This window comes from Paraburkholderia sp. DD10 (assembly GCF_049177125.1).
In the GTDB taxonomy this organism is placed as follows: Bacteria; Pseudomonadota; Gammaproteobacteria; order Burkholderiales; family Burkholderiaceae; genus Paraburkholderia; species Paraburkholderia terricola.
Map to the genome: position 1 here is coordinate 3,201,050 of NZ_CP185392.1, position 57,378 is coordinate 3,258,427.

The following is a 57,378-nucleotide window of genomic DNA, read 5'->3' on the forward strand; positions in this document are numbered from 1 at the left end:
CACCCTGCGTCCCGCCTGCGCCCAACGCGCCGCCCTTGCAGTCTCGCAGAAAAAAAACGATCGGTCTGCGGCGAAAAGCGCGAACTTCCTTGACATTTTTGACCCAAATCAGGCACTTAAGCGCCCCACATAAGGGGAAACGGGTATAATTGCGGGCTCCCTAAATCGAATCTTCGATGGTTGGGTTGTTCACTGCTTTCACGTCTTCATCGGGAGTGGGAATGTCCAATCTGAGCAATGCATTGCAGTTGCGGTCTGTTCACAGCCAGCTGCCAGTCACGGCTTACTTTGACGAAGCGCTTCTAACGCGCGAAATCGACACCCTTTTCAAGAAAGGTCCACGCTACATCGGGCACGAACTCATGGTGCCGGAAGCGGGGAATTATTTTGCCTTGCCCAGCGAGAGCGAGGGGCGTGTACTCGTCCGTAACCAGCAGTCGCAAGTCGAGCTGCTGTCGAACGTGTGCCGTCACCGGCAGGCCATCATGCTCAACGGCCGCGGCCAGACGGAGAATATCGTCTGCCCCCTGCATCGCTGGACGTACGATCTGAACGGCCAGCTTCTCGGCGCACCTCATTTCGCGGACAACCCCTGCCTGAATCTCGGCGCCACGCCGCTGCAAAACTGGCAAGGCCTGCTGTTCGAAGCGCAGGGGCGCGACGTCGCGCGCGATCTTGCGCGGCTCGGCACGCGGCAACATTTCGACTTTTCGGGCTTCATGTTCGATCACGTCGAAGTACACGAGTGCAACTACAACTGGAAGACCTTCATCGAGGTCTATCTGGAGGACTACCACGTCGCGCCGTTCCATCCGGGCCTCGGCAGCTTCGTCAATTGCGACGACCTGACGTGGGAGTTCGGCGACTGGTACAGCGTCCAAACGGTGGGCGTGCACAAGTCGCTCGAACAGCCGGGCAGCCCGACCTACCGCAAATGGCACGACGAAGTGCTGCGCTTCCGCGGCGGACAGCCGCCCGAATTCGGCGCGATCTGGATGGTGTACTACCCCGGCATCATGATCGAGTGGTATCCGCACGTGCTGGTGGTGTCATGGCTGATTCCGCGCGGTCCGCAGAAGACCACCAATGTGGTGGAGTTCTATTACCCTGAGGAAATCGCGCTGTTCGAACGCGAGTTCGTCGAAGCCGAGCGCGCCGCCTATATGGAAACAGCCCGCGAAGATGACGAAATCGCCGAGCGCATGGACGCCGGCCGCCGCGCGCTGATGGAACGCGGCGAATCGCAGGTCGGCCCGTATCAGAGCCCGATGGAAGACGGCATGCAGCACTTCCACGAGTTCTTACGGCGTGAGCTCGGCGCGATCTGACCGGTGCTCGCCCCACGCTCGATCCGATTCTTGCGCGGGCACCAGCAATGCATGGAAAGACGGACTTCGGTCCGTCTTTTTTTGTTTAGACTAACAACATAGCCCTGCCATCCGCCAACGGCGTCAAGCCGCCGGAAGCAGCCGCCATCGCCTGTATCGAGGAGACGACGTCATGCCCCACACTCACTACACCACTCTGATCTCCGCGGCCAATCTCGCGGAGCGGCTGGCCGCCGCGCCGGGCAGCGTATTCGTCGTCGATTGCCGTTTCGATCTGGCCGACACCGAAGCGGGCGAAAAGGCTTATCTCGCAGGACATCTACCGGGTGCTCATTATCTGCACCTGGATCGCGATCTGTCGGGGCCGAAGAACGGCACGAACGGGCGTCATCCGTTGCCGGATCGCGCGCGGCTGGTCGAAACACTGGAATCGCGCGGTCTGAAGCAAGGCCAGCAAGTGGTCGCCTACGACGCGCAAGGCGGCATGTACGCCGCCCGTGCCTGGTGGCTGCTACGCTGGCTCGGACATGACGCGGTCGCGCTGCTCGACGGCGGGCTGCAAGCCTGGCAAGCCGCCGGCCAACCGCTGACGCAAGACGCGCCGGCACAGAACACCGGCGATTTCAAAGCCGGCGCGCCGCTGTCGGTCACGGTCGACGTGCAAACGGTCGAGCGCAACCTCGGCTCGAAGGAACGCGTGGTGGTCGACGCGCGCGCGCCCGATCGCTATCGCGGCGAGAACGAAACGCTGGATCCGGTCGGCGGCCATATCCCCGGCGCGCTCAACCGCTTCTTCAAGGACAACCTCACCGCCGACGGCCGCTTCAAGCCGGCCCACACGCTGCGTGAGGAATTCCATGCGCTGCTCGCCGACACGCCGCCGGAACATGTGGTCCTGCAATGCGGCTCGGGTGTGACCGCATGCGTGAACGCGCTGGCGATGGAAGTCGCCGGTCTGCACGGCGCGGCGTTGTATGCCGGATCGTGGAGCGAATGGAGTTCGGATCCGAAGCGGCCGGTTGCCACCGGGCCGAATCCTTGAACGTGAACTGAGCCGGTTGTTGGCAAAAGGCCGTTGCTGCTTTTACGCAGCAACGGCCTTTTCAATTCATGCAGGGCAAAAATGACCCGACGTTCATCGCGGGCGCCCGCTTCGGCCAAACGCCTCAAGCTTGAGCCTCAACCCACCCCATGCTGTTTGAACCAGGCGAGCGCCCGGCGCCAGCCGTCTTCGGCATCGGCCTTCTTGTAGCTCGGCCGGTAATCCGCGAAAAACGCGTGACCCGCGTCGTCATAGACGACGAATTGTGAACCGCGCCCCGCCTGCGGACCTTGCGCGATCGCCTGCTTCATCTGCTCAAGCGTGTCTTGCGGGATGCTTTGATCCTGCCGCCCATAGAGGCCAAGCACCGGCGCGTGCAGGTCCGCCACGCGATCGAGTGGATTAGCCGGCGTCATCGCGCTCTTGTCGCCCGTCACGCGGCCGTACCAGGCGACGCCCGCCTTCAGCTTCGGGTTGTGCTCGGCGTACAGCCACGCAATCCGCCCGCCCCAGCAGAACCCGTTCACGCCAACCCGATTCAGATCGCCGCCATGCTCGCCGGCCCACGCGACAGCCGCATCGAGATCGCCCAGCACCTGCTCGTCGGGCACCTTGCTGACGAGTTGCTCGTTGAGCTGCTGCATGCTTTTGTAAACCATGGGATCGCCCTGCCGCTCATACAGATTCGGCGCGATCGCCAGATAACCCTGCTTGGCGAAGCGCCGGCACACGTCGGCGATATGTTCATGGACGCCGAAAATCTCGTGCACGACGATGATCACCGGCAAATGCGTCTTGCCTTTCGGCTGAGCGCGATACGCCGGCACGATCGTATCGCCCGAACGCACGGACACTTCGCCGGCTTCGAGGCCGTCGCTATCGGTATGGATGGTTTGCGCCGACACCGGCAACACAGCCGCGGCAAAACCGGTGCCGAGCGCGGCCTTGATGAAGGTGCGTCGATTGAAGGGAACGTGCGGGACCAGGCTGTCGATATCGGGTTTCAGCATGCGGCGCTCCTCGCGGTTGACTCGTGTGAGTCGGTTGAACGTTGGAGGCAACAGGATACGCCTCGCGCGCGTCCTGTTGCATCTGCAACGTTCCCGAGCGCCGTCAGTGCAGCTTGACCCGCGGCAGCGTGGTGCGCCGCAGCCAGTGCGCGAAGGTATCGAGCACCATCCGCGCATAGCCGTGCAGGGCGGCGATGTGCAGCCGGTACAGCGACATGTACATGAAGCGCGCGAACAGCCCCTCGATCAGCATATTGCCGCCGATCACGCCGCCCATCAGATTGCCGACCGCGCTGAAGTGCCCGAGCGACACCAGCGAGCCGAAGTCGCGGTACGTGAACTCCGGCAGCGGCTTATTGTCGAGCCGCGCCGCCAGCGCCTTCAGCAGAAAGCTCGCCTGCTGGTGCGCCGCCTGCGCGCGCGGCGGCACGTTGCGCTCATTGCCCGGCCACGGGCAGGCGGCGCAATCGCCGAGCGCGAAGATGTTGTCGTCGATTTCGGTTTGCAGCGTGCGGCGCACGTTCAGCTGGCCCAGCCGATTGACCGGCAGGCCGTCGAGTTCGCTCAGAATCGGCGGCGCCTTGATGCCCGCCGCCCACACCGTCAGATCGGCGCGCACGGTTTTGCCGCTGGCCGTGCGGATGATGCCGGGCGCGACCTCGGCCACCGTCTCGCCGGTCATCAGCTTCACGCCGAGCTTGGTGAGCAGTTCGGCCGTGGCTGTCGAGACACGTTCCTGCAAGGCCGGCAAGATGCGCGGTCCCGCCTCGATCAGCACGATGCCGACGTCGTGCCGCGGATCGAGCTTATGCAAGCCATACGCGGACAACACCTGCGCCGTGTTACGCAGTTCAGCCGATAGTTCGACGCCCGTCGCGCCACCGCCGACGATCGCCACCTGGATGCGCGGCTCCGTGGATGGCGAGGTGCCCGGTCCCGATTCGACGGGTTCATGCACCTGATGCTCGGCGCGCATGCATGCCGCGATCAGCCGCTTGCGGAAACGCTCGGCCTGGCCGACCGTATCGAGCGCGAGGGAGAATTCGGGCGCGCCTTTCACGCCGAAGAATGCCGTGGTGCTGCCAATCGCAATGATCAGCGTGTCGTATTCGAGCTGGCGTTCCGGCAGCAGCTCAGCGCCATCGTCGTCGAGCACGGTGCCGAGCGTGATGCGTTTGTTCGCGCGGTCGAGTCCCGTCAGGTCGCCCTGCTGAAACTCGAAACCATGCCAGCGCGCCTGCGCCGCGTATTCGAGCTCCTGCGTGAACGGGTCCATGCTGCCGGCCGCGACTTCATGCAGCAGCGGCTTCCAGATGTGGGTGGGATAGCGGTCGACGAGCGTGACCTGCGCCCGCACGCCGCCCTTGTTCTTGTGGGGCGCATAGCGATCACCCAGGCGTGTCGCCAACTCCAGCCCCCCCGCGCCTCCGCCAACGACGATGAAACGATGCATTGAACTCTCCGTGTTTGCCGATGGGTTATGCGTCGCGACGGCGCGCGTGAAACGCGCTGTCTTTCAGCGATTGTCCGCGAGCCGCACGGTTTGTCACAAGCCATCAATACGGATGTGTGACATGCGCACGACGATATCGCCCGGTATCTCCGATACCCACCGCTATCGCGCGCGCCGTCACAGGCTTGTCAATGCGCTTCTTCCCAGTTCAGGCCGGCGCCCACCTCGGCGACCAGCGGCACCTTCAGGTCGGCGACACCGCACATCAACTCGGGCAAGCGCTTGCGCACGTCGGACAACTCTTCGTCCGGTACTTCGAGAATCAATTCGTCATGCACCTGCATGATCATGCGCGTGCCGATCTTCGAGTCCTCGATCCACTTCTGCACCGCGATCATCGACAGCTTGATGAGGTCGGCAGCCGTGCCTTGCATCGGCGCGTTGATCGCGGCGCGCTCGGCGGCCTGGCGGCGCGGACCGTTGCCGCCGTTGATCTCCGGCAACCACAGGCGGCGGCCGAACACGGTCTCGACGTAGCCCCTGGCCTTCGCGCTCACGCGCGTTTCGTCCATATAACGCGCGACGCCCGGATACCGTGCGAAATAGCGGTCGATATACAGCTTGGCCGCATCGCGCGTAATGCCGAGATTCGAGGCGAGACCGAACGAGCTCATGCCGTAGATCAGGCCGAAGTTGATGACCTTGGCCACGCGCCGCTGATCGTTCGAGACTTCGAGCGGCGTCACGCTGAAAATTTCCGCGGCGGTGGCGCGGTGAATGTCTTCACCCTGCGAGAACGCGCGCAGCAACGATTCGTCGCCGGAAATGTGCGCCATGATGCGCAACTCGATCTGCGAGTAGTCCGCGGACACGAGCTTGTGGCCCGGCGGCGCGATGAACGCCTCGCGAATCCGACGGCCTTCGCCGGTTCGCACGGGGATGTTCTGCAGATTCGGGTCGTTCGACGCCAGCCGGCCCGTGACCGCGACGGCCTGCGCGTAATTCGTGTGCACGCGGCCCGTGGTGGCGTTGACCATGCGCGGCAGCTTGTCGGTGTAGGTCGATTTCAGCTTCGACAAACCGCGGTGTTCAAGCAGGATCTTCGGCAGCGGATAGTCTTCGGCGAGTTTTTGCAGCACCTCTTCGTCGGTGGACGGCGCGCCGCTCGGGGTCTTCTTGACCACCGGCAATTCGAGCTTTTCAAAAAAGATCTGACCGATCTGCTTCGGCGAGCCGAGGTTGAATTCACCGCCGGCCAGCACGTAGGCTTCGCTTTCGAGCTGGATCAGCCGCGTGGCGATTTCACTGCTTTGCTGACGCAGCTTTTCAGCGTCGATCAACACGCCGGTGCGCTCCATCTTGCGCAACACGCGCGAGGTCGGCACCTCGATGTCGCGATAGACGTGCTCGAGCGTTTTCTCGGCGGCCACTTGCGGATACAAGGTCTGGTGCAGACGCAAGGTGATGTCGGCGTCTTCGGCCGCGTATTCGGCGGCCTTGTCTAACGCGACTTCGTCGAAACCGATCTGCTGCGCGCCCTTGCCCGCCACCTCTTCGTATTTGATCGTCTTGACGCCGAGATGGCGCAGCGCGAGGCTGTCCATGTCGTGCGTGCGGTGCGATTCCAGCACGTACGATTGCAGCAGCGTGTCGTGTTCGATGCCGCGCATTTCGATGCCGTAGTTGGCCAGCACCTGCTCGTCGTATTTCACATGCTGGCCGACCTTCTTGTGTTCAGCGCTTTCGAGCCACGGCTTGAGCTTGCCGAGCACTTCGTCGCGCGGCAATTGCACGGGCGCGTCCGGGCCGCGATGCGCGAGCGGCACATAAGCGGCACGCCCGGCTTCCACCGAGAACGACAGACCGACGATCTGAGCGGTCATCGGATCGAGCGAGGTGGTTTCCGTATCGAACGAGGTCAGCTCGGCCGCGTTGAGCCTTTCGAGCCACGCGTCGAATTGCTCCCACGTCTGCACGGCTTCATAGTGGCGTTCGTGGTCGACGGTTAGCGCCGGCGACACGTCCGTTTCCGGACCTTCCACCGCGTCCGCGATTTCCACTTCGCGCAGCCAGGTCTTGAAGCCGTGGCGCGTGAATACCTCGCGCAACTCCGCGCGCGATTCCGGCTGGCTTTGCAGGCTTTCCTCGATCGATACGATATGGTCGGTCAGATCGCAATTGCGCTCGACGGTGACGAGTTTCTTCGCCATTGGCAGAAAATCGAGCGCACGCCGCAGATTGTCTCCTACCGCACCTTTGATTTCGTCCGCATGTGCGACGATGCCATCCAGCGTCTCGTATTGCGCGAGCCATTTGAGCGCGGTTTTCGGCCCGCATTTCTCGACACCCGGCACGTTGTCGACGGTATCGCCGATCAACGACAGGTAGTCGACGATGCGCTCGGGCGGCACGCCGAACTTGGCGAGCACGCCGGCGCGATCGAGCGTTTCGTTGGTCATCGTATTGATGAGGGTGACATGATCCGACACGAGCTGCGCCAGATCCTTGTCACCCGTCGACACGATCACCTTCATGCCGCGCTTTTCCGCCTCGGTGCTGAGCGTGCCGATCACGTCGTCGGCCTCCACGCCGTCGATCATCAGCAAGGGCCAGCCGAGCGCGCGCACGGCGACGTGAATCGGCTCGATCTGGCGCGAGAGATCGTCCGGCATCGCCGCGCGATTCGCCTTATAGTCGGCGTACCAGTCGTCGCGAAACGTTTTGCCCTTGGCGTCGAACACGCACGCGCTATACTCTGCTGTGACTTCCTTGCGCATGCGCCGCAGCATGTTGATCATTCCATAGAGCGCACCCGTCGGACCACCTTCGGGCCCGCGCAGATCAGGCATCGCATGGTAGGCCCGGTACAGATAACTCGAACCGTCGACCAATAGCAGGGTCTTACCTTCAAGGCTTCGTTCTTCAGGCATTATGACTAAGAGAAAAGTGATTCCGAGTCTGCGATCACTCGCAGATCAAGAGCGCGCAACGGCAAAAAAGGCCCGCGCATCGTGGCAGATGTTCACGATTATGGCAGAGTTTATCGAGGCGACCGAGTACCTCTCGGAGATTCGCCCGGCTGTCAGCATCTATGGTTCGGCGCGCCTGAAACCGAACTCGCCGTACTACAAACTGGCCACGCAAATCGCGCGCAAGCTGTCCGATGCGGGCTTCGCGGTGATCTCCGGCGGCGGCCCCGGCATCATGGAAGCGGCCAATAAAGGCGCGCATGCAGGCAAGGCACCGTCGGTCGGCCTGAACATCGAACTGCCGCACGAGCAATCGGGCAATCAGTGGCAAGACATCTCGCTGCGCTTCCGCCATTTCTTCACGCGCAAGGTGACCTTCGTGAAGAATTCGGATGCGGTGATCGTGATGCCGGGCGGCTTCGGCACACTCGACGAACTCGCCGAAGTGCTCACGCTGATCCAAACCAAGAAGTCGCGTCACGTGCCGATCATCCTGGTGGGCGCCGAGTTCTGGGAAGGTCTGCTCGCGTGGTTCAAGAATTCGCTCACGCCGATGGGCCTCATCAATCCGACCGATATGGACTTGATGCAGGTGATCGACGATCCGGACCAGGTGCTCGAGGCGGTGCTGAAGTTCTACGAAGACCGCGAAGAAGCCGAACCGCATCCGGCCAAGTCGGATGAAGACCGGATGTTCTATCTGTGATGGCCTGCTTTTCGCGCCTCAACCGCGCGAATTGAATAGCCAATCAGCACGCGCGCTAGCGGGCGGCTTCCAGGCCGCCCGTTTCCGTTTCATCGGTCTGGTCGCCTTGCGCTTGCAGCCACTCGCAGAATTGCGCCACCAACGGCGCATGCGCGACCTCGCGCCTTGCCACCCACCAATAGCCGCGTGCGTCGATACGCGGGGCGGCCAGCGGCACGACGAGCCGCCCCGACGCAAGTTCGTCCGCCAGCAACGGCAACGGGCCGAGCGCCACGCCGAGCCCGTCCACCGCCGCCTGCAAGGCAAGATAGAAGTGATCGAACGACTGCTTCTTGCGGCACTTCGCCGTCACGCCGGCTGCCGATAGCCAGTGGCGCCAGGCGTCGGGGCGCGTGTCGGAATGCAGCAGCACGTGTTTGGCGAGGTCGTCGGCTGTGTTGATCGGCAGGCGCTGCAGCAGCGCGGGACTGCACACCGGCAACTCGCTTTCGCCGAGAAAATGCCCGCTCACGCAGTTCGCCCAATGAGCCGGCCCGCGCCGCACGGCGACGTCGAAGCTGTCCAGCGTTTCCACCGGCGCGTTCGAGGTCGACAACCTCAACTCCACATTCGGCACCTTGCGCTGAAACTGATGCAGACGCGGCAGCAGCCATTTCATCGCGAAGGTCGGCAACGCATTCACGCGCAGCACATGAACGACGCCGGTGTCGCGCAATTGATCCGTGGCGAGCGCGATGCTGTCGAACGCCGCCTGCACGGTGCCGAGATAACGGCGGCCGTCTTCGGTTAGACGCACGCGTTTGCCGCGACGCTGGAACACTTGCACGCCGAGCCACGTTTCGAAAGCCGCGACCTGACGGCTGATTGCACCGTGCGTCACATGCAGTTCGTTCGCGGCAGCGGTGAAGCTTTCGTGCCGCGCGGCGGCCTCAAAGGCACGCAGCGCTGGAAAAGGAGGAAGATTACGGGACATGCTTGTGATTCTAGATCACAAAGGCGCGCTCAAAAATCGTTTTGCTGGCCGCCGCTTCGGCGCTAACCTCGTGAGCTTCACCTGGAAGCTAGCGACATGGACCACAAACTGACCTCGCCCGAATCCGCACTCGCGCCCACGCCCACGGTGCGGGAAATTTTCAGCGGCTTTCTCGGCCTTGGGCTGATCTCGTTCGGCGGCGCGCTGCCATTGGCACGGCGCGCGCTGGTCGAGCAGCGCCGCTGGCTGAGCGCCGAGGAATTCACCGACTTGCTGGGCCTCTGCCAATTCCTGCCGGGCGGCAACGTGATCAATCTTTCGGTGGCAATGGGCATGCGCTTTCGCGGCGTGCCCGGCGCGCTGGCCGGCCTGCTCGGATTGATCGCGGGACCGTCGCTGGTGGTCATCGGCCTTGGCGTGCTGTACGAGAACACGCAAAACGACCCGCACGTTCGCCATCTGTTCGCCGGGCTCGCCGCCGCCGCGGCGGGCCTGCTGATCTCGATGGCCGTGAAAATCCTGCTGCCGCTGCGCAACAAGCCGATGGGCGCCCTCATCGCGGCGCTGGGTTTCATCGCGATCGCGATCATGCGCCTGCCGCTTCTGCCCACCATGCTCGTGCTGACGCCGCTCAGCATCTACCTCGCGGCGAGGAATGCACAATGACCGACACGCTCGTTTCCCTCGCCATCATCTTCAGCCAGCTTTCGTTGCTCGCGTTCGGCGGCGGCAACACGATTCTTCCGGAGATGCAGCGTCAGGTGGTCGAGGTGCATCACTGGATGCCGGCCAGCGAATTCAGCGCGTTGTTCGCACTCGCTCAAGCCGCGCCGGGGCCGAATCTGATGGTCGTCACGCTGGTCGGCTGGCACGTGGCCGGATGGGCTGGGATGCTCGTGACGTCGGTGGCGAAGTTCGGGCCGTCGTCGATCGTGACGATACTCGCGCTGCATGCGTGGGACCGCTTCAAGGACCGTCCGTGGCGGCGTCACGCGCAAATGGGGCTGGTGCCGGTGACGGCCGGCATCGTCGCGGCAAGCGCGGCCCTGATCGCCGAGGCGTCGAACCCGACGGCGATTGCGTGGGCGATTACCGCGTTCACCGCCGTCATGGCGTTGAAAACGCGCATTCATCCACTGTGGCTGCTGGCGGTCGGGAGCTTGATCGGGCTGACCGGATTTGGGCAGCCTTGAGCATTTCGCGCGGCGTGCAAATAATGCCAGCGGGGCGCGCTTGCGCTCGCCCACGCCGCGTGAACTGAAAACCCGCTGCTTACTGAAACGCCACTTCCGCGAAACTCCGCAGCTTGCGGCTATGCAGACGATGCAGCCCGTTCATCCGCAACAACTCCATCGCCTTCACGCCGATCTGCAGATGCTGATCCACTTGCGCGCGATAAAACTGATCCGCCATGCCGGGCAGTTTCAACTCGCCGTGCAGAGGCTTGTCCGACACGCACAGTAAGGTGCCGTAAGGCACGCGGAACCGGAAGCCGTTCGCGGCGATCGTCGCGCTTTCCATATCGAGCGCGATCGCGCGGCTTTGCGAGAGCCGCTGCACCGGCTCGCGATGATCGCGCAGCTCCCAGTTACGGTTGTCCACGCTCGCCACGGTGCCCGTGCGCATCACGCGCTTCAACTCGACGCCGTCCAGTTGCGTGACTTGCGCGACCGCGCGCTCCAGCGCCACCTGCACTTCGGCGAGCGCCGGAATCGGCACCCACAGCGGCAAGTCGTCGTCGAGCACGTGATCCTCGCGCACGTAGCCGTGGGCGAGGACGTAGTCGCCGAGACGTTGCGTATTACGCAGACCCGCGCAGTGGCCGAGCATGATCCACGCATGCGGACGCAGCACGGCGATGTGATCGGTGATCGTTTTCGCGTTCGACGGCCCCACGCCGATGTTGATCATCGTGATGCCGCTGCCGTCCGCGCGCTTGAGGTGATACGCGGGCATCTGCGGCAGACGCGGCGGCGCGGTGCCTTCCTGCGCCTGCTCGCCGAGATTCTCGTTGTACGTAACCACGTCGCCGGGTTCGACGAACGACGTGTATTCGCTGCGATAGGCGCGCAGTTCCTCGTCGTCGGTATGGGCCATCATGGTGCGGCCGAGCTTGACGAACTCGTCGATATAGAACTGGTAGTTCGTGTACAGCACGTAGTTCTGGCAATGCGTGGGCGACGTGGCCGTATAGTGCTTCAGCCGATGCAGCGAGAAATCGACCCGCGCCGCCGTGAACAGCGCCAGCGGATGCGGCTCGCCCGGCGGCGGCTCATAGGTGCCGTTGACGATGCGGTCGTCGAGCAATGCGAGGTCGGGCGTGTCGAACACGTCGCGCATCAGGAACAGGCGCTCGCGGTCCAGATCGCCTTCGAGATGAATGCCCTCCGCAAACGCGAAGTGAATCGGAATCGGCTGGTCGGACACGCCCACTTCGATCTGCACGTGATGGTTTTTCGCCAACAATCGCAATTGCTCGCGATAGTAGTTGCCGAACAGGTCCGGGCGCGTCACGGTGGTCTCGAACACGCCTGGGCCCGCGACGAAACCATACGAGCGGCGCGAGTCGATATGCGTGTTGACCTCGGTGCATACGCGAACGAACGGGTAGCACGCGCGCACCCGGCTCTCGAACAGCTCGTTGCGGCGATAGCGTGCGAAGGCGTCGCGCAGGAACGAGGTGTTCGCTTCGTAGATCGCCGACAGGCGCGTGACGGCCTCGGTGGCGTCGTCGAAGGATTCAGTTGGAAAGCTGTGCGCGGGAGTCTGCACCGCGCGTTGGTTGGTATCGTTTTTCATCTTCGTTGGCCTCGATTGATGAGACGACATTACCACGGAACCCGCGATCGCCAAATGACCGCGCGGCGCTTGTTTCCACCGCTGCAACAGCGGTCGCGACAGGGGCGGCGCGCCGCGCCGAAGCGGCGCAAAATAAGGCTGTCGCGCCCGGAAGCTGGCCTGGATTTGCTAGAATCGCGGGCACCTATTGGAGAATCACCATGAAGCCGCTCCTTCCCGTCGCCGTGGCACTGGCCCTTGCCTTTGGCAACGCCGCGATGGCTGCCCAGCCCGTCGATGACACTCCGCCCGCCGGCGCGCCCCAGTCCGCCAATGAACGGGCCGGTCTGCCCGATCTGGAGAAGATCAATCGTCCGGCCGCGCAGGTCAGCTCGAAGGTCGAAATCAATGTTCCGCGCACCCCGAGCTTCCACGAACGTAGCGCCAACGGCACCGAAATCACCGAATACCGCGACAAAGGCAAGCCCGTTGAGATCAACGTGCGCTCGAATCTCGGCACGCGCTACCAGATGAGCGCGCCGCTCGATACTTCGCCCACCGTGCGTGATAACGGTCGTGCGAGCACGCGTTTGCCGTCGGTGAATCTCAGGTATTGATGTATCGTCGGCACGGTGGCCGGACCGTGCCGTTGTTGCTTGGGGCGTCGTGTTGGCGTCCTGGGCTGCATGCCTTGCTTCATGCGGCGTCGGGGTTCCTCCGGGAGTGCGCCGCCGGAACGTCTTTCAAACCGGTACTCCGTTCACAACGCCTTCGGCACCGCATCTGTCACGGCATTGCCACCACACTTGCCACATTCAGCACTGGCCGAACCATGCCAGCCCGACCAACCTGATCCGACGTTTCCCGCATGGCTGTCTTCACCGCTGTCACCGAACCCCAACTCGCAGAATGGATGCGCCATTACGATCTCGGCGAAGTCGTCGAGTTTCGCGGCATCCCGTCCGGTATCGAGAACAGCAATTTTTTTCTGACGACGACGCGCGGCGAATACGTCCTCACGATTTTCGAAAAGCTGACGGCCGAACAACTGCCGTTCTATCTCGACCTGATGCGGCATCTGGCGTCGCACCGCGTGCCGGTGCCGGACCCCATGCCGCGCGAAGACGGTGCGCTGTTCGGCACCTTGCATGGCAAGCCCGCCGCCATCGTGACCAAGCTCGAGGGCGCGCCGGAGTTGGCGCCGCGTGTCGAACACTGCATCGAGGTCGGGCAGATGCTCGCGCGCATGCATCTGGCGGGACGCGATTACGCACGTTATCAGCCGAATCTGCGCAGCCTGCCGTGGTGGCGGGAAACCGTGCCGATCGTCCTGCCGTTTCTGGAAGGCGCGCAACGCGACCTGCTGTCAACCGAACTCGCGCATCAGGAAGCCTTCTTCGCCTCCGCGGATTACGCCGCGCTGCCCGAAGGCCCATGCCACGCCGATCTGTTCCGTGACAACGCGCTGTTCGCGCATGCCGCGCCGGATACGGGCCACGAAGTACGGCTCGGCGGCTTCTTCGACTTCTATTTCGCCGGCTGCGACAAGTGGCTGTTCGACGTCGCCGTGACGGTCAACGACTGGTGCGTCGACCTCGCCACCGGCAAGCTGGACGACGCGCGCACCGAAGCAATGCTGCGCGCCTATCAAACGGTGCGCCCCTTCACCGTCGAAGAAAACCGCCATTGGGGCGATATGCTGCGTGCGGGCGCGTACCGTTTCTGGGTCTCGCGCCTGTATGATTTTCATTTGCCGCGCGCGGCCGAACTCCTCAAACCGCACGACCCCGGCCATTTCGAGCGCATTCTGCGCGAACGCCTTTGCGGCGTTCCACTTCCAGGCATTCATACCTCATGCAACTGATCGAAGTTCCCGCGAAAACCGGCTATGTGTGGTTCCGGCAGGGTATCTGGCTGTTCCGCAAGAACCCGCTCGCGTTTCTGACGCTGTTCTTCACGTACCTGCTGGTGATGACGCTGGTGTCGCAGATTCCGGTGATCGGCAGCGTGCTGCCGCTGGTGTTCATTCCGGGCGTCGCGGTCGGCTTCATGGCGGCGTGCCGCAATACGATCGCGGGCAAACCCGTGTTCCCGACGATCCTCGTCGACGGCTTTCACTCTTACGGCCCGGTGGTCGCCAAACGGCTGCTCGTGCTCGGCGTGCTGTATGTCGTCGCGATGGCACTGGTGCTGGCCGGTTCCGCGCTCGCCGACGGCGGCATGCTGCTGAAGGTGATGCTCGGCGGCGCGACGATGGATCAGGAAGCAATCGCCAACAGCAATATGCCGCTTGCGGTTCTCACCGCCTTCGCGTTCTACATTCCGGCGGCGATGCTGTTCTGGTTCTCACCGATTCTCGCCGCGTGGCATGACGTGCCGCCCATCAAGGCGATGTTCTTCAGCTTCGTCAGTTGCTGGCGCAATCGCGGCGCGTTCATCGTATTCGGCGCGCTGTGGTTCGCGGTGGCGATGACGGTATCGCTTGGTTTGTCCGCGTTGATGCAGGCGCTGGGCGCCGGTGACTATGCGTTCGCGATCCTGATGCCCGCCACGATGATCGTCACGACCATGCTGTATTGCTCGTTCTACGCAACGTACCGCGGTTGCTTCGGCGTGCAGACGCCCGAAGCGCCGGATTTGCCGACCACGCCGGCGGCTTGAACGATATCCTCCGCGGGCGCGCGTCGCGGCGCCCGCCCACGCGCTCCGTCCGCTCGGCACGCCTCTGTGCCGCTTCCATCTGCCCTCCAGCATTCGTCAATGCATGCCGATTTGCGGCACAATGGTTCGCACGCAATCCATTTGCACGCTCTTTTACACGAGATGCATCATGACTCAGCGCCCCGCTCTGCCCTTCACGCTCGACGAACAACTCTGCTTCGCCCTCTATTCGACCTCGCTCGCGATGACGAAAGCGTACAAGCCGTTGCTCGACAAGCTCGGCCTCACGTATCCGCAATATCTGGCGATGCTGGTGCTCTGGGAGACCGATGACGTCACGGTCAAGGACATGGCCACGCGCCTGAACCTCGATTCGGCGACGGTCACGCCGCTGCTCAAACGTCTCGAGGCGCAAGGGTTGGTGGAACGGGTACGCGGTGTCGACGACGAACGGCTCGTGTACATACGGCTCACCAAAGCCGGCACCGCACTCAAGCGTCAGGCACGTGAAGTGCCGGCGGAAATCTTTTGCGCGACCCAGCAGACGCCGGAATTCCTGCTGCGTCTGCGCGATGATCTGACACGCCTGCGCACCACTCTCAGCGATTACATGGACCAATAGTTGGTCTGCTGCTAAAGGCATGCTATCGCCGTGATGCGAAATTTCATTTGCACACTAATCATTTGTGTACTATCTTAGCCACATGCCGCTTCAACACGCGTCCGTCAGAAGGCGGGCAAAGCATCAGCGGCAAACATGCGGACCCTGACCACCCAAATAAAGGAGCAGCACAATGAACATCCTCTACAAAGCAAGCGCAACCAGCACCGGTGGCCGTGACGGTCGTGCGGTGTCGTCGGACAATGCGTTGGACGTGAAGCTCGCGGCGCCGCGCGAACTCGGCGGTAACGGCGCGGCGGGCACTAATCCAGAGCAACTGTTTGCGGCGGGCTACTCGGCCTGTTTCCTGAGCGCGATGAAGTTCGTCGCCGGCCAGCGCAAGCAGACCTTGCCGGCCGATACGCAAGTCAGCGCCGAAGTGGGCATCGGTCCGAACGACAACGGCGGCTTCGCACTCGACATCGATTTGCGAATCTCGCTGCCGGGCCTCGCCGCGGACGCTGCCAAGGAACTGGTTGATGCGGCCCATCAGGTCTGCCCGTATTCGAACGCTACGCGCAACAACGTCGCGGTTCGTTTGCAGGTTGCGTAAATTGCCGACCGCGTGAATCGCGGATAGATGTGATTTGTGGACATGGCGCGGCAAAACCGCATCGTGACTAGCGGCGCCCGCGCCCGGCAGTACCGGCGCGGACGCCGTTTTCTTGTCGCGAACGCGGCATGTAATGTGCGGCACCGACTGTTGCCGCTAATTTGCCGGGTCGGTCGCGCGCGACCGGCTTTGCGAATCATCAAGGCGATCAGTAACGTCGTCGCCTGATGTGGGTCTTTTTTGCGCGGTCGACTTTCCCGCCCCGCGACCATCGCCCCCAACCCGCGAATCTCCGATGACACGCGTTCGACGACCGAGCGACACTTTCAGTACTGGTCTGGTCTGGATTCACCGCGACCTGCGCAGCACGGACAACGACGCGCTCTACCAGGCGCTCAAGCATTGCGAGCGCGTCTGGTGCGTATTTATGTTCGACACGGCGATCCTGCAACCGCTGATCGACAGTTGGCAGGCTCGCCATGCCGATGCACAGCCGCAAGACCGCCGCATCGAGTTCATTCTTGCGGCGCTGGACGAATTAGACAAAGCGCTACGCGCCTAGTCTCGGCGGCTGACACTCACGCCGCTGTAACTCGGTAGCCGCACCGCAAGCACCGGCGTTTCGACACCCGGTGCTTCAACCTACGCAGCTTAGTGCTGGGTCATCCACGACGGCTGACGGACGTTCATGTCACGGTCGAGCTTGCGCATGCGGAATTCGAGATCGTAGAGATCGGTTGCCTCGGCGAGAAACGCGTCAGCGCGTTCCTTCGCGAGTTGATCGGGCGACTTGGTCAGAAACAGGAAAAGGCGGGTAAGCAGGTACATGGTCGACCTCGGCAATGATGTTAGGCGTTAACGCCTAGGGGATAACCCGTATTATAGGGAAAACCCTAGGCTTAGCCAACATTTCATTTCGAAGCGTTGTTCGTAGGTCACCGTGCGTCCGCAGAAGCCGCTGTGGCGGTGCTTTCCGCCGCACGGCCTGCGCCCGTGCGGCGCTGGTGCCTGAAAAACTCCCACACCAACGCGCTCGCGTCCGGACCTTTGGCGGAGTGAAACGGCAACGCGTCGTCGCCGCCGCTCCAGGCGTGAGCGAGCCCTTGCACCCGGCATAGCCGAACCACTCGCCGTCCGCCGCGCACATAATCGCGCATCACCATCCCGCCCTTGCGTTCTTCGCGTATGTCGCCGGATTTGCGCGCGCCGCTTTCGTCGACGATCCGGTTCAGGCGGAGAAACTGCACCGCCAATTGCTCGGCATTGACGGGCGCGACCACATGATCAGCGTCGCCATGGATGATCAGCGCCGGCATGCCGGGGTATTGCTTCACATCGGCGATTTCGTCGACGAGTTCGGCCGGTTCGCCGCGCGCGCCGCGCCGCATCACGTCCATTGCCGTGATGCCGGAGTGAGCCTCGCCGAAAGCCGGGCCCGAGTGCAGCGCGACCGCGGCAAAACGTTCCGGATAGTTGATGGCGAGGAGCGCCGTCAGGCCGGCTCCGGCGGAGATCCCGGCGACATACACGCGCTCGCTGTCGAAACCATGCTCGGCAACCAGCGCGTCCACCAGCGAAACCACCGCGCGCGTCTCGGCGCCGCCGGCGCTGTCGCTGGCGTCGTACCAGTGCCAGCAACGATGCGAATGCGCATGCTTCGACTGCTCCGGATAAACCACGGCAAAGCCAAAGCGGTCCGCCAACACGTTCATGCGCGTGCCCGCGGCGAATTCGTCGATCGATTGCGTGCAGCCGTGGAGCATGACCACCAGCGGCATGGCCTCGAGCGCATGGCCGGAAGGGATATACAGCCCGTACTGAAGGTGGTTGACGAGCCGCCCCGGCGCCGCGGGCGCGGAGTGAAACGAACGCGTCCATGAGCCGCTGGCCCATGCCGAGGCGCGCGGACGAACGCGCGATTCACGCGCGGTGCGCGGCGCTTCGCGTTTGGCGGGCGCGCGCAGCGCTTCCGTCGGCTTGATCGGACGAACTTTCGCCGAGGGCTTGCTGGTGGCGGGCCGCGCCGGCCGCGTGGCAATGCGCTTGGTCGTTTTGTGAGCGTGTTCGGTCTGGATCGCGAGCAACCGCTTGAGGCCGCGCAGCCAGATTTTCGATAGACTTTTTGCCATCGGCGGATAACCTCGCAAAAAGGGACGGGGTCCGTTCGCTAGAACGGCATTTTGTTGTGCAATGCACAATAACACCAATCCTCATGCGATGCTGACAGCATAAAGCGATGCCCAAGTCGGAAATTTCGTCACCGGCGAACCTTGCGGCGGACCAGGCGTCCAATCGCGGCAAGACATGTTCGCCAGCCAACGTCCGCGGATAAAACGCGCGACGCGCAGCGAGACCGCAGTGCGGCGCCGCGTCTATACTGGCAGTTGATCTTGATGCGCAGGCCTTTCCCGCGTCGGCGATTCAAGCCGTTCACGCGTTAATTCATACAACCAATTCTACGCGGCCTTGGTCGCGCCTTTTTGCCATGCCCGATTTGCCTGCCAACCTGTGGTATTCGATCACCAGCCTCGGCGGCGCCGGTATGACGCTGCCGCTTGCGTTTGCCATCGCGCTTTGGCTGGCGCTCGGCTACACCTGGCGCATGGCCGCCGGCTGGTTGCTGCTGCTCGGCACCGCCATCGGCGTCGTGACCGTAACCAAGCTGGCGTTCCTCGGCTGGGGTGTCGGCGTGCGCGAACTGGATTTCACCGGCGTCAGCGGCCATGCGATGCTGTCCACCGCCGTTTATCCGGTCGCTCTGTTCCTGATGCTGTTGCCCACACGCACGGTGCCGCGGCTGCTCGGCGTTGCGCTCGGCCTCGCCGCCGGTATCGCGGTGGGGTTGTCGCGAGTCGTGTTGAGCGCTCACTCGCCGTCCGAGGCCGTCACCGGCTGTCTGGTCGGCGCGCTCGCCGCGCTGATATTCGTGCGCATGGCGTGGAATGCGGAGCCCGGCCGGCTTTCCGCGCTGGGGGTCACTGCGAGCCTGATGGTTCTCGCGGTGCTCATGCACGGCGTGCACGTGCCCACGCACCGCTGGGTCACGCACATCGCGCTGAAGGTGTCCGGTCATGAGAGGCCGTTCATTCGCGCGAAATGGAAAGCCGTGCGCGATGTCCGCCCCGCCACGGCGCCGCTCTCGCAAACACTCAACAGGCTCACGCCGCCGCGTTCTTCCGACGCCTGAAAAATACGCTGTCGCTGACTTACTCGCCGCTTGCCGCGGCCCGCCGAAACAGCGTCATGCCTACCGCTATATCGGCGTCTATATTACGATGGCGTTTTAACCCGCCGCTCCGGCCCATGTCGGACATCCAAGCTTTCATGACCCTGTCCCGTCGCCTTGTGAAACATGCGCTGTTCGCCGTCAGCGCCGTCTCCCTTGCCGTCAGCGCCAATGCACGCGCCGACGAACTCGTCGTCTCCGCCGCCGCCAGCCTGACCAACGCGTTCAAGGCGGTCAGCGAGGCCTTCGAGCAGCAGCATCCCGGCACCAAGGTGCTGCTTAACTTCGGGGCGTCCGACGTATTGATGCAGCAGATCGTCAAGGGCGCACCCGCCGACGTGTTCGCGTCCGCGGATCAGAAAGCCATGGACAAGGCGGCCGCCGAAAAAGTGATCGTGCCCGCCACGCGCAAGGATTTCGCCGCCAACTCTCTGGTGCTGATCGTGCCAACGGACAGCCATTTCGCGCCCACCAGACTGAATGAACTGGCCTCGGCGAACGTCAAGCGCATCGCGTACGGCGACCCGGCGTCCGTGCCGGTCGGCCGCTACACGCAAGGCGCGCTGCAGGCCGCGGGCATTTGGGATGCGGTCAGCGCCAAGGCGGTGCTCGCCGCGAACGTGCGCCAAAGCCTCGACTACGTGTCGCGCGGCGAAGTCGACGCCGGCTTCGTGTTCGGCACCGACGCCGCGGTCATGCCGGACAAGGTCAAGATCGCGATGACCGTGCCGACGCAAACGCCGATCACCTACCCGATCGCGCAAGTCGAAGGCAGCCGCCATGCCGCCGACGCGCAGGCTTTCACGCGCTTCGTGCTGTCGCCCGCCGGCCAGGCCGTGCTGGCGAAGTACGGTTTCAAGCCCGCGCATTAACTTCCAGCATTAACCCCCATTAACTTCACGCAAGCACCGCACGCTCATGCAACAGGCCTGGATTCCGCTCTTGCTGTCGCTCAAAGTGGCGGGCTGGGCCACCGCGCTCAATCTGGTGTTCGGCGTCGCGGCGGGCTTCGGTTTGTCGCGCTGGCGCTCGGGCGCGCGCGACGTGATCGATTCGCTGCTGATGCTGCCGCTCGTGATGCCGCCCACCGTGCTCGGCTACTACCTGCTGGTGCTGCTCGGACGGCGCGGCGTGATCGGCGCCTGGCTCGACCGCTTCGATATTCAGTTGGTGTTCACCTGGCAGGGCGCGGTAATCGCGTCGACGGTGGTCGCCTTTCCGCTCGTGCTGAAATCGGCGCGCGCCGCCTTCGAAGCCGTCGATCCGCAACTCGAGCGGGCCGCGCGCACGCTCGGCGTCAGCGAGACGGCGGTGTTTTTTCGCGTGACGCTGCCGCTCGCCGCGCGCGGCATTCTGGCCGGCGGCCTGCTGGCGTTCGCCCGGGCGCTCGGCGAATTCGGCGCGACGCTGATGATCGCGGGCAATTTGCCCGGGCGCACGCAAACGCTGTCGGTGGCGGTCTATTCGGCCGTGCAAGCGGGCGACGACGGCACCGCGAATTTCCTCGTGCTCGTGACTTCGGTGACGTGCGTCGCCATCCTGCTGCTCGCGGGCCGCCTCGTGCCGCAGCACACGCTTTTGGCTTCGCGTTGACATGCCGCTCGCCGTCGACATCCGCAAAACTTTCGAGAGCGCCGAGCGCCGTTTCACGCTCGACGTCTCGTTCAAGGCGAGCACGCAGCGCGTCGTGCTATTCGGGCCGTCCGGCGCGGGAAAAACGCTGACCTTGCAGGCCATCGCCGGCCTGCTGCGTCCCGACGAAGGCAAGATCACGCTGAACGGCGACGCCTTGTTCGACAGCGCGCGCGGCGTCGACCTGAGACCGCAAGCGCGCAAGATCGCGTATCTGTTTCAGGATTACGCGCTGTTTCCGCATCTGAACGTGCGGCAAAACATCGGCTTCGGTTTGCAGCAAGGCTGGCTCAATCCGCGTGCGCGGATCGCGCATCCGCAGGTCGATTACTGGCTCGACGCGCTGGAACTGAGAAGCGTCGCGGGCAATCATCCCGCCCAGCTTTCAGGCGGACAAAAGCAGCGCGTGGCGCTGGCGCGAGCGCTTGTCGCGCAACCGCGCCTGCTGTTGCTCGACGAACCGTTTTCGGCGCTCGATAGCGTGCTGCGTCAGCACATGCGGCGCGAACTGTCGGATCTGCAAACGCGGCTCGATATTCCGATGGTGCTGATCACGCACGATCCCGATGACGTCGCCGCGTTCGGCGACCAGGTCGTGCAGGCGACCGACGGCTGCGTGCGTGAGAATCAGCCGTTCACCGGCTACGTGCGCAGCGAGCCTTGACCGGGCGCGCGGTTTTCGCGGCCTTGCGAGCCTTTCAAACCGTCCGCGCCTCAATCCCTCACGCCAAGAATCACACTCGACGCCTTGAACGCGGCCACGACGCTTTTTCCTTCCGCGAGGCCGAGCGTGTCGACGCTCTCATTGGTGACGACCGCGGTGATCACCGCGCCGCCGTCCAGCAGCAGCGACACCTCGGCATTAACAGCGCCACGTTTCACGCTCTGCACCGTGCCGCGCAACTGATTGCGCGCCGAAAGTTTCAGCGGCGCGCCGCGTTCGTCCTCGATGAGCAGCACCACCCACGAAGCCTTGATCAACGCAAACGCCGCCGTACCCTCGACGAGCCCCAGCGTCTCGGCGCTTTCATGCGTCAGCACCGCGACGATCGACTGGCCGCCGGGCAGCGCCAGCGACACCTCATCGTTCACCGTGCCGCGCGTGATCGCCGACACCGTGCCATAGAGTTGATTGCGCGCGCTCGTCTTTACACCGATGCGGCCGATCAGATCCCAATCCATCGCGAAACCTTCAATCGCCGCCCCCGCACGTTCGAGAAAGCGCCGATGCTCGCGCTCCACCGCGCGAAACGTCTCGATCAGCTTCACGGCGCGCGGCGTGAGCGTGGTGCCGCCACCGCCCTTGCCGCCGGTCAGCCGCACGACGAGCGGCTCGCCGGCGAGGTTGTTCATCGTGTCGATGGCGTCCCACGCGCCTTTGTAGCTCATGCCGACCGCCTTTGCGGCGCTGGTGATCGAACCGGTCTCGCCGATCGCCGCAAGCAGCGCGATCCGCGACGCGCCGCCGAGCGTTTGCTCGCCCGCCTGAAACCAGACGGAGCCGCCCACTTCGAGCGGTTCGTGGGAAGAATCGGTGGACTTGGATGTCATGGCTGAGACCGCTTGATGAGCGGGAGAAAGGCAGCGAATCATTATAACGACGCTCACGTGAGCGACCGGACGCGCACGCAGCGATACGCCAATGGCAGCGAGCCGAACCCGAAAACGGATAGATGGGATACTCGAACGCGAAGCATCGAACACCTCGCCCTTTCCATTTTCGGCGCGGCGGGCTTGGGTCTTCGCTTGAATCCGTGCGCCGCAACTTCAGCAAGGAGCAAGACAGTGAATATCGATCTATCGGGCAAGACCGCGATTGTCAGCGCATCCACGGCGGGCATCGGCCTCGCGATCGCCACCGGCATTGCAGCGTCCGGCGCGGAAACGCTCATCAACGGACGCAAGCAGGACGCCGTGGAGCGCGCCATCGAAACCATCCGCAAGACCGCGCCGCACGCGAAGCTGCGCGGCTTCGCCGGCGACCTCGGCACGCGCGAGGGCTGCGACGCGTTGGCGAAAGCCGTGCCGCAGACGGACATTCTCGTGAACAACCTCGGCGTGTTCGGCCCCGGCGACATCTTCACCACCGAAGACGACGATTGGGAGCGCTACTTCCAGGTCAACGTGATGTCGGGCGTTCGGCTCACGCGCCATTACCTGAAGGGAATGATGGAGCGCAAATGGGGCCGCGTGGTGTTCATCTCGTCGGAATCCGGCCTGAATATTCCGGCGGATATGCTCGCTTATGGCTTCTCGAAGACCGCGCAACTGAGTATCGCGCGCGGCATCGCCAAGCACGCCGCCGGCAGCGGCGTGACCGTGAATTCCGTGCTGCCGGGACCGACGCTGTCGGCCGGCTTCCGCTCGATGGTGGAAGAGACGGCGAAGGAGCAAGGCAAGACCGTCGAGCAGGTCGGCACCGAGTTCGTGCGCGCGCATCGCGGCAGCTCGATCATCCAGCGGCCGGCCACCACCGAGGAAGTCGCGAACATGGTCGTCTACGTCTGCTCGCCGCAAGCCTCGGCGACCACCGGCGCGGCGTTGCGCGTGGACGGCGGCGTGGTCGATACGATCGCGTGACGACGGCGCGCCGCTTCTAAAGATCAACGGGCGGCGGCATGGTCAAGTGAAATAGACCCCGCCCGTTCAGCACGCGTGCATCTCACACGCGGTGAGTTTGGTCCCGGCATTCAAACCGCGTACTGCGCGATCCCGTTGCCGAACGACCAGTTCTCCTTGTCCACCTCGACGAGACTGATGAACACATCTTCTCGCCGCAGCCCCGGCGACTGCGCGAGTTCATCCGCGATGCGCTGGTACAGCGCCTTCTTCTGCTCGAGCGTGCGCGTGTTGCTCACCGTGAGTTGAATCGCGACGAAATCATCGCTGCGCTCGATGTTCAGATACTGCCTGTCGTAAATCAGATTGCCGGCCTCGTGCTCGCTGAGAAGCATGAAGACGTCGTCCTTCGGGACGTTGAACGTGCCGACCAGCGCGCGCTGGATGCTGTCGGTCAGCGCCTTCCGGTATTCGGCCGGTTTGCCGGCGCGCAGGGCGATTCGTGTGAGCGGCATGGTCAAACTCCTTCGCTGCGGTTGATTGGATAAACCCAGCTTAGGCGCACTGATTCATAATGAACAGACATCGTTGATGATTTCATTCATATCCATTCAAAATGAAAGTTCTCGATCTGGATGCCGTGCGAGCGTTCGTTCTGGTTGCCGATCTGCGCAGTTTCACGCGCGCCGCGGATGCGCTCGACACCACGCAATCGGCCGTCAGCCTGAAGCTCAAGCGGCTGGAGGCGCACCTCGGCAAGCAGTTGCTGGAGCGCACGCCGCGCGTCGTGCGCCTTTCCGCGGACGGCAACGCGTTTCTCGGCGCCGCGCGCGATCTGCTGAACGCGCATGAACGCGCGCTGGGTGCGCTGTCCGTGGAGCGCAGACGGCTCGCGCTGGGACTGAGCGAGCACGTCGCCGGCGCGGACCTGCCACGCTTGCTCGCGAGACTCAACGCGCACGATCCGGGTTTGATCGTGGAATTGCACATGGGGACGTCCGCGTCGCTGCTCGCGCAATTCGATGAGCGCCGCCTCGACGCGGTCATCGTTCGCTACGGCGTCGACCAGCCGCCGCGCGACGACGCGCAGGTGCTGTTCAGCGAGCCGCTCGGCTGGCTCGCCACGCCGGAATGGTTGCCTCGCGTCGGCGAGCCGTTGGCGCTCGCGCTATTGAGCCCGCCGTGCAATGTACGCGACGTCGCGCTGCGCACGCTGACGGCGGCGGGCATTGCGTGGCAGGAAGTGTTCGTCGGCGGCGGGGTGGCGGCCGTTGGAGCGGCGGTCGCGGCGGGCCTCGCCGTGTCGCCGCTGGCGCGCAGAGTGGCGCCCCCCGGTTTGGCCGATGTCGGCGCGCGGCTAGGCTTGCCGCCGCTGCCGCAGTCGCGCGTGACGCTGCATTCGCGGGTCAGGGACACGCGGTCGGCGGAAACCTTGCGGTTGGTGGCGAATGGATTGGCGAGCGTCTGAGGCATTCGCCCGCGTCGTCAGCGCGCGAGTCGATCCGATTTCAGCGAAGAATCGGCGGCAGCGAGCCGCTGCTGGCGGTGGCCGGGTTGGTCGCGGCGTCGGCTGGATTGGCGCTGACGTTGACCGATTTGGCCGGTGCGGTCGCCTGAGGTGCGGCCGGCTTCGCCGCGACCTCGACCGCCTGGGCATGTGCCGGACGATCCTGGGCCACGTTGGCATGCACGAGCTTCGGCTGGGCCGATTTCGCTTGAGCGACTTGTGCGTGCGGCTTATTGGCGTGTGCCATCACGGCAGTCTTTTGCGGGGACTTGGGCTTGTCCGCGGCCGGCCCCTTGATCACGCCTGTCGCGCCTTTCGTCGCGCCTTTGGCTGCCGCCTTTTTCACGCTGCCATGCGTTGCGGCTTTCTTGCCGCCCTGTGTAGACGAAGCGATGCGTTGCGTCGTGTGCCGACCACTCGTCGCATGCTTCGAAGCTGACTTGGCCGCAGCCCTTGAACCGGCCGCCGGGTTGCCCTTGCCCGCGCCGGCCGCTTTCCTCGCCGGCTTCGCGCCATGCGCGCTCGCCTCCGGCGGGTTCCACACCTCCTGATAGCCGGCTGCCATTGCCACACCCGACACGCACCACACGGCAACCGCCGTTGCTACTGCTCGAACCCACATCTCCCGCTTCTCCTAATTTTCGGCTTCTCATAACGAGCCGGGATTATATTCCCTTGCAAAAATCCCTTTTTAGACTAGTATTTGTTTTAAGTACAGATAAGGACTTACCCGCTCATGCCTCACGCCGCCCGCGCCACGCAGTCCGAACCGCCGATCCACCGGCCCGTTTCGGAACCCACGCTCACGGAAATGTCCGCGGCGGGCCTACGCGCGTTCTTCAACATCGCGCGCGACTGGAACCTGAGCGCGGACGAGCAAATCGTGCTGCTCGGCTCGCCCGGCCGCTCCACGTACTTCAAATGGAAGTCGGCGCCCGAAACGGCCCGCCTCGGGCGCGACACGCTGGAGCGCCTGTCGCTGCTGCTCGGCATCTACAAGGCGCTGCAAATCCTGCTGCCGCAACCCAGCGCCGCCGACGCATGGATCAAGCGCCCCAATAGCGCCCCGCCGTTCGGCGGACGCCGCGCGCTGGACCGCATGCTGGCCGGCAACATCAGCGACCTCGTGGCCGTGCGCCAGTATCTCGACGCAATGCGAGGCGGCTGGGCGTGACACAACCGTATTGGCAGGACCGCTGGCGCGCTGCGCCGCTCGACTGGTCGCCCGCGTATCGCGTGATTCCCACGCGCTTTCCGGCCGTCAATCTGTTCGACCGGGTGGCTTCGCCGGAAGACTTCGACGCGCTATACGCGCTCGAGGCCATGACCAACGACCGTCTGCGCACCGAAATCGGCGAACTCGATCTGGTGCCGCGCGAAGAGCGCCGCTTCGGGCCCGGCTACGGGCCGATCATGGCCGCGCTCACCCATCTGAATCCGCTCGGCAGCCGTTTCTCCGACGGCACCTACGGCGTGTTCTATTGCGCCCGCTCGCGCGCCACGGCTATCGCCGAAACGCGCTACCACACGGGAAAATTTCTGGAGGCGACCGCCGAGCCGCCGATGCGCCAGCAAATGCGCCTCTACACGGTGCTCGCGCAAGGCGAGGTGGTCGACATCCGCGACGACGCTTCGCTCGATCTCGCGGTGCTGTCGCCGGACGATTATCTCGCCGGACAGTCGCTCGGCCGGGCCGTGCGCGAGGCGGGCGCGCCGGGCATCGCGTATCCGTCGGTGCGGGACGACGGCGGCGAGTGCCTCGCCGCGTTCAAAACGACGCTGCTGCGCGACTGCCACCACGCGGCGTATCTGGAATACAACTGGAACGGCGCGAGCGTCGACATGGTGTTCGAGCTCAGCCAGGTCGGCTGATGGACCCGGCAGGCGCCGCGGCAAGCCATCAAGGCAAGGCGAGCGCGTCGGCGCCCTCGGCGAGCGCGGCTTCGACCGAGATCGACCAGCGCTGCAACGCCAACGGCTCGACAATTGTCAGCTTGCCGCCCGGTCCGAATGCGCCGGTGTCGATGAATACCTGCGAGCCGATCTGCTGAATGTCGCGCATCGGCGTATGGCCGCAATAGGTGAGCGAAAGCCCGCGTTGCAGCGACGGATCGCCGTTGCCCAACGCCAGTTCGCGGCCCCACAGCAATTGCTGGCGCGTTTCGGCGGAATAGTTGCCGGCGTCGAGATCGGCGTCGGTGCCGAAGAATTCAGCGTGCAAAATGTTGAAGCGCTCCTTGCCGCTGCCGACCACGCGCACGAGCGGCAGCGTGCGCAGACGTTCCGCGTAGTGCTGCAAGCGTTCGTCGGGCAAATCCGCCGCCCACGTTCCACCGATTCCATACCACCACTGACGCCGCAAGCGGCCGTCCGCGACGGCGCATAACGCGTCTTCGTGATTGCCGAGCACGGCGAAGAACCACGGCTTGTCGAGCAGCGCCAACGCCTGCTCGGAATGCGCGCCGCGGTCCACCAGATCGCCCACCGAAAAGAGCCGGTCGCAAGCCGGGTCGAACGCGATCGTGCGCAGCAGATAGCGCAACGCATCGACACAGCCATGCAGGTCGCCGACTACGAAGTCGCGGCCGCTCGGGTTGGCCGAATGATGCTGAACGGAGTTGACGAGTACGGAAGCCATGTGTTCATGATAATGCCGCGTGGGCGAATACGTATGCGCGTTGCCGATCCTAACGCACGGCGAGCGCTCCAGGCCGCGTAGAATCCGCGGCACGGACGTCTCCCCACCTCTATTCCATGCCCGCAAAATATTATCCGCAGGTTTTTCGCAATCGCCCGCGCATGCTGGCCGGCCTCGTCGTCGGCATCGTGGCGGCGCTGTTCGTGCCCGAGCCGGCGCGGCCGATGGTCCGCATACTGGCCGGCTGGGACGCAGCCGTCTGGAGCTATCTGCTGCTGATCTGGGTGCACATGGCCGCAGCCGACGAAAGCCGGGTCCGCGCCTTCGCCCGACGCGACGATGAAAACGCGGGCGTGGTGCTGTTCGTGATCTGCGTGGCGACGGTCGCGAGCATTGCCGCGATCGTGCTCGAACTGGCCTCGATAAAAGGCACGGCCGGCGCCTCGACCGTATGGCACTACGTGCTCACCGGACTCACGCTGATGGGCGCGTGGTTCATGATCCCGACCATTTTCGCGCTGCACTACGCGCGGCTCTACTACGACACCGACGCCACGGAAACCGCGCTCCTGTTTCCCGACCACGCACTCGAGCCGGACTATTGGGACTTTCTGTACTTCTCCTTCACGATCGCCGTGGCCTCGCAGACCGCCGACGTGGTGCTGCGCTCGCGCTCGATTCGCCGCGCCGCGCTCGCGCAATCCATTCTGTCGTTCTACTTCAACGTCGCGGTGCTTGGGCTTTGCGTGAATATCGCGGCGGGGCTGCTCGGTTCGTGACCGCGCCTCGCGCGCGGCAATGCCCTTAGCGCAATATCACCTGCCGCCGCGCTCGCGCCTCGCGCGCGGCAGTAACCATCCCCGTCTCAACCGTCTCGTGTAAAACCCGGACCGCCTCCGCCCGTTTTACACGCGGGCCGTCCCCGCCAGCGAACGCCGCTTCGCTTCCACCTTTCAGCGCGCTTCCCGACAGGGCGCACGTTCGCGCATCCCACGTTCCGCTCGCGACACGCTTGGCACAAGCCTTGCTGCGCCTACGCGCATTGAACTGGCCCACCCGTGCGTCCGACGCCTGGCGTCAAAATGCGCTTCACTTGGCCAGCGGCGTGACGATCTTTGCACTACATTGACCGATACGCGCCTACGCTTCATTCATCGCGCGGTACCCGGCCCTGGAAGCCCAACGAGCGTTGTGATCGCATGCCCATTGCATCCACACCGCAGCAGGACGAATCTGGAAACGACCGATGGAATCTCCGAACAGGTACGCGCCGCGGATCTACTTTTTTCATTCACTTCTAGTTGGTCCGCTCGACGCGTGGCCTGCGCGGTTCGCTCACGCGGCCTCGCTGGGCTTCGATCACGCGCTGATCGGCAGCCTCTTCGAGCCTGGGCAGGCCGGCCACGGACAGGTGGTCGGCAATCACGCCCGGCTGCATCCGGCGTTCGAGACTCAGCAAGCCGCCGCCGACGCGATCCGCACGCTCGCGGACGCCGCGCGCCAGAACGGCCTGACTTTGCTGGTCGATCTCGTGATCGACCGGATGGCCGCCGACGGCGCGCTATACGCCGAACACGCCGACTGGTTCCATCCGTTCGAGTCTGACGAGGCGCGGCTCGATCCGCGCCATGTGCATCGCGAGGACAACGTCGCGTATGCGAACTTCAACGATGCCGGCAGCCGCGCCGCGCTGGCCGACTGGTGGACGCGGCAACTGCTCGCGCTGGCCGACGCCGGCGTGGGCGGCTTTCGCTTCGACTCGCCGCATCGCGTGCCTGGCGCCGTCTGGCGCCAACTCGGCGATGCCGTGCGCCTGAAGCATCCCAACGTGCGTTTTCTCGCCGCGACGCCGGGCCTCTCGCGCAGCGATCTGCCGGACCTCGAAGGCGCGGGCTTCGACAGCGTGTTCTCGTCGGTGCGCTGGTGGGACTTTCGTTCGAGCTGGATGGTCGAGGAGCATGCCGCGCTCGCGCGCATCGCCGGGCCGGTCGCGTTTCCCGAAGCGCCGTACGGCACGCGCCTCGCCACCGAGTTCAGCGATGCGCACGACGCCGCCATCGTCGAGCGCGCCTACCGTCGCGCATTGTTGACGGCGGCCTCGACCGGCACCGGCTGGATGATGCCGATGGGCTTCGAATACGGCGTGACCGAACCGATGTCGCAAACGCGCGGCGACGCCTCGCAGTACGCGCTCGCCTGCCAGGCAAAAAAATTCGATCTCGCCGAGCCGATCGCGCGCCTGAACGAGATCGTGCGCAATACCTCGTCGCTGCAAGCCAACGGCGAACTGCGCCCGCTCAGCGGACCCGGCGCGCCCGCGGCCGTCCTGCTGCGCGCCGATCACGCGGACCTGCGCGATGCCGGCGAGGCGATCCTGATCGCGATCAATCCCGAACTCGGCGCGCCGGTGCGCGTCGATCCGGCGCGCTTCCTCGCCGGCGTGCCGGGCAACTTCACGCGCTTCGTGCCGCTCGACGCGCCCGGCCACGTCACGCCCGCCACCTTGACGCCCTTCACGCTCGCGCCCGGCGCGGCGCGCCTGTTCCGCGCGGTAACCGAAAAGCCGATCTGTCTCGCGCCGCCGATCGACAAGCCGAACAGCAAGCGCAGCGGCCACAAGACCGTGCTCGAAGCGCTCAATGCGCCGCGCGTGGCGATCGAGAGCGTGACGCCTTCGGTCGATCATGGCCGCTTCGCGGCCAAGCGCTCGGTGGGCGAGCGCGCCGAAATCAGCGCGGCGATTTTCGCCGAGGGTCACGACAAGATCGCGGCAGCCGTGATCTGGCGCGCCGCCGACGAAACCGCCTGGCACGAAGTGCTGATGACCCCGGCGCAGCCCGCCGGCCTCGATATCTGGAAGGCGCGCATTCCGCTCGAACGCCTCGGCCGTCACGAGTTCACCGTGATCGCGTGGCGCGACGACTTCGCGTCGCTGGTCGAGCACATCGAGAAGAAGCTGAAGGCGGGCCAAACCGTCGAACTCGAACTCGACGAAGCCGCGCATCTGTTCGCGCTGGTGCTGGCCGAAGTGGAAACGGCGGAAGGCGCGGTGACCGAGCCGCTCGAACGGATCGTCACGCAGTTCACGAAGGCCGACGTCGAAACCAAGCTCGCGCTGATTCTCGCGCCGGCCACGGCGAAAGCGATGACCGCCGCGCGCCACCGCCCGTTCCTGAGCCGCGACCCGGTGGTCTACAAGATCGACGCGGACCGCGCCGCCGCGCGCTTCGCGAGCTGGTACGAGATCTTCCCGCGTTCGATGAGCGACGACGAATCGCGTCACGGCACCTTCGCCGACGTCACGAAGAAACTGCCGCGCATCCGCGACATGGACTTCGACGTGTTGTACTTCCCGCCGATTCATCCGATCGGTCTCGCGAATCGCAAGGGGCGTAACAACACGCTGAACGCGCAGCCGGGCGACGTGGGCAGCCCGTATGCGATCGGCGCGGCCGAAGGCGGGCACACCGCCGTGCATCCGCAGCTCGGCACGCTCGACGACTTCAAGCAGATGCTCGCCGCCGCGCACGCGCACGGCCTCGAAATCGCGCTCGACTTCGCGATCCAGTGTTCGCCGGATCACCCGTGGCTCAAGGAGCATCCGACGTGGTTCGCCTGGCGTCCCGACGGCACGCTGCGTTACGCGGAGAATCCGCCGAAGAAGTATCAGGACATCGTCAATCCCGACTTCTATGCACACGACGCCAAGCCCGCCTTGTGGCTCGCGCTGCGCGACGTGATCCTGTTCTGGATCGAAGCGGGCGTGCATATTTTCCGGGTCGACAATCCGCACACCAAGCCGCTGCCGTTCTGGGAATGGATGATCGACGACGTGCGCGCGCGCTACCCCGACACGATCTTCCTCGCGGAAGCCTTCACGCGGCCACGCATGATGAACCGGCTCGGCAAGATCGGCTTCTCGCAGTCGTACACGTATTTCACGTGGCGCGAGTCGAAGCGCGACTTCATCGAGTACCTGAGCGAGCTGACGCAAACCGATGCGCGCGATTCCTACCGGCCGAACTTCTTCGTCAATACGCCGGACATCAACCCGCGGCATTTGCAGTCACAGGGACGCACGGGCTTTCTGATTCGCGCGGCCCTGGCGTCGACGTTGGCCGGCCTGTGGGGCGTGTATAGCGGCTTTGAATTGTGCGAGGCCGCCGCGCTGCCGAACAGCGAGGAATATCTCGACTCCGAGAAGTATCAACTGCGCGCGTGGGACTGGCACCGGCCGGGCAACATCGTCGGCGAGATCAGCGCGTTGAACCGGATCCGCCGGGCGAATCCGGCGCTGCAAACGCATCTGGGTCTCACCTTCCTGCCCGCGCACAACGACCACGTGCTGTTCTTCGAGAAGGCGACCGAGGCACGCGATAACGTGATCGTCGTCGCGATCAACCTCGACCCGCTCAACGAGCAGGGCGCGGATATCGAACTGTCGTGGGAGACATTCCGGCGCTGGAACCTGCACGAGCACGCCGCGCTGGAAGTCACCGATCAGATGACCGGCGCGCGCTTCGAATGGCATGGCCGCTGGCAGCACGTCCAGCTCGGCTCGGGCCAGCCGTTCTCGATCTGGCGCATCGCGCCGCTCGGCGGCCTGCCCGCCGACCGGCCGGATGAAGCCGACAGCGACTATCACGCAGACGCTGGCAACCCAATCCCAACGGAAGGTGCGACATGAAGCGTGACGACCCAGCCCAAACCACGTCGCAAGCTCATACGAGCGCGGCCACCGGCGGCGCGGCCAGAACGCGGACGTCGCGGCGCGGCAAGCCCGCCGCGCTCAGCGACGATCCGCTCTGGTACAAGGACGCGATCATCTATCAGGTGCACATCAAGTCGTTCTTCGACGCGAACAACGACGGCGTCGGCGATTTTCCGGGCCTGATCGCGAAGCTCGATTACATCGCCGAACTCGGCGTGAATGCGATCTGGCTGCTGCCGTTCTATCCATCGCCGCGACGCGACGATGGTTACGACATCGCGGATTACCGCAACGTGCACCCGGATTACGGACAGCTCTCCGACGTCAAGCGCTTCATTCAGGAAGCGCACGCACGCGGCATCCGCGTGATTACCGAACTCGTGATCAACCACACCTCGGATCAGCACCCGTGGTTCCAGCGCGCGCGCCGCGCGAAGCCCGGCTCGAATCATCGCAACTACTACGTGTGGTCGGACACCGATCAGAAGTACCTTGAAACGCGGATCATCTTCATCGATTCGGAGCCGTCGAACTGGACGCACGATCCGGTGGCGGGCGCTTATTACTGGCACCGTTTCTATTCGCACCAGCCCGATCTGAACTTCGACAATCCGTCCGTGCTGCGCGAGGTGTTGCAGGTCATGCGCTTCTGGCTCGACATGGGCATCGACGGTCTGCGGCTCGACGCGGTGCCGTATCTGGTCGAACGCGAAGGCACCAACAACGAAAACCTGCCCGAAACGCATTCGGTGCTGAAGAAGATCCGCGCGACCATCGACGCGGAATACCCGAACCGGATGCTGCTCGCCGAAGCCAACCAATGGCCGGAAGACGTGAAGGAATACTTCGGCGAAGAAGACGAATGCCACATGGCATTCCACTTCCCGCTGATGCCGCGCATCTACATGTCGATCGCGAGCGAGGACCGCTTCCCGATCACCGACATCATGCGGCAAACGCCTGACCTCGCTCCGTCGAACCAGTGGGCGATTTTCCTGCGCAATCACGATGAACTGACGCTGGAAATGGTCACGGATTCCGAGCGCGACTACTTGTGGAACACCTATGCGAGCGATCGCCGCGCGCGGCTGAACCTCGGCATTCGCCGCCGTCTCGCCCCGCTGATGGAGCGCGACCGCCGCCGCATCGAACTGATCAATTCGCTGCTGCTGTCGATGCCGGGCACGCCCGTGATCTATTACGGCGACGAACTCGGCATGGGCGACAACATCCACCTCGGCGACCGCGACGGCGTTCGCACGCCGATGCAGTGGTCGTCCGATCGCAACGGCGGCTTCTCGCGCGCCGATCCCGAGCAACTGGTGCTGCCGCCGGTGATGGGTTCGCTGTACGGCTTCGACGCGGTGAACGTGGAAGCGCAAAGCCGCGATCCGCATTCGCTGCTCAACTGGACCCGGCGTATGCTCGCCACCCGGCGCGCCAAGCAGACGTTCGGACGCGGCACGGTGCGTTTTCTGAAGCCGGAAAACCGCAAGATACTCGCGTATCTGCGCGAGCTGCCGGACGAGCCGCCGATTCTCTGCGTGGCGAATCTGTCGCGCGCGCCGCAAGCGGTGGAACTGGATCTGTCGGAATTCAACGGCGCGGTGCCGATCGAAATGACCGCCGATTCCGTGTTCCCGGCCATCGGCCAACTCACGTATCTGCTGACCTTCCCGCCGTATGGCTTCCTGTGGTTCATGCTGTGCCCCGGCGGTCAACGTCCGACGTGGGCGCAAGCGCATTCGGAACCGCTGCCCGAATTCGTCACGATCGTGATCCGCGAGGGCCAGGCCGGGCCGACGCCGGAGAACGTGCGGCTGCTCGAATCCGAAGTGTTGCCGTCATGGCTGAGCCGGCGCCGCTGGTTCGCGTCGAAGGATCAGAAGATGCACGCGGTGCGCCTCGCCGCGTTGACCACGATTCCGAACGGCGGCTTCGCGTTCACCGAAATCGAAGCGGACGTGGGCAAGCACACCGAGCGCTACGTGGTGCCGATCGCGATCACGTGGGGCGGCGAAACCACCACGCCGCTGTTCATTCAACTGGCGTTGGCGCGCGTGCGGCGCGGCCGCAACGTCGGCCATCTGACCGACGCGTTCGCGCTGCCGATCTTCGCGCACGGCGTGTTGCGCAAGCTGCGCGAACGCGCTGTCGTGCCGACCGTGCAGAAGAGCGAGATCCAGTTCATCCCGACCGAGCGTTTCGCCGAACTCGACAATCTCGGCGAGCGGCCCGACATCCGCTGGCTGGCGGCCGAGCAAAGCAACAGTTCGCTGATCATCGCGGATGCCGCGGTGCTGAAGCTGGTGCGCCGCCTCGTGAGCGGCGTGCATCCCGAAGCGGAAATCAGCCGCTACCTGACCCAGCTCGGCTACGCGAACACCGCGCCGCTGTACGGCGAAGTGGTGCGCGTGGACCCCGAAGGCGTGCCGCACACGCTCGCCATCCTGCAAGGCTTTATCGAGAATCAGGGCGACGCCTGGAACTGGTCGCTCGACTACCTGCGCCGCTCGGTGGACGAACTCGCCGTCGCCGTCGACGCGGAAGCGCAAGTGCCCGACCGCGACAACGAAGCGATCCTGGTGGAAGGCTACAGCGCGTTGACCGGCATCATCGGCAGGCGGCTCGGCGAGTTGCACGTGGCGCTCGCCTCGGCTTCCGACGACCCGGCGTTCGCGCCGGAGCCCGCCAGCGCCGAACAGGTGAAGGCCTGGATCGACGGCACGCAGGCGATGCTCGCCGCCGCGCTCGATCTGCTCGCGCCGCGCATCCCGCAGATGCTGGACCCCGAAACCCAGGCGCTGGCGCAAAGCCTGATCGACCGGCGCGCGGCGCTCGTCGAGGCGGTCGACAAACTCGTGCAGGACGACGCGCAGGCGCTGCGCATCCGCATTCACGGCGACTTCCACCTGGGCCAGGTGCTGGTCGCGCAGGGCGACGCGTATCTGATCGATTTCGAAGGCGAGCCCGCGCGTTCGCTCGAGGAGCGGCGGCAAAAGTCGAGTCCGTTGCGCGATGTCGCCGGCCTGCTGCGCTCGCTGTCGTATGCGAGCGCGGCGGCGCAGTCCACCACGGAAAGCGCGCCGCAGCAGACCGCCGATCGCAAGCGCGCGCTGTTCGACCGTTTCCGCGCGCACGCCACCGAGGCGTTCCTCAACGAATATCGCGCCGCCGCCGCGAACGCTCCGACGCCGCTGGTGGCGCCCGAGGCCGAACAGGCCTTGCTCGATCTGTTCCTGATCGAGAAAGCCGCCTACGAAATCCGCTATGAAGCGGCCAACCGTCCGACGTGGCTCAGTTTGCCGGTGCGCGGCCTCGCCGCGCTCACCAGCCGTTTGCTCGGCGACACCGGCGCACCGCCCGCGCACGACGCCCCAACCCAGGCGCCTGGCGCCGCCACACCGCCTCATCCGGCCGAGGGCGATTATGAGTGAGCACGATCCGGCCGTGGGCCTTCAACCGCTCGACATCGACGCGCTCGTCGAAGCGCGCCATCCCGATCCTTTCTCGCAGCTAGGCTTGCATCAGACGGACGCGGGTCCGATGGTGCGCGCGCTGTTGCCGAACGCCGCGCACGTCAGCGTGATCTCGCGCGCCGACGGTTCGCCGCTCGGCGAACTCCAGCAATTGCGGCCCGGGCTGTTCGCGGGGCGCGTCGCCTCGGCGGCGCCGTATCGCTTGCGCATCGACTGGCACGGCGTGGTGCAGGAGATCGAGGACACGTATTCATTCGGCCCGGTTCTCGGCGACGAACCGTTGGGGCGTCTCGCCGGCGGCGATCCGTACGCGGTGCTCGAATGCCTCGGCTCCCGGCCGATGGAAATCGACGGCGTGCCGGGCGTGCGCTTCGCCGTGTGGGCGCCGAACGCGCGGCGCGTCTCGGTGGTGGGCGACTTCAATGCATGGGACGGCCGCCGTCATCCGATGCGGCTGCGCCATCAGGCAGGCGTGTGGGAGTTGTTCGTGCCGCGGGTCGGCGCCGGCACGCGCTACAAATACGAGTTGCTCTCTCGCGACGGCCATCCGTTGCCGCTGAAGGCGGACCCGTGCGCGATGCAAACGGAGAGGCCGCCCGGCACCGCCTCGGTGGTCGCGCACGTCGACGAAGTCGAGCAGTTTCCGTGGACCGATCAGGACTGGATTCAGTCACGCGCCGGCAAGCAGACGCCGCGCGCGCCGATCTCCATCTACGAAGTGCATGCCGAATCGTGGCTGCGCATCGCCGAGGAGGGTCAGCGCGGCCTCGACTGGGAAGAGCTCGCCGAGCGGCTGATTCCCTACGTGAAGAGCATGGGCTTCACGCACGTCGAATTCATGCCGGTCGCGGAGCATCCGTTCGGCGGTTCGTGGGGCTATCAGCCGCTCGGGCAATTCGCGCCGTCCGCGCGCTTCGGCAAGCCGGAGCAGTTCGCCGGCTTCGTCAACAAGGCGCACGAAGCCGGACTCGGCGTGATTCTCGACTGGGTGCCCGCGCATTTTCCGAACGACGCGCACGGTCTCGTCGACTTCGACGGCACGCCGCTTTACGAGCACGCCGATCCGCGCGAAGGCTATCACCAGGACTGGAACACGATGATCTACAACCTCGGCCGCCACGAGGTGAGCGCGTTCCTGATCGCCTCGGGCCTGGCGTGGCTCAAGCGCTATCACGTCGACGGCCTGCGCGTGGATGCGGTCGCCTCGATGCTGTATCGCGACTATTCGCGCGCCGCCGATGAATGGGTGCCGAACATCTACGGCGGCCGGGAAAATCTCGAATCGATCGCGTTTCTGAAGCGGCTCAATCACGAAGTGGGCTACGTGCCGGGTGTGCCGGGCGCGATCACGATCGCCGAGGAATCGACCGCCTGGCCCGGCGTGACGGCGCGCGTGGAAGACGGCGGGCTCGGCTTCCAGTTCAAGTGGAACATGGGCTGGATGCACGACACGCTGCACTACATGGCCGAAGACCCCGTCTATCGACAGTACCATCACCACAACATGACCTTCGGGATGGTGTACGCGTATTCCGAGCGCTTCGTGTTGCCGCTCTCGCACGACGAAGTGGTGCACGGCAAGGGCTCGCTGCTCGGCAAGATGCCGGGCGATACGTGGCAGCGCTTCGCCAATCTGCGCGCGTACTTCGGCTTCATGTGGACGCATCCGGGCAAGAAGCTGCTGTTCATGGGCGGCGAATTCGGCCAGTTCGCGGAGTTCGATCACGACGCGTCGCCGCATTGGAATCTGCTCGACGATCCGAACCATCACGGCGTGCAGATGCTGGTGCGCGATCTCAACCGGCTCTATCGGGAAGAGCCCGCGCTGTACCTGCTCGACAGCGAGCCGGGCGGCTTCGAATGGCTGATCGGCGACGACAGCGGCAACAGCGTGTTCGCGTGGCGCCGCACGGATCGCGCGGGCCGCGAAGTCGTGGTCGTCTGCAACATGACGCCGGTGCCGCGGCTCGGTTACCGGATGGGCATGCCGCAGAGCGGCCGCTGGTCGGAGGTGCTGAACACGGATGCCAGCGTGTACGGCGGCTCGAACATGGGCAACGGCGGCGTGATCCATACCGAGGCCATGCCGAGCCACGGCTGGCCGCATTCGGCATCGCTCACGCTGCCGCCGCTCGCGACGATCGTATTGCGCGCGGATTGATTGCGGGTGCTGCAGGGACGAGCGCGCGGCCAACGGCCGCGCGCTCGTCGCATCAGGACCACGATAGGCGCTCATCAATCAGAACAAGGAAGGGGAACATGTCGCATGCAATGCCCGACCGGCTGTTGCCGGGCTCGCCTTATCCGCTCGGCGCCCATTGGGATGGACTCGGCGTCAACTTCGCGGTGTTCTCGGCGAACGCGCAGAAAATCGAGCTTTGCCTGTTCGAGCCGACCGGCCGCAAGGAACTCCGCCGCTTCCCGCTGCCCGAATGCACCGACGAAATCTGGCACGGCTATCTGCCGAATGCGCATCCGGGCACCGCCTACGGTTTTCGCGCGCATGGGCCGTATCAACCGCAGCACGGGCATCGCTTCAATCCGCACAAGCTGTTGCTCGATCCGTACGCGCGCAAGCTCGTCGGGCAGTTTCGCTGGTCGGATGCGCTGTTCGGTTATCGCGTGCATTCGAATCGCGCCGACCTTTCCATCGACCGGCGCGATTCGGCGCCGGCCATGCCCAAGTGCGTCGTGATCGACGAAGCGTTCGACTGGTCGCACGACAAGCGCCCGAACGTGCCGTGGGGCGAGACCGTGATCTACGAAACGCATGTGCGGGGCGCCTCGATGTTGCGCGCCGACTTGCGGCAGCACGAGCGCGGCACCTTCGCCGCGCTGGCTTCGCCCGAGTTCATCGAGCATTTGCTGAAGCTGGGCGTGACCGCCGTCGAATTGCTGCCGGTGCATGCGTTTCTCAACGACCGCTTTCTGGTGGAGCGCGGGCTGCGCAACTACTGGGGTTACAACACCGCGGCGTTTTTCGCGCCGGAGCCCTCGTATCTGAGCACGCACCGGCTCGATGAAATGCGCATCGCCGTGCGGCAGTTGCACGCGGCCGGCATCGAGGTGATTCTCGACGTGGTCTACAACCACACCTGCGAAGGCAACGCGATGGGGCCCACCGTCTCATGGCGCGGCCTCGACAACGCGAGCTACTACCGCCTGATTCCCGGCGACGAGCGCCACCATATCAACGACACCGGCTGCGGCAACACGCTCAATCTGCCGCATCCGCGCGTGCTGCAAATGGTGATGGATTCGCTGCGCTACTGGTCGACGGCGTTCAATATCGACGGCTTCCGTTTCGATCTCGGCGTGACGCTCGGCCGCGAGCAACACGGCTTCGATCCCGGCTCGGGTTTCTTCGACGCCTTGCGCCAGGACCCGATCCTGTCGCAACGCAAGCTGATTTCCGAACCGTGGGACATCGGCCCCGGCGGCTATCAGCTCGGCAACCATCCGCCGGGCTTCGCGGAATGGAACGACCGTTTCCGCGACACCGTGCGCCGTTTCTGGCGCGGCGACGCGGGCTTGCGGCCCGATCTCGCCGCGCGTCTCACGGGCTCAGCCGATCTGTTCAACCGGCGCTTCAGAAAACCGTGGGCGTCGATCAATTTCGTGGCGTCGCATGACGGTTTCACGTTGGCCGACATCACCGCTTACGAGCAGAAGCACAACGAAGCCAATCAGGAAGACAACAACGACGGTCACAATGAAAACTGCAGCCGCAACTGGGGCGTCGAGGGCCCGACCGACGATCCCGAGATGCTGGAAACGCGCAAGCGCGTGGCGCGCTCGCTGATCGCCACGCTGCTGATCGCGCTCGGCACACCGATGATGCTGGCCGGCGACGAATCCTTGCGCACGCAGAACGGCAACAACAACGCGTACTGCCAGGACAACGACTTATCATGGATCGACTGGGAACGCGCGCAAGCGCCGGACGGCCGTCAGATGACCGAGTTCGTCGCGCGCGTGATCGCGTTGCGCAAGCATCATCCGCTGCTGCGCGAGACACGCTTTCTGTTCGGCGATCGTGAAGTGTTGCCGGGCCTGTTCGACGTCGGCTGGTTCGACGAAAACGGCGACCCGCTCACCATCGAAGCCTGGGAAGACCCCGAAGGCCGCGCGTTCACGCTGCGGCGCGCGGGCCCGGGCCTGAACGGCGAAACCGAAGTATTGTTGATGATGCTCAACGCGGGCGACGAAACGCTGCGCTTCGCGCCGCCGCCGCCGCACCTGGAATGGCATGTGCTGCTAGACACTGCCGAGCCGGACAGCGCGCCGCATCGACTGGCGGTTCCCGAGGTGGAGGTGGCCGCGCATAGCCTCGTGATGCTGGCCGCGCAACCGGTGGGCGAGGCCGATTGGCAGGCGGGCTGGAAGGCCGGCGCGCAACATGGGCCGCGGCTGCTGACCGCGCTGCCGCCCGATCCGGGTGCGCATGCGCCCAGCAGCGATACGTCGCCGACCGCTTAGGCGGCAAGCGCGTCGCGACAGGCACGGCATGCATGGCGTGAAAAAGGCGGCAGCGTCGAGCCGCCCCCGGAGCCCGGAGAGACACGACGGACAGGTAACACGCGGCACGCAGGCAAAACCGAATGGTGACGACTCATGTCAGAAAGCCCGATTGATCCTCACGCGCATCATCACGCGCATTGTCTGCCCTTCGGCGCTCAGTTGGTGGGCGCCGCGGGGACCAATCCCTGCACCCGCTTCCGTTTCTGGGCGCCGTCGTGCAAGAGCGTCCAGGTCGAAATCGAGAGCGGACCGGCGGCCGGCGCGCACGACATGGCGCCCACCGGCAACGGCTGGTTCGAAGCCACGGTCAACGGCGGCGCGGGCACGCTGTACCGCTTCCGGCTGGATGGCGAGCATGCGGTGCCCGATCCGGCGTCGCGCTTTCAGCCGCACGATGTGCATGGGCCGAGCGAGGTCATCGACCCGCGCGCGTATCGCTGGGAACACGCCGACTGGCACGGCCGGCCGTGGGAAGAAACGGTGCTCTACGAGTTGCATGTCGGCGCGATGGGCGGCTATGCGGGCGTGAAGAAGCGCTTGCCGGCGCTCGTCGCACTCGGCGTGAGCGCCATCGAGTTGATGCCGTTGAACGATTTTCCCGGCAAGCGCAATTGGGGCTATGACGGCGTGCTGCCCTATGCGCCGGATTCCGCCTATGGCCGCCCCGAGGAACTGAAAGCGCTGATCGACGCCGCACACGGTCTCGGCCTGATGGTGTTTCTCGACGTGGTCTACAACCACTTCGGGCCGGACGGCAACTATCTGCACGAATACGCCCGCTCGTTCTTCCGCGACGGCACGCATACGCCCTGGGGTCCGGCGATCGATTTCGAGCGCTGTGAAGTGAGCGACTTCTTCACGGACAACGCGGTCTACTGGATCAACGAATATCGCATCGACGGTCTGCGTTTCGATGCGGTGCACGCGATCGACAATCATGCGTGGCTGCGCGAACTCTCCGACCACATTCGCGCGCGGGTGCAGCATGGCCGGCATGTGCATCTGGTGCTGGAAAACGAACACAACAGCGCGAGCCTGCTGGAAACCCATTTCAGCGCACAGTGGAACGACGATGCGCACAACACGCTGCACGTTTTGCTGACCGGCGAAACCGAAGGCTATTACCACGCGTATGAAGATCAGCCGATCCGCCGGCTGGCGCGTGTGCTGTCCGAAGGTTTCGCGTATCAGGGCGATCCGTCGCCGCTGCACGACGGCGCGCCGCGCGGCGAATCGAGCAGGCATCTGCCGCCCACGTCGTTCGTGATGTTCCTGCAGAACCACGATCAGATCGGCAACCGCGCATTCGGCGAGCGTCTGCGCAAGCTGACGTCGGACGACGCATTGCGCGCCGCCACCGGTTTGCTGCTGCTATCGCCGCACATTCCACTGCTCTTCATGGACGAGGAATACGGCTCCACGCAGCCGTTCCTGTTTTTCACCGACTACACCGGCGAGCTCGCCAACGCCGTGCGCGAAGGACGGCGCCGCGAATTCGCACGCTTCTCCGCGTTCAGCGACGCCCGGCGGCGCGAGCAGATTCCCGATCCGAACGATGAACAGACGTTCATCGCGTCGTCGCCGCCGGAGCCCGTTCAGCCGCCCGCGCAAACCGACGAGGCGAAGGATCGGCTCGACTGGATGCACTTCTACAAATCGGCGCTCACCGTGCGGGCGAAATTGATCACGCCACGTCTGAGGCACGGCAAGGCGCTCGGCGCGGCCGTGCTGAGCACCGAAGGCGGCGCCGACGCCCATGCGCTGGTCGCGCGCTGGCAACTCGGCGACGGCGAGACCTTGTCGGTGGCGTTGAATCTTTCGAAGGAGAGCGTGCCGTTCAACGACGTGCCCGCCGGCAAGGTGATTTTCGAAACGCCGCCGCGCGTGCGCGAACAGGTCGACGTCAACGTACTGCCGCCGAATGCGTTCGTCGCATGGCTGACCGGCGACGTGAGCGACTACGCGATCGGCCACGATGCCCGCGTTGTCGGCCAACAGGAGCACCACGCGTGAACAGCACCCGACGCCCCAGCGACACGATCCTGACGCTCGCCACGCGCGCCGGCTTCGAGGTGGAGTGGCAGGATGCGCATCGTAAGACGCAACACGTGCCCGAGAACACGCTCACGGTGCTGCTCGAACGGATGGGTCTGCCGTGCGCCAACGCGACGCAAATCCGCCAGAGCGCCGCCGCGTTGGAAGCCGAGTTATCGGGCCGCAAACTGCCGCCGCTGATGACCGCGCAGGTCGGCCGCGGCATCGCGTTTCCCGCCGCGCCGATCAAATCCGGCAGCCACTATCGGATCGAGCTCGAAAGCGGCTCGATCATCGACGGCCGCTTCACGGCGCCCAAAGGCGAGGAAGCCTTGCTCGCGCCGATCGACGAGCCCGGCTATCACACGCTGGTGATCAACGAGCAACGCGTGACGCTGGCGGTGGCGCCGCGGCGCAGCTATACCATCGCCGACGCGTGGCGCACGCTGCATGGCGACAGCGCCGCGCACACACCGCTGCTGTGGAGCATCGCCGCGCAGCTATATGGCTTGCGACGCGCGGGCGATGGCGGCATCGGCGACTATTCGGCGCTCGCGCAACTGGCGATCGGCAGCGCGAAGCGCGGCGCGCATGCGCTCGCCGTCAGCCCGACGCACGCGATGTTCAGCGCGGAGCCGAACCGCTTCAGTCCGTATTCGCCGTCGTCGCGTTTGTGGCTGAACGTCACGCATATCGATCCCGCTGCCGTGTTCGGCGCGGACGCGGCGCGCGCCGCGCTCGAAGCCGCTGGAGCCGGCGACGCGTGGTCGAATCTCGAAGCCTTGCCGCTGATCGACTGGCCGAACGCCGTCACGCTGAAGCTGAAGGTCTTGCGCACGCTCTACGAAAATTTCTGCGCGCACGAACGCTCGCGGAATGCGCCGCGCGCGCTGGAATTTCACGGCTTCTGCGAGCGGGCCGGACGCGCGCTCGAAGACCACGCGCGTTTCGAAGCGCTGCAAGCGTGGCAACTTGCGCGGGAAGGCGGCAACGGTCATTGGCGCAACTGGCCTGCGGCGTTGCGCGATCCGCGCAGCCCGGAAGTCGAGGCCTTCGCCGAAGCGAATCGTCATGAAGTCGACTTTCATCTGTTTCTGCAATGGCTCGCCGCGAAGGGTTTGTCGCACGCCCAGCATGCGGCACGCGATGCGGGCATGGCCGTCGGCCTGATCGCCGATCTCGCCGTGGGTTGCGATAGCGCCGGCAGCCATGCGTGGTCGTATTGCGACGACATGCTGCAAGGGGTGTCGGTGGGCGCGCCGCCCGATCTGTTCAATCAGGCCGGGCAGGCGTGGGGCCTCACCACGTTCTCGCCGCGCGCAATGCGCACGCAAGGTTTTTCGGCCTTCATCGATATGCTGCGCGCCGCGTTCGCGCACGCGGGCGGCATCCGCATCGACCACATTCTCGGTTTGCGCCGCCTATGGCTCGTGCCCGAGGGCGAAAGCGCGCGCAACGGCGCGTATCTGCGCTATCCGCTCGAAGATCTGCTGCGCCTCATCGCGCTCGAATCGTGGCGGCATCGCGCGATCGTGATCGGCGAGGATCTGGGCACCGTGCCGCCCGGCTTTCGCGAACGGCTCGACGAGCACGGCATCGCCGGGATTCGCGTGCTGTGGTTCGAGGGCGGGCACGACGGCAAGGGCTTCAAGCCGCCGCGCGAATGGGACCGCAACGCGGTCGGCACCACCACCACGCATGATCTGCCGACCGTGGCCGGCTGGTGGCGCGGCAGCGACATCACGTGGCGCAACCGGATCGGCCAGACGATGGCGCGCGCCGACGGCCGCGATCCCGAGCAAGCCGCGCATGAAGATCGCGCGAACGACCGCGCCGCGCTGTGGCGCGCGTTCCAGCAGGCCGGCGTGGCCGCGCCCGACGTGGCCGCGCCGCCGCCGGATGAAGCGCCCGTGGACGAAGCGCTCGCGTTCGTCGCCGCCACGCCTGGACCGCTCGTCACGTTTCCGCTCGAGGATTTGCTCGCGCAGGTCGAGCAGCCGAATCTGCCGGGCTCGATCGACGAGCATCCGAACTGGCGCCGCCGCATGAGCTTGCCCGTCGACGCGCTGTTCACGGACGACACCTTCTGCGATCGTCTGCTCGCGGTGGACCGCGCGCGTGGCGCCGCAACCGTTCCCTCCTCCAGCGCCTCCAACGCTTCCAGCGCTTCCCCGGAGCCTGATACGCCATGACCGTCCCACGCTCCACGCTGCGCCTCCAGTTCCATCGAGGCTTCACCTTCGACGATGCCGCGAGGCACGTCGACTATTTCGCCGCGCTCGGCATCAGCCACGTGTACGCGTCGCCCGTCACGACCGCCGAGCCGGGGTCGATGCACGGCTACGACACCGTCGACTACACGCAGGTCAACGCCGAATGCGGCGGCGAAGCGGGCCTCAGGCGTCTCGCCGACAAGCTGCGCGCGCACGGCATGGGACTGATCGTCGATATCGTGCCGAACCATATGGGCGTGGGCGGGTCGAGCAACGCATGGTGGCTCGACATTCTCGAATGGGGCCGCCACAGCGCGTATGCGCGCCATTTCGATGTGGACTGGCATTCGCCCGATCCGGCCTTGCGCGGCAAGGTGCTGGTGCCGACGCTCGGCGCGCCGTATGGCGACGAGCTCGCGGCGGGCCGCATCGCGTTGCGTTTTTCCGCTGACAGCGGGCGCTTTCATATCGGCTACGGGCCGCATGTGTTTCCGGTGTGTCCGACCGATTACGCGTCGATCCTGCAAAGCGCGGACCGCGCCGATCTCAGCGCGCTTGCCGAGCGCTTCCAGGGATTGACCACCCAGCCCGCCGATCAGCCGCGCGCCGCCGAGGCGCGCGAGATGCTGCGCGAGTTCGTCGCGCGAAACGGCACGTCGGCGCTCGAGTTCGTGTTGCAGACCTACGCGCCCGAGGAACCCGTCACGCGCGACCGCCTGCATCGGCTGATCGAACGGCAGCACTTTCGCCTCGCATGGTGGCGCACGGCTTCCGACGAAGTGAACTGGCGGCGCTTCTTCGACATCTCGACGCTGGCCGGCGTGCGCGCGGAACGGCCCGAAGTGTTCGACGCGGTGCACGCGCTGGTTTTCCGGCTGTATCAGGAAGGCGTGGTGGACGGCTTGCGGATCGATCACGTCGACGGCCTGGCCGAGCCGCGCGAGTACTGTCAGCGCGTGCGGCAACGTCTCACGGAACTGCGCGACACCGCGCCGTATGTGGTGGTCGAAAAGATCCTCGGGCGCGGCGAACGCTTGCGCGACGACTGGCCGGTGGACGGCACGACCGGCTATGACTTCATGAACGACGTGGGCGCGCTTCTGCACGATCCGGCCGGCGCGGAACCGCTCGCGCAAACGTGGGCCGAACTCACCGGCCGCAGCCCGCGCTTTGCCGACGAAGCGCTGGCGGCACGGCGCAAGATTCTGGTCGAAAACCTGTCGGCGGAACTGGACCGCGCGGCACGGGCGCTCCATCGCATCGCCCGCGATTCGCTGAGCACACGCGATTTCACCTTCACCACGCTGCGCCGCGTGCTGACCGAACTGGTCGTGCATTTTCCGGTGTATCGCATCTATCCGCAGAACGGTTTGCGCAGCGCCGCCGACAACGTGTATTTCGAGCAGGCGCTCGCCGGCGCGAAAGAGACGCTGCCGCGCGCGGACCATGTCGCGCTCGATCGCGTGAACGCATGGCTGGGCGGCAGCGCCGAGGAAGCGCCCGCCGCGCGGGCCGGCGCGCAACCGCAGCAGGGCCAGAACGGCGGGCCGCCGGGTCACTCGGGTTCCGCGCGGCGCACCGCGCAGATCCTGTTTTCGCAATTGACCGCGCCGGTCGCCGCGAAGGCGGTCGAGGACACGGCGTGCTACCGCTATGGCCGTCTGTTGTCGCGCAATGAAGTTGGCGCGGATCCCGGCGAGTTCGCGCTGTCGGTCGAGGAATTTCATGCGGCCAACCTGGAGCGCTCGCAGCGCTTTCCTCATGCGATGCTCGCCACCGCCACGCACGATCACAAACGCGGCGAGGACGTGCGCGCGCGACTCGCGGTCTTGAGCGAGATCGCGCACGACTGGGGCTCGACCTTGCGCGCGTGGTCCACGTTGAACGCGCCGCACCGCCGCGCGCTCGACGGCACACCGGTCAGCAGCGTCGGCCAGGATATGAGCTATGACTGGGCGCCCGGCCCCGCCGCCGAGGCGATGCTGTACCAGACGCTGGTGGGCTGCTGGCCGCCCGATCTGCAGCCGGACGACGAGGCCGGCATCAAGGCATTGGCCGAGCGCGTCGCACAGTGGCAGTTGAAGGCGCTGCGCGAGGCGAAGCTGCAAACCGGCTGGCTCGCGCCCGACGAAGGATATGAAGCCGGCTGCCGCGATTTTCTGTTCGACATCCTGGCGCCGCAGCGGCGCGACGGGTTCCTCGCGGAGTTGTCCGGGTTCGTCGCGCGAATCGGCCGAGCCGGTGCGCTCAACAGCTTGCAGCAGACGGTCTTGCGGCTGGCGTCGCCTGGCATCCCCGATCTTTATCAAGGCACCGAGTTGTGGGACTTCAGTCTGGTCGATCCCGACAACCGCCGTCCCGTCGATTTCGCGAAACGCGAGGCGTGGCTCGCGCAGACGCCGCCGTCCGAATTTCTGCCGGGTTGGCGCGATGGACGCGTGAAGCTCGCGGTGGTGCAGCGCGTGCTGGCACTGCGCGCGCATCTGCCGGAGTTGCTGAGTCAGAGTGCGTATCTGCCGCTCGCGGTGCGCGGCGCGCATGCGTCGCATGTGATCGCGTTTGCGCGACGGCATGGCAACGCGTGGGCCGTGGTGGTGGCCAGCCGGCTCGCCGCCGGCCTGCTCGGCGAGGATGGCGATTTGCCGCTGGTCGAACCGGCGAAATGGGAGGATACGGCGGTGGAGGTGCCCTCCGACCTTTCGGCGAGGGCGTTGTTCGACTGGCTGAGTCCGGCCGCGCCGAAGGTGGGAGAGAACGGCTTGCTGTATCTGCGCGACGCGCTCGCGGCGATGCCGATTGCGCTGCTGGTGGAGGATGGCGTGCCGCGCAGTTAGGGCGGCGGTTCACCGCCTCATGACTCAGCCGCCTTCGTCGTCGAAGATTTTCGGGTACACGCGCACGAGCACGATGCGCGGTCCCTTCATTTTCTTGACCACCACGTCGAAGCGGTCGAACTCCACTCTCTGCCCTTCAGACGGCAGATCGTTCAGCGCCTGAATCACGAGGCCGCCGACCGATTCGGCCTTGCCCTCGTCGATATCGATGCCCAGCGCGCGCTCCAGCGACACCACCGGCAAGCTGCCCTTGCCCATCAACGTGCCGTCGTCCATGCGCGACCAGTCGGCGTCGCCCTGACGGAATTCGTCGTGAATCTGGCCGACCAGCGCGCCGAGCAGGTTGTCGAGCGTGAGAAAGCCGATCGGCTTCGAGTTCTTGTGACCGACCAGCGCGAAATGCGGCGCACCCTTGCGGAAGCGGCGAAACAGTTCGAGCGCCGGCATCTCCGGCTTCACATACTGCACGGGGCGGGCGTACTTGGAGAGGTCGTCGAGCGTGCTGCCCGCGTGCCGCGCCAGCAGCAGGTCTTTCAGATGGATCATGCCGGCCACGCGCTCGCCGGATGCGTCTTCGAACAGGGGATAGCGGCTGAAGCGATGCTGCGCCACGACGTGCATGTTTTCGCGCGTGGGCAGATCGAGCCGCAAGCCGATCATTTCATAGGCCGGACGCATCAGGTCGGACACAGTCATGCGCGAGAAATCGAGCGAATGCGCGATGGTGTTCCACTCGTCCTGACTGTATGCGCCCTCCGGCGAACCCAGCTCGCTCGCGACGTTGGTGCGGCGGCCGCGCAAAATCAGCTTGAGTTCGTCGGTTGAATAGTGCGAGTCGTGACCGTGGTCCTCGGCGAGTCCCGCGAATTTCAGCACCGCGTTGGCGCTGCTATTGAGCACCCAGATCGCCGGGTACATCGCCCAGTAGAAACCGTACAGCGGCATGGCGGTCCACAGCGAAACCTTCTCCGCCTCGCGAATCGCCAGCGACTTGGGCGCGAGTTCGCCCACCACGATATGCAGAAAGGAAATGCACGAGAACGCGAAGAACAGCGAGATGCCGTGGATCAGCTTTTCCGACTCCACGCCGATCAGGCTGAAGACCGGCATGAGCAGTTCGGCGAACGCCGGCTCGCCGATCCAGCCGAGCCCGAGCGAAGCGAGCGTAATGCCGAGCTGGCAGGCGGACAGATACGCGTCGAGACGCCCGTGAACTTTTGCCAGCAGCCGTCCGCGCAGGCCGTGCCGGTTGGCGAGGCTTTGCACCCGCGTCTGCCGCAACTTGACCAGGCCGAATTCCGCGGCGACAAAAAAACCATTGAGGGCAACGAGCAACAACGCACCGATAAGGGCGACGACCTGGATCAAAGCTGGGGGCTCCGGCAACAAAAGTTGTCAGTATAGAGGGTGAAAGCTCGTTGAAACCTCAATGGCGCGTGGGAAAGCGCCGCAGTCGGCGGTCGCTCACCTCGCTGCGGCCGCGCTTAGCGGCACCTTCAGCGCGAGCGTGGCCGCTGCGCTCTCGGTTGCGTCGCTTTGCTCGAAGCTGCCGCCGTGCGCTTCCGCCACGCGTTTGCAGAGCGCCAGCACCCACGCGATCCGCTTGGCTTCGCGCGGCTCGCGCGCCTGCTTGCGCGCAAAGGCTTCGAGCACATGAGGCAACGACGGATCGTTCAGCGCGGTAGCGTTCGTGTCGTACGTGACGGTGGCGTGCCAATTCGTCGCGTCCGCGCGTGTGGCCAATGCGGCCGTGGCGCCCTGCGCGCTTGCTTCGACCGCGAAGGTCAGCATCACCCACAAGGCGCCGGCGAGTCGCTCGCGGTCGCCGTTGAGCTGCTCGGTGGCGAGTTGCGAATCGACCTTGACCTCCACGCCGCGCGCGCGAGCCAATCCCGAGCGGACCTCTTCCACGGTTTCGTCGATCAGCGGATGCAGCGGAAATGGCGCGCATGCGAGCGCCAGCGATTTCGTCTCGGCGCGCGCGGCGTCGACGATCGTCTCGAGCAGCTTCACCTGCTGGTCCACGCCGTTACGAATGCCGGTGACGGCGCGTTGCGCATTGGCGTCGTTCGCGTCGAGCTTGCGCTCGAGCACGTAGGCCCAGCTATGAATGGCGTTCAACGGACCGCGCAAGTCGTGCGAAACCAGCGAGAGCACATGATCGCGCATGAACAGCGCGGTTTCCGCACGAAGGCGGGCAGTGCGTTCGGAGACGGCGAAGCCGGAAGGAGCCGGCTGTTCGCCGGCGGAGCCGGCGTAAGACGTGGTCACGATCGAGCCCTCAGGCGTTGCATGAATGGTTTGAAGAAGCCCCATTATAGGCATGCGGCCTGGCGCAGCCAGCCTGGCCGGATGGCCAGTCTGGTCGCAATCGGCATGCCACGCGGCAATCCTCGGCATGCGGCGCCAACGCGCCTACAATGTCGGTTTTTACGTTTTTGACCTGAGGAGCGACTATGTCGACAGTAACAACCGAATCCGGCCTGAAGTACGAAGACATCGTCGAAGGCACCGGCGCCGAAGCCGTGGCCGGCAAGACCGTCAGCGTGCACTACACCGGCTGGCTGACCGACGGTCAGAAGTTCGATTCGAGCAAGGACCGCAACGACCCGTTCGCTTTCGTGCTCGGCGGCGGCATGGTCATCAAGGGCTGGGATGAAGGCGTGCAAGGCATGAAGGTCGGCGGCACGCGCAAGCTGACGATTCCGCCGCAACTCGGCTACGGCGTGCGCGGCGCGGGCGGTGTGATTCCGCCGAATGCGACGCTCGTGTTCGAAGTCGAATTGCTCGGCGTTTAAGTTTTTCGCTGTTTTGTAATTGCGCATCGCCAACGAGTCACGCCGATGGGCCACGCCGCCGTCACCGCACCCAGCGTTTCGCTGCGCCGCTACGGCGCGGTCGAAGCGTCGGACGTGCACGACTTTCATCAGGTCGTGCTCGGGCTCGACGGCGCGATGGTGATGGCGGTGGACGGCGTCGCGCAACAGATCGACGCCGGCTCCGCCTGGCTGATCCCGGCGGGTGCGCGGCACGACTATGCGGGCGTCGGCGAGAACCGGCAGTTGGTGCTGGATTTGCCGGCCGCCTCGCTGGCCGTGCCGGAGCGTTTGTTCGACCGCGCGCGAGCCGTTGCGGTGGACCCGTCGCTCACGCAACTGGTGCACCGGATCGCGGCGCACGCCACCGGGGGTGCGACAGGCGACGATCACCTGCATACCAGGCGCTTTCATTGGGACGCGGCCGCGCGACTCGGTGCCGCATTGGTGGCCGACGCGGGCACGACAGCCGCGGGTGTCCCTGCACCTGGCGCCGGTCTGGACTTCGCGCGAATCGACCGCTGGCTGCGCGCGCATCTATCGGAACCGCTGCGTATCGCCGATCTCGCCGCGCATTGCGGCTTCGGCATGCGGCGCTTTCATCAGCTTTTTATTGAAGCGTTCGGCGAAACGCCGCATCGCTATTTGCAGCGCCTGCGGCTCGATACGTCGCTCACGCTGCTTTCCGATCCGCGCCTCTCGTTGACCGATATCGCATTGGAAATCGGCTTCGGCGATCAAAGCGCTTATACGCACGCATTCACGCGGCGTTTCGGGCTGGCGCCCGGTCAGTGGCGCGCGTTGCGCCACTGAGTTTCACTGCGCGAGCCGCCGGCTGAGGCGACCCGCTCCCCGCGTTCAAACCGCTCGATCAACCTGCCAGGCCGCGCGCCAGATCGCCGCGAATGTCGCCGGCGTTTTCCAGACCCACCGCCAAACGGATCAAGCCTTCGCTGATGCCCGCGGCCGCGCGCGCTTCCGGCGTCACGCGAGCATGCGTGGTGGTGGCCGGATGCGTGATGGTCGTGCGTGTGTCGCCGAGGTTGCCGGTGATCGAGCAGATCTTCGTGTTGTCGATCACGCGCCAGGCGTTCGCGCGCATCTGCTCGGGCGTGTCGCCCTTCAGTTCGAACGAGAGAATCGCGCCGCCCGCCTTCTGCTGACGCATCGCCAGCGCATGCTGCGGATGCGATTCGAGCCCAGGGTGGAACACGCGGTTCACGGCGGGATGCGTTTCCAGCCAGCGCGCGATTTCGAGCGCATTCGCCGACTGCTTTTCGACACGCAGCGACAGCGTTTCCATGCCCTTCAACAATACCCAGGCGTTGAACGCGGACAGCGTCGGCCCGGTGCTGCGCACGAACGGGAACACCTTTTCCATGATGAATTTCTTCGAGCCGACCAGCGCGCCGCCGAGCACGCGGCCCTGGCCGTCGAGGAACTTGGTGGCCGAATGCATCACGACGTCCGCGCCGAGCTTCAGCGGCTGCTGCAACGCTGGGCTGCAGAAGCAGTTGTCGACCACGAACAGCGCGTTCGCCGCTTTCGCAATCTTGCTGATTGCTTCGATGTCGGCGACTTCGGTCAACGGGTTCGACGGCGTTTCGAGGAAGAACATCTTCGTTTCGGGACGCACGGCATTTTTCCACGCATCCAGATTGGTCGGATCGACGAACGTGGTCGTGATGCCGAACCTGCTGAAGATCTGCGAGAACATGCCGAGCGTCGAGCCGAATAGCGCCTGCGAGCTCACCAGATGGTCGCCCGCCTGCAACGTCGACATCACCACCGACATGATCGCGGCCATGCCCGAAGCCGTGGCCATGCACGCCTCGCCACCTTCGAGCGCGGCCAGCCGGTCCTGGAACATCGTGACGGTCGGGTTCGTGAAGCGCGAATACGTGTAGTTCTCTTCGGAATTCTTGAAGCGTTCGGCGGCGTCCGCGGCACTCGTGAACATAAAGCTCGAGGTCAGGAAAATCGCTTCCGAATGTTCGTTGAAGCCGCTGCGCACAGTGCCCGAGCGGACTGCCAGCGTGTCGAAGTTCAGGGAGTCGTCCATGTTGGTTCTGGTTTCCAATGTTCCGTGGCTGCGTTCGGCGCGCGTGGCTCAGGTGAATGAGCGGTGCGCGAACGGCAGCAACAAAAAAGCCCGCTTTTGCGTCGGCATAAGCGGGCTTCATGTGCGGGGAAAGCTGGAGCGGAGGCGGATGACTGCGGCTTTTCCACCATTCGCTTTAGCTGTTTCGGGTTGCCCCGCGTCCGCAAGCTGAGATCAAATCGACGCAAGCCGTCATGCTAACACGCTCGCGGCGCGGCGTGCAGTGCGCCACTGCCATGCCATGCCATGCCATGCCATGCCGCGCCGCGCCGCGAGCGCAACCGTTCAACCCACCGACAGTTGCAGATGCAGTTGCGAACGTGCCGGGCCGCCGCCGTCGATCGCTTCGCTCGCGGCGTCGCGGTCCGATTGCGAGGACGGTGCGAGACGCGCGGTTTCGATGCGATCGAGATACTCGGTGGTGACGTCGCCGGTCACGTAGTTGCCGTCGAAGCAGGACGCTTCGAATTCCTTCAACGCCGGGTTGATGTCGCGCACCGCCTGCTTGAGCGCATCGACGTCCTGATAGACGAGATGGTCGGCGCCGATCATGCGCGCGACTTCGTCGTCCGAGCGGCCGTGGGCGACGAGTTCGCCACGGGTCGGCATGTCGATACCGTAGACGTTCGGGAATTTCACCGGGGGCGCCGCCGAAGCGAAGATCACCTTGTTCGCGCCGGCATCGCGCGCCATCTGCACGATTTCATGCGAGGTGGTGCCGCGCACGATCGAGTCGTCGACGATCAGCACGTTCTTGCCCTTGAACTCGATGCCCATCGCGTTCAGCTTCTGGCGCACCGACTTCTTGCGCACCGCCTGGCCCGGCATGATGAAGGTGCGGCCCACGTAGCGGTTCTTGAAGAAGCCCTCGCGGTATTCGACGCCCAGCTTCTTCGCGACCTGCATCGCGGCCGGGCGCGACGAATCGGGAATCGGCATCACGACGTCGATCGCGACGTCGGGCAGCTCGCGCTTGATCTTTTCGGCGAGATAGTCGCCCATGCGCAGACGCACGTTGTAGACCGGCACGCCGTCCAGCACCGAATCGGGACGCGCGAGGTACACGAGTTCGAAAATGCACGGGTTCAGGCTCGGGTTCGTCGCGCATTGCTGCGAGTGCAGATTGCCGTCGAGGTCGATAAAGATCGCTTCGCCCGGCGCGATGTCGCGGACGAACTCGAAGCCGATACCTTCGATCGCCACCGATTCCGAAGCCAGAATCCACTCGACGCCTTCCGGCGTTTCCTGCTTGCCGAGGCACAGCGGGCGGATGCCGAACGGGTCGCGGAAACCGAGCAGGCCGTAGCCGGCGATCAGCGAGACGATCGCATACGAACCCCGCACCCGGCGATGCACGCCCGAGACCGCCTTGAACAGCGCGGCCGGATCGAGTTGCAGGCCCGAACTGGAGAGCTGCAATTCGTGCGCGAGCACGTTGAGCATCACTTCGGTGTCGGAATTGGTGTTGATGTGGCGGCGATCGATGCGGAACATCTCATCTTTCAGTTGCTGCCAGTTGGTCAGGTTGCCGTTGTGCGCGAGGATGATGCCGAACGGCGCGTTCACGTAGAACGGCTGGGCTTCTTCTTCGCTCGACGCGGAACCGGCGGTCGGATAGCGGACCTGGCCGATACCGGTCGTGCCGGGCAGGCTGCGCATGTTGCGCGTGCGGAACACGTCGCGCACCATGCCGTTAGCCTTGTGCATGTGGAAATTGCTACCGTTCGCGGTGGCGATGCCGGCGGCGTCCTGACCGCGGTGCTGCAAAAGCAGCAGGCTGTCATAGATCAGCTGATTGACCGGAGAATGGGAAACTACGCCTACGATGCCGCACATGGCATGTCCTTCAAAGGTACGAAATTCGTCATGGCCGCCGGGTGCCCACGGTGTTACGCAATGGTGCGCGTTGCTATGCGCCGGTACTTAGGGCAACCGGTTTGCGCCGGAGTCCTGCTGCGTTCCCTCGACTGCTCGGCTGATCGTCAAACACGGACGTAGGCAGCGAGCGTTTCCGGAAGCAGCGGTTTCATTACGTGCACGCCCTCGACCGCATAGGGCCGAAGCAAGGCGTTGCGCCAGAATTCCTGTTGCGGCAGTTCGGTCAAGCCTGCAAGGGCGACCAGAATCACCACCAGAACGACCCCGCGCGCGAGGCCGAACATCAAACCGAGCGAGCGGTCCACGCCGCTCAAGCCGGTTGCCTGCACGATGCGGCTCAGCAACGCATTCAGCACGCTCGCCACCAGCACCACACCGATCGCGACCAGCGCGAAGGCCAGCAGCCATTGAGTCAACGCACCGCCCGGCCAGGTGGACGGAATGTACGGCACGACATAACCGACGAAGCGGCAAGCAATGAAAAATGCCGCGATCCAGCCGATCAGCCCGAATATCTCGGACAGAAACCCGCGCCACGTGCCGCGCAAGGCCGACAAACCAATCACCGCCATTACAGCGTAGTCGAATGCAGTGAACATCGCTCGCTTACTGTGCGGCGCCGCTGTTCGCGCCCGACGTCAAGCCGGCCTCGCGAACTTTTGCAATCGCAGCGCTGGCGGCCGCACGGTCGGCGAACGGACCGGCGCGCAATAGCGTGAGCGTCGTACCGTCGGCCTGCTTTCGATGTTCGATATATGCGGGCACACCCGCCGCTTTCAACTTGGTTGCCCAATTACGCGCGCTGGCGTCGTTCGCAAATGCGCCCAACTGGACGGCAAAGCGGCTGCCCGGCGGCGATGCCGGCGTGCCGGAATTGGCGTCAGCGCTGGCGGCGGTGGTGTTCGAGTCGTCTTTGTTAGCGGCGGGAGCGGTCGCCGCGCCGCGCGTGGCCGGCGGTTTGGCCGCCGGCTTGGCGGGGGCCGCAGGCGCGATGTTGGCGGCGACGGCCGGTGTTTGCGGTTTCGCTGACGGTTTGGCTGCGGACGCCGCGTTTGTTTCGGCGCTCCGCCCGGTTTGCTGTCGCGCCGCGCCGGATTGCTCACGTTGCGTGGCGGCCGTTGCCGGCGCCGGTGCGAGGCTGGAAGCGGCAACCGCCGCGTCGGGCGTCGGATTGTCGGGTGCTACGCCGGCCTGCGTGTCCTCGTTGGTCCTCGTGGCCTTCGGCGCCGGACGGCTGGGGATCTCGATCGAAATGTCGTCGGTGACGGGTTTGGGATGCGAGTCCAGCACCATCGGCAGGATGACCACCGCCGCCACCACCATCGCGATCGCGCCGACGAGCCGGCGCCGCGCACGCTGTTTTTCCGGCAATGTGGGGTCAAGCAGCATCGCATCGGCATCGACGGTGCGCTCCGTGCGGCGGGTTCGCCGCTCCACGCGCTCGCCCCGGGCCGCACGAGTGGAACTGGTGTTTGCGCCACGCCGGCTAGGCGCGTCGTCTTTCTTGCCGAACGAGAAAATTCCCATGAATCGCTTGGTTCGAGCCTGGCGCTCGTTCAGTGTTGCTGCGATTTACGGTAGGACATGACGCCAGCTACCGTATAGAAACTGCCGAAAACCACGATTCTATCATTCTCTGACGCTCGTTTTAGCGCGTCTTGGAAAGCCTCGGCCGGTGTTGCGTAGCGCGTTACGCTGCTGTCCGCGTCGTCGCTGACGCCGAGGTCACGCAAGGCTGCTTCCAGTTGTTCGGCCGACGCCGCGCGCGGAGTCGGCAGATCGGTTACGCACCAATGGTCGATCTCGCCTTTCAGATGCGTCAGGATGCCGGCGATGTCCTTGTCGCGCATGGCGCCGAATACCGCGTAGGTATAGGGAAAGAAGCCCATGTTGCCGAGATTCTGCGTCAACACGGCGGCCGCGTGCGGGTTATGGCCGACGTCCAGCACGATGGCCGGCTTGCCGGGCAGGACCTGGAAGCGCCCCGGCAATTCGACATTGGCAAGGCCGAGCCGGATGTCCTGCGCCGAGACCGGCAAACGGTCGCGCAGCGCCTCCAGACCGGCCAGCGCGGCCGACGTGTTGATCAGCTGATTCGCGCCGCGCAATGCCGGGTAGGCAAGCGCCGAGCGGCGCATGGTCGGGCCGACGTAGCTCCATTGCTGCCGCTCGCTGCCGGCCTGCCCTTCGTAGCGAAAATCGCGGCCGAACAGCCACAGTTCGGCGCCGATCTTTTCGGCATGATCGATCAGCGTTTGCGGCGGCACCGGGTCCGCGCAGATCGCCGGCTTGCCGGGGCGGAAAATGCCGGCTTTTTCGAAAGCGATTTTCTCGCGCGTATCGCCGAGATAGTCCGCGTGATCGATATCGATGCTGGTGATGATCGCGCAGTCCGTATCGATGATATTGACGGCGTCCAGCCGGCCGCCCAGACCGACCTCGAAAATCACCGCGTCCAGTCCGCGCGAGGCGAACAGGCTCATGATCGCCAGCGTCGTGAATTCGAAGTAAGTCAGTGAGACCGGTTCGGCGAGGCTCGTGCGCGCGGCTTCGACAGTCTCGAAGTGCGCGAGCAGATCGGCGTCGCTCGCCATTTCACCGTTCACGCGCGCCCGCTCGTTGAACGACAGCAAATGGGGCGACGTGTGGCAGCCCACCGTGAAACCCGCGCGCAGCAGAATCGATTCGAGGATCGCGCAGGTGGAACCCTTGCCGTTCGTGCCGCCCACCGTGATGACCGGGCACGCGAACGACAACTGCATCGCGTCGCGAACCTGGCTGATGCGCGCCAATCCCATGTCGATGCCGACCGGATGCGCGGATTCGAGGTGCGTGAGCCACGCGTCGAGGGTGGGGAATGTGGTCATCGGGTGAATCGCGAGAGAATCGGTTAGGCAGTGTGATGGAGGTGCGCGGGTCGGCCGATTGCCCGGCGCGGCGCGCCATGGCGGCGCTCGAACAATCGCTCGGCAGCGCCTGTTTCGCAGACTTTATGCGCACAAAACCGCATCTGGCCGCGCGAGCAACCGGCGCTCGGCGCTCGATTGCGAGACCGTGATTATCGCGGAAATGACAGCGCGCCGCTTGATTGCTCA

The 57,378-nt window shown here is 64.9% G+C and carries 47 protein-coding genes and 1 pseudogene (1 of these 48 running past the window's edge); 30 read left to right on the plus strand and 18 right to left on the minus strand.

What is annotated here, in order from left to right:
• From ACOCG7_RS14550 to ACOCG7_RS14560, 3 genes are all read left to right on the plus strand, one after another.
• Positions 1-133: the 3' portion of a hypothetical protein gene (locus ACOCG7_RS14550; protein WP_143326527.1), read on the plus strand. It extends 68 nt beyond the left edge of the window; only the last 133 of its 201 coding nucleotides appear in the window; its start codon lies off the left edge, out of view; the stop codon is at positions 131-133.
• 88 nt (positions 134-221) lie between these two features.
• Positions 222-1,328: an aromatic ring-hydroxylating oxygenase subunit alpha gene (locus tag ACOCG7_RS14555; protein ID WP_114164118.1), complete on the plus strand. Its 1,107-nt coding sequence runs from the start codon at positions 222-224 to the stop codon at positions 1,326-1,328.
• A 172-nt stretch (positions 1,329-1,500) separates the two neighbouring features.
• A complete protein-coding gene (locus tag ACOCG7_RS14560) occupies positions 1,501-2,370 on the plus strand; it encodes a sulfurtransferase (protein WP_083081703.1) in 870 nt (289 codons plus the stop codon).
• A gap of 137 nt (positions 2,371-2,507) precedes the next feature.
• On the opposite strand, the gene ACOCG7_RS14565 is transcribed toward ACOCG7_RS14560, so the two are convergent.
• From ACOCG7_RS14565 to polA, 3 genes are all read right to left on the minus strand, one after another.
• Positions 2,508-3,380: a dienelactone hydrolase family protein gene (locus tag ACOCG7_RS14565; RefSeq protein ID WP_073428628.1), complete on the minus strand. Its 873-nt coding sequence runs from the start codon at positions 3,378-3,380 to the stop codon at positions 2,508-2,510.
• 103 nt (positions 3,381-3,483) lie between these two features.
• Positions 3,484-4,833 (minus strand): NAD(P)/FAD-dependent oxidoreductase, encoded by a 1,350-nt coding sequence (locus ACOCG7_RS14570; RefSeq protein ID WP_083081707.1) that lies wholly within the window; start codon positions 4,831-4,833, stop codon positions 3,484-3,486.
• A gap of 188 nt (positions 4,834-5,021) precedes the next feature.
• The gene (polA, locus tag ACOCG7_RS14575; RefSeq protein WP_421376078.1) at positions 5,022-7,763 is read right to left on the minus strand and encodes a DNA polymerase I; all 2,742 of its coding nucleotides are present in this window, start codon (positions 7,761-7,763) and stop codon (positions 5,022-5,024) included.
• Between the two features lies 1 nt (position 7,764).
• Here polA and ACOCG7_RS14580 point away from each other — a divergent pair, with 1 nt between their 5' ends.
• Positions 7,765-8,508: a TIGR00730 family Rossman fold protein gene (locus ACOCG7_RS14580; RefSeq protein ID WP_073428625.1), complete on the plus strand. Its 744-nt coding sequence runs from the start codon at positions 7,765-7,767 to the stop codon at positions 8,506-8,508.
• Positions 8,509-8,563: 55 nt separating this feature from the next.
• Here ACOCG7_RS14580 and ACOCG7_RS14585 read toward each other — a convergent pair whose 3' ends face one another.
• A complete protein-coding gene (locus ACOCG7_RS14585) occupies positions 8,564-9,481 on the minus strand; it encodes a transcriptional regulator GcvA (RefSeq protein ID WP_073428624.1) in 918 nt (305 codons plus the stop codon).
• 96 nt (positions 9,482-9,577) lie between these two features.
• Between ACOCG7_RS14585 and ACOCG7_RS14590 the strand changes: the two genes are divergently transcribed.
• Together ACOCG7_RS14590 and ACOCG7_RS14595 are read left to right on the plus strand one after the other, a co-directional pair.
• A complete protein-coding gene (locus ACOCG7_RS14590; protein ID WP_073428623.1) occupies positions 9,578-10,147 on the plus strand; it encodes a chromate transporter in 570 nt (189 codons plus the stop codon).
• Complete coding sequence (locus ACOCG7_RS14595) at positions 10,144-10,674, plus strand: chromate transporter (protein WP_421376081.1); 531 nt, start codon at positions 10,144-10,146, stop codon at positions 10,672-10,674. Before ACOCG7_RS14590 ends, ACOCG7_RS14595 begins: the two co-directional genes overlap by 4 nt.
• A 79-nt stretch (positions 10,675-10,753) precedes the next feature.
• Here ACOCG7_RS14595 and ACOCG7_RS14600 read toward each other — a convergent pair whose 3' ends face one another.
• Positions 10,754-12,280, minus strand: coding sequence for an AMP nucleosidase (locus ACOCG7_RS14600; protein ID WP_083081718.1), 1,527 nt, complete (start codon positions 12,278-12,280; stop codon positions 10,754-10,756).
• Between the two features lie 200 nt (positions 12,281-12,480).
• Here ACOCG7_RS14600 and ACOCG7_RS14605 point away from each other — a divergent pair, with 200 nt between their 5' ends.
• The 6 genes and pseudogenes from ACOCG7_RS14605 to ACOCG7_RS14630 form a co-directional block, all read left to right on the plus strand.
• Positions 12,481-12,876: a hypothetical protein gene (locus ACOCG7_RS14605; RefSeq protein ID WP_083081720.1), complete on the plus strand. Its 396-nt coding sequence runs from the start codon at positions 12,481-12,483 to the stop codon at positions 12,874-12,876.
• Positions 12,877-13,127: 251 nt separating this feature from the next.
• Positions 13,128-14,123, plus strand: coding sequence for a homoserine kinase (locus ACOCG7_RS14610; RefSeq protein ID WP_421376083.1), 996 nt, complete (start codon positions 13,128-13,130; stop codon positions 14,121-14,123).
• Complete coding sequence (locus ACOCG7_RS14615; protein WP_073428618.1) at positions 14,114-14,920, plus strand: BPSS1780 family membrane protein; 807 nt, start codon at positions 14,114-14,116, stop codon at positions 14,918-14,920. The genes ACOCG7_RS14610 and ACOCG7_RS14615 overlap by 10 nt, the downstream gene beginning before the upstream one ends.
• 169 nt (positions 14,921-15,089) lie before the next feature.
• Positions 15,090-15,542: a MarR family transcriptional regulator gene (locus ACOCG7_RS14620; protein ID WP_310124015.1), complete on the plus strand. Its 453-nt coding sequence runs from the start codon at positions 15,090-15,092 to the stop codon at positions 15,540-15,542.
• Positions 15,543-15,714: 172 nt separating this feature from the next.
• The gene (locus ACOCG7_RS14625) at positions 15,715-16,134 is read left to right on the plus strand and encodes an organic hydroperoxide resistance protein (protein WP_083081724.1); all 420 of its coding nucleotides are present in this window, start codon (positions 15,715-15,717) and stop codon (positions 16,132-16,134) included.
• Positions 16,135-16,429: 295 nt separating this feature from the next.
• Positions 16,430-16,693 (plus strand): annotated as a pseudogene (locus tag ACOCG7_RS14630) (deoxyribodipyrimidine photo-lyase); the annotation flags it as partial.
• Positions 16,694-16,785: 92 nt separating this feature from the next.
• Here ACOCG7_RS14630 and ACOCG7_RS14635 read toward each other — a convergent pair.
• Positions 16,786-16,962 carry a DUF3563 family protein gene (locus tag ACOCG7_RS14635; protein WP_073428615.1) on the minus strand — a complete coding sequence of 59 codons (177 nt, stop codon included), beginning with the start codon at positions 16,960-16,962 and terminating at the stop codon, positions 16,786-16,788.
• Between the two features lie 107 nt (positions 16,963-17,069).
• Entirely contained in the window at positions 17,070-18,263 is a 1,194-nt protein-coding gene (locus tag ACOCG7_RS14640) for a PHB depolymerase family esterase (RefSeq protein ID WP_073428614.1), read from the minus strand.
• Between the two features lie 356 nt (positions 18,264-18,619).
• On the opposite strand from ACOCG7_RS14640, the gene ACOCG7_RS14645 reads away from it, so the two are divergent.
• From ACOCG7_RS14645 to ACOCG7_RS14660, 4 genes are all read left to right on the plus strand, one after another.
• Positions 18,620-19,321: a phosphatase PAP2 family protein gene (locus tag ACOCG7_RS14645; protein WP_083081728.1), complete on the plus strand. Its 702-nt coding sequence runs from the start codon at positions 18,620-18,622 to the stop codon at positions 19,319-19,321.
• Between the two features lie 137 nt (positions 19,322-19,458).
• Positions 19,459-20,232: a molybdate ABC transporter substrate-binding protein gene (gene modA, locus ACOCG7_RS14650; RefSeq protein WP_083083003.1), complete on the plus strand. Its 774-nt coding sequence runs from the start codon at positions 19,459-19,461 to the stop codon at positions 20,230-20,232.
• A 46-nt stretch (positions 20,233-20,278) separates the two neighbouring features.
• On the plus strand, positions 20,279-20,953 hold the full coding sequence (gene modB, locus ACOCG7_RS14655; protein WP_073428611.1) for a molybdate ABC transporter permease subunit: 675 nt from the start codon (positions 20,279-20,281) through the stop codon (positions 20,951-20,953).
• Between the two features lies 1 nt (position 20,954).
• Positions 20,955-21,656: a sulfate/molybdate ABC transporter ATP-binding protein gene (locus tag ACOCG7_RS14660; RefSeq protein WP_114164111.1), complete on the plus strand. Its 702-nt coding sequence runs from the start codon at positions 20,955-20,957 to the stop codon at positions 21,654-21,656.
• Positions 21,657-21,706: 50 nt separating this feature from the next.
• Here ACOCG7_RS14660 and ACOCG7_RS14665 read toward each other — a convergent pair whose 3' ends face one another.
• Positions 21,707-22,543 (minus strand): TOBE domain-containing protein, encoded by an 837-nt coding sequence (locus ACOCG7_RS14665; protein ID WP_421376088.1) that lies wholly within the window; start codon positions 22,541-22,543, stop codon positions 21,707-21,709.
• A 234-nt stretch (positions 22,544-22,777) separates the two neighbouring features.
• On the opposite strand from ACOCG7_RS14665, the gene ACOCG7_RS14670 reads away from it, so the two are divergent.
• Entirely contained in the window at positions 22,778-23,572 is a 795-nt protein-coding gene (locus ACOCG7_RS14670; RefSeq protein WP_083081734.1) for an SDR family NAD(P)-dependent oxidoreductase, read from the plus strand.
• Positions 23,573-23,682: 110 nt separating this feature from the next.
• Here the strand turns inward: ACOCG7_RS14670 and ACOCG7_RS14675 are convergent, their stop codons facing one another.
• A complete protein-coding gene (locus ACOCG7_RS14675; RefSeq protein WP_310124003.1) occupies positions 23,683-24,066 on the minus strand; it encodes a tautomerase family protein in 384 nt (127 codons plus the stop codon).
• Between the two features lie 101 nt (positions 24,067-24,167).
• Between ACOCG7_RS14675 and ACOCG7_RS14680 the strand changes: the two genes are divergently transcribed.
• On the plus strand, positions 24,168-25,019 hold the full coding sequence (locus ACOCG7_RS14680) for a LysR family transcriptional regulator (protein WP_083081735.1): 852 nt from the start codon (positions 24,168-24,170) through the stop codon (positions 25,017-25,019).
• 40 nt (positions 25,020-25,059) lie between these two features.
• Here ACOCG7_RS14680 and ACOCG7_RS14685 read toward each other — a convergent pair whose 3' ends face one another.
• On the minus strand, positions 25,060-25,680 hold the full coding sequence (locus ACOCG7_RS14685; protein WP_421376091.1) for a hypothetical protein: 621 nt from the start codon (positions 25,678-25,680) through the stop codon (positions 25,060-25,062).
• A gap of 114 nt (positions 25,681-25,794) precedes the next feature.
• Between ACOCG7_RS14685 and ACOCG7_RS14690 the strand changes: the two genes are divergently transcribed.
• Together ACOCG7_RS14690 and ACOCG7_RS14695 are read left to right on the plus strand one after the other, a co-directional pair.
• Entirely contained in the window at positions 25,795-26,232 is a 438-nt protein-coding gene (locus ACOCG7_RS14690) for an MbcA/ParS/Xre antitoxin family protein (RefSeq protein ID WP_073428604.1), read from the plus strand.
• Positions 26,229-26,930 (plus strand): RES family NAD+ phosphorylase, encoded by a 702-nt coding sequence (locus ACOCG7_RS14695; RefSeq protein ID WP_421376093.1) that lies wholly within the window; start codon positions 26,229-26,231, stop codon positions 26,928-26,930. The genes ACOCG7_RS14690 and ACOCG7_RS14695 overlap by 4 nt, the downstream gene beginning before the upstream one ends.
• A 28-nt stretch (positions 26,931-26,958) precedes the next feature.
• Here the strand turns inward: ACOCG7_RS14695 and ACOCG7_RS14700 are convergent, their stop codons facing one another.
• Positions 26,959-27,696 carry a metallophosphoesterase gene (locus ACOCG7_RS14700; RefSeq protein WP_090518761.1) on the minus strand — a complete coding sequence of 246 codons (738 nt, stop codon included), beginning with the start codon at positions 27,694-27,696 and terminating at the stop codon, positions 26,959-26,961.
• Between the two features lie 116 nt (positions 27,697-27,812).
• Here ACOCG7_RS14700 and ACOCG7_RS14705 point away from each other — a divergent pair, with 116 nt between their 5' ends.
• From ACOCG7_RS14705 to treY, 8 genes are all read left to right on the plus strand, one after another.
• On the plus strand, positions 27,813-28,475 hold the full coding sequence (locus ACOCG7_RS14705; protein WP_073428602.1) for a DUF1345 domain-containing protein: 663 nt from the start codon (positions 27,813-27,815) through the stop codon (positions 28,473-28,475).
• A 467-nt stretch (positions 28,476-28,942) separates the two neighbouring features.
• Positions 28,943-32,383: a maltotransferase domain-containing protein gene (locus ACOCG7_RS14710; RefSeq protein ID WP_421376096.1), complete on the plus strand. Its 3,441-nt coding sequence runs from the start codon at positions 28,943-28,945 to the stop codon at positions 32,381-32,383.
• Positions 32,380-35,844 carry a maltose alpha-D-glucosyltransferase gene (gene treS, locus ACOCG7_RS14715; RefSeq protein ID WP_421376098.1) on the plus strand — a complete coding sequence of 1,155 codons (3,465 nt, stop codon included), beginning with the start codon at positions 32,380-32,382 and terminating at the stop codon, positions 35,842-35,844. Before ACOCG7_RS14710 ends, treS begins: the two co-directional genes overlap by 4 nt.
• Positions 35,837-38,047, plus strand: a complete 2,211-nt coding sequence (gene glgB / locus ACOCG7_RS14720; protein WP_421376100.1) for a 1,4-alpha-glucan branching protein GlgB — start codon at positions 35,837-35,839, stop codon at positions 38,045-38,047. The genes treS and glgB overlap by 8 nt, the downstream gene beginning before the upstream one ends.
• A gap of 98 nt (positions 38,048-38,145) precedes the next feature.
• Positions 38,146-40,365 carry a glycogen debranching protein GlgX gene (glgX, locus tag ACOCG7_RS14725; protein WP_073428598.1) on the plus strand — a complete coding sequence of 740 codons (2,220 nt, stop codon included), beginning with the start codon at positions 38,146-38,148 and terminating at the stop codon, positions 40,363-40,365.
• 135 nt (positions 40,366-40,500) lie between these two features.
• Positions 40,501-42,420 carry a malto-oligosyltrehalose trehalohydrolase gene (treZ, locus tag ACOCG7_RS14730; protein ID WP_421376102.1) on the plus strand — a complete coding sequence of 640 codons (1,920 nt, stop codon included), beginning with the start codon at positions 40,501-40,503 and terminating at the stop codon, positions 42,418-42,420.
• Entirely contained in the window at positions 42,417-44,633 is a 2,217-nt protein-coding gene (gene malQ / locus ACOCG7_RS14735; RefSeq protein ID WP_421376104.1) for a 4-alpha-glucanotransferase, read from the plus strand. The genes treZ and malQ overlap by 4 nt, the downstream gene beginning before the upstream one ends.
• Positions 44,630-47,488, plus strand: a complete 2,859-nt coding sequence (gene treY / locus ACOCG7_RS14740) for a malto-oligosyltrehalose synthase (RefSeq protein ID WP_421376106.1) — start codon at positions 44,630-44,632, stop codon at positions 47,486-47,488. Before malQ ends, treY begins: the two co-directional genes overlap by 4 nt.
• Positions 47,489-47,512: 24 nt before the next feature.
• Here treY and ACOCG7_RS14745 read toward each other — a convergent pair whose 3' ends face one another.
• Both ACOCG7_RS14745 and ACOCG7_RS14750 read right to left on the minus strand, forming a co-directional pair.
• Positions 47,513-48,856 carry a hemolysin family protein gene (locus tag ACOCG7_RS14745; protein ID WP_073428594.1) on the minus strand — a complete coding sequence of 448 codons (1,344 nt, stop codon included), beginning with the start codon at positions 48,854-48,856 and terminating at the stop codon, positions 47,513-47,515.
• 96 nt (positions 48,857-48,952) lie between these two features.
• On the minus strand, positions 48,953-49,759 hold the full coding sequence (locus ACOCG7_RS14750) for a sensor histidine kinase (protein ID WP_421376109.1): 807 nt from the start codon (positions 49,757-49,759) through the stop codon (positions 48,953-48,955).
• Between the two features lie 185 nt (positions 49,760-49,944).
• Here ACOCG7_RS14750 and ACOCG7_RS14755 point away from each other — a divergent pair, with 185 nt between their 5' ends.
• Together ACOCG7_RS14755 and ACOCG7_RS14760 are read left to right on the plus strand one after the other, a co-directional pair.
• Complete coding sequence (locus ACOCG7_RS14755; protein ID WP_027803023.1) at positions 49,945-50,286, plus strand: FKBP-type peptidyl-prolyl cis-trans isomerase; 342 nt, start codon at positions 49,945-49,947, stop codon at positions 50,284-50,286.
• Positions 50,287-50,331: 45 nt separating this feature from the next.
• Positions 50,332-51,117: a helix-turn-helix domain-containing protein gene (locus ACOCG7_RS14760; RefSeq protein WP_421376112.1), complete on the plus strand. Its 786-nt coding sequence runs from the start codon at positions 50,332-50,334 to the stop codon at positions 51,115-51,117.
• A 58-nt stretch (positions 51,118-51,175) separates the two neighbouring features.
• Here ACOCG7_RS14760 and ACOCG7_RS14765 read toward each other — a convergent pair whose 3' ends face one another.
• From ACOCG7_RS14765 to folC, 5 genes are all read right to left on the minus strand, one after another.
• Positions 51,176-52,366: an O-succinylhomoserine sulfhydrylase gene (locus ACOCG7_RS14765; protein WP_154874642.1), complete on the minus strand. Its 1,191-nt coding sequence runs from the start codon at positions 52,364-52,366 to the stop codon at positions 51,176-51,178.
• 324 nt (positions 52,367-52,690) lie between these two features.
• A complete protein-coding gene (purF, locus tag ACOCG7_RS14770; protein WP_073428591.1) occupies positions 52,691-54,241 on the minus strand; it encodes an amidophosphoribosyltransferase in 1,551 nt (516 codons plus the stop codon).
• Between the two features lie 146 nt (positions 54,242-54,387).
• A complete protein-coding gene (locus ACOCG7_RS14775) occupies positions 54,388-54,882 on the minus strand; it encodes a CvpA family protein (RefSeq protein WP_073428590.1) in 495 nt (164 codons plus the stop codon).
• Between the two features lie 7 nt (positions 54,883-54,889).
• Positions 54,890-55,810, minus strand: coding sequence for an SPOR domain-containing protein (locus tag ACOCG7_RS14780; RefSeq protein ID WP_421376115.1), 921 nt, complete (start codon positions 55,808-55,810; stop codon positions 54,890-54,892).
• A gap of 29 nt (positions 55,811-55,839) precedes the next feature.
• Positions 55,840-57,150, minus strand: coding sequence for a bifunctional tetrahydrofolate synthase/dihydrofolate synthase (gene folC / locus ACOCG7_RS14785; protein ID WP_083081757.1), 1,311 nt, complete (start codon positions 57,148-57,150; stop codon positions 55,840-55,842).
• Between the last annotated feature and the right edge of the window lie 228 nt (positions 57,151-57,378).

What these genes read in the sequence shown, in the direction of transcription:
- ACOCG7_RS14555 (WP_114164118.1), top strand. Translation starts at nt 222, where the DNA reads ATGTCCAATCTGAGCAATGCATTGCAGTTGCGGTCTGTTCACAGCCAG.
- ACOCG7_RS14560 (WP_083081703.1), top strand. Translation starts at nt 1,501, where the DNA reads ATGCCCCACACTCACTACACCACTCTGATCTCCGCGGCCAATCTCGCG.
- ACOCG7_RS14565 (WP_073428628.1), bottom strand. Translation starts at nt 3,380, where the DNA reads ATGCTGAAACCCGATATCGACAGCCTGGTCCCGCACGTTCCCTTCAAT.
- ACOCG7_RS14570 (WP_083081707.1), bottom strand. Translation starts at nt 4,833, where the DNA reads ATGCATCGTTTCATCGTCGTTGGCGGAGGCGCGGGGGGGCTGGAGTTG.
- polA (WP_421376078.1), bottom strand. Translation starts at nt 7,763, where the DNA reads ATGCCTGAAGAACGAAGCCTTGAAGGTAAGACCCTGCTATTGGTCGAC.
- ACOCG7_RS14580 (WP_073428625.1), top strand. Translation starts at nt 7,765, where the DNA reads ATGACTAAGAGAAAAGTGATTCCGAGTCTGCGATCACTCGCAGATCAA.
- ACOCG7_RS14585 (WP_073428624.1), bottom strand. Translation starts at nt 9,481, where the DNA reads ATGTCCCGTAATCTTCCTCCTTTTCCAGCGCTGCGTGCCTTTGAGGCC.
- ACOCG7_RS14590 (WP_073428623.1), top strand. Translation starts at nt 9,578, where the DNA reads ATGGACCACAAACTGACCTCGCCCGAATCCGCACTCGCGCCCACGCCC.
- ACOCG7_RS14595 (WP_421376081.1), top strand. Translation starts at nt 10,144, where the DNA reads ATGACCGACACGCTCGTTTCCCTCGCCATCATCTTCAGCCAGCTTTCG.
- ACOCG7_RS14600 (WP_083081718.1), bottom strand. Translation starts at nt 12,280, where the DNA reads ATGAAAAACGATACCAACCAACGCGCGGTGCAGACTCCCGCGCACAGC.
- ACOCG7_RS14605 (WP_083081720.1), top strand. Translation starts at nt 12,481, where the DNA reads ATGAAGCCGCTCCTTCCCGTCGCCGTGGCACTGGCCCTTGCCTTTGGC.
- ACOCG7_RS14610 (WP_421376083.1), top strand. Translation starts at nt 13,128, where the DNA reads ATGGCTGTCTTCACCGCTGTCACCGAACCCCAACTCGCAGAATGGATG.
- ACOCG7_RS14615 (WP_073428618.1), top strand. Translation starts at nt 14,114, where the DNA reads ATGCAACTGATCGAAGTTCCCGCGAAAACCGGCTATGTGTGGTTCCGG.
- ACOCG7_RS14620 (WP_310124015.1), top strand. Translation starts at nt 15,090, where the DNA reads ATGACTCAGCGCCCCGCTCTGCCCTTCACGCTCGACGAACAACTCTGC.
- ACOCG7_RS14625 (WP_083081724.1), top strand. Translation starts at nt 15,715, where the DNA reads ATGAACATCCTCTACAAAGCAAGCGCAACCAGCACCGGTGGCCGTGAC.
- ACOCG7_RS14635 (WP_073428615.1), bottom strand. Translation starts at nt 16,962, where the DNA reads ATGTACCTGCTTACCCGCCTTTTCCTGTTTCTGACCAAGTCGCCCGAT.
- ACOCG7_RS14640 (WP_073428614.1), bottom strand. Translation starts at nt 18,263, where the DNA reads ATGGCAAAAAGTCTATCGAAAATCTGGCTGCGCGGCCTCAAGCGGTTG.
- ACOCG7_RS14645 (WP_083081728.1), top strand. Translation starts at nt 18,620, where the DNA reads ATGCCCGATTTGCCTGCCAACCTGTGGTATTCGATCACCAGCCTCGGC.
- modA (WP_083083003.1), top strand. Translation starts at nt 19,459, where the DNA reads ATGACCCTGTCCCGTCGCCTTGTGAAACATGCGCTGTTCGCCGTCAGC.
- modB (WP_073428611.1), top strand. Translation starts at nt 20,279, where the DNA reads ATGCAACAGGCCTGGATTCCGCTCTTGCTGTCGCTCAAAGTGGCGGGC.
- ACOCG7_RS14660 (WP_114164111.1), top strand. Translation starts at nt 20,955, where the DNA reads ATGCCGCTCGCCGTCGACATCCGCAAAACTTTCGAGAGCGCCGAGCGC.
- ACOCG7_RS14665 (WP_421376088.1), bottom strand. Translation starts at nt 22,543, where the DNA reads ATGACATCCAAGTCCACCGATTCTTCCCACGAACCGCTCGAAGTGGGC.
- ACOCG7_RS14675 (WP_310124003.1), bottom strand. Translation starts at nt 24,066, where the DNA reads ATGCCGCTCACACGAATCGCCCTGCGCGCCGGCAAACCGGCCGAATAC.
- ACOCG7_RS14680 (WP_083081735.1), top strand. Translation starts at nt 24,168, where the DNA reads ATGAAAGTTCTCGATCTGGATGCCGTGCGAGCGTTCGTTCTGGTTGCC.
- ACOCG7_RS14685 (WP_421376091.1), bottom strand. Translation starts at nt 25,680, where the DNA reads ATGTGGGTTCGAGCAGTAGCAACGGCGGTTGCCGTGTGGTGCGTGTCG.
- ACOCG7_RS14690 (WP_073428604.1), top strand. Translation starts at nt 25,795, where the DNA reads ATGCCTCACGCCGCCCGCGCCACGCAGTCCGAACCGCCGATCCACCGG.
- ACOCG7_RS14700 (WP_090518761.1), bottom strand. Translation starts at nt 27,696, where the DNA reads ATGGCTTCCGTACTCGTCAACTCCGTTCAGCATCATTCGGCCAACCCG.
- ACOCG7_RS14705 (WP_073428602.1), top strand. Translation starts at nt 27,813, where the DNA reads ATGCCCGCAAAATATTATCCGCAGGTTTTTCGCAATCGCCCGCGCATG.
- ACOCG7_RS14710 (WP_421376096.1), top strand. Translation starts at nt 28,943, where the DNA reads ATGGAATCTCCGAACAGGTACGCGCCGCGGATCTACTTTTTTCATTCA.
- treS (WP_421376098.1), top strand. Translation starts at nt 32,380, where the DNA reads ATGAAGCGTGACGACCCAGCCCAAACCACGTCGCAAGCTCATACGAGC.
- glgB (WP_421376100.1), top strand. Translation starts at nt 35,837, where the DNA reads ATGAGTGAGCACGATCCGGCCGTGGGCCTTCAACCGCTCGACATCGAC.
- glgX (WP_073428598.1), top strand. Translation starts at nt 38,146, where the DNA reads ATGTCGCATGCAATGCCCGACCGGCTGTTGCCGGGCTCGCCTTATCCG.
- treZ (WP_421376102.1), top strand. Translation starts at nt 40,501, where the DNA reads ATGTCAGAAAGCCCGATTGATCCTCACGCGCATCATCACGCGCATTGT.
- treY (WP_421376106.1), top strand. Translation starts at nt 44,630, where the DNA reads ATGACCGTCCCACGCTCCACGCTGCGCCTCCAGTTCCATCGAGGCTTC.
- ACOCG7_RS14755 (WP_027803023.1), top strand. Translation starts at nt 49,945, where the DNA reads ATGTCGACAGTAACAACCGAATCCGGCCTGAAGTACGAAGACATCGTC.
- ACOCG7_RS14760 (WP_421376112.1), top strand. Translation starts at nt 50,332, where the DNA reads ATGGGCCACGCCGCCGTCACCGCACCCAGCGTTTCGCTGCGCCGCTAC.
- ACOCG7_RS14765 (WP_154874642.1), bottom strand. Translation starts at nt 52,366, where the DNA reads ATGGACGACTCCCTGAACTTCGACACGCTGGCAGTCCGCTCGGGCACT.
- purF (WP_073428591.1), bottom strand. Translation starts at nt 54,241, where the DNA reads ATGTGCGGCATCGTAGGCGTAGTTTCCCATTCTCCGGTCAATCAGCTG.
- ACOCG7_RS14775 (WP_073428590.1), bottom strand. Translation starts at nt 54,882, where the DNA reads ATGTTCACTGCATTCGACTACGCTGTAATGGCGGTGATTGGTTTGTCG.
- ACOCG7_RS14780 (WP_421376115.1), bottom strand. Translation starts at nt 55,810, where the DNA reads ATGGGAATTTTCTCGTTCGGCAAGAAAGACGACGCGCCTAGCCGGCGT.
- folC (WP_083081757.1), bottom strand. Translation starts at nt 57,150, where the DNA reads ATGACCACATTCCCCACCCTCGACGCGTGGCTCACGCACCTCGAATCC.